General features: G+C 72.0%; 40 protein-coding genes, 2 tRNA genes and 1 pseudogene (1 of these 43 cut by a window edge). 21 read left to right on the forward strand and 22 right to left on the reverse strand.

The window, feature by feature from the left end:
• Nucleotides 1–461, forward strand: partial view of an SAM-dependent methyltransferase gene (locus tag MTP10_RS28885; RefSeq protein WP_310713018.1) — the 3' portion only. The gene continues 343 nt to the left of window position 1, outside the view; only the last 461 of its 804 coding nucleotides appear in the window; its start codon lies beyond the left edge, outside the window; the stop codon is at nucleotides 459–461.
• Between the two features lie 16 nt (nucleotides 462–477).
• Here MTP10_RS28885 and MTP10_RS28890 read toward each other — a convergent pair whose 3' ends face one another.
• Nucleotides 478–1116, reverse strand: a complete 639-nt coding sequence (locus tag MTP10_RS28890) for a Uma2 family endonuclease (protein WP_310713019.1) — start codon at nucleotides 1114–1116, stop codon at nucleotides 478–480.
• A gap of 184 nt (nucleotides 1117–1300) precedes the next feature.
• Here MTP10_RS28890 and MTP10_RS28895 point away from each other — a divergent pair, with 184 nt between their 5' ends.
• The 5 genes from MTP10_RS28895 (at nucleotide 1301) to MTP10_RS28915 (ending at nucleotide 13548) form a co-directional block, all read left to right on the forward strand.
• Nucleotides 1301–1903 (forward strand): hypothetical protein, encoded by a 603-nt coding sequence (locus MTP10_RS28895; protein WP_310713021.1) that lies wholly within the window; start codon nucleotides 1301–1303, stop codon nucleotides 1901–1903.
• A 176-nt stretch (nucleotides 1904–2079) separates the two neighbouring features.
• Nucleotides 2080–6615 carry a cation-translocating P-type ATPase gene (locus tag MTP10_RS28900; protein ID WP_310713023.1) on the forward strand — a complete coding sequence of 1512 codons (4536 nt, stop codon included), beginning with the start codon at nucleotides 2080–2082 and terminating at the stop codon, nucleotides 6613–6615.
• A 70-nt stretch (nucleotides 6616–6685) separates the two neighbouring features.
• Nucleotides 6686–6811 (forward strand): hypothetical protein, encoded by a 126-nt coding sequence (locus tag MTP10_RS28905; protein WP_310713025.1) that lies wholly within the window; start codon nucleotides 6686–6688, stop codon nucleotides 6809–6811.
• A 180-nt stretch (nucleotides 6812–6991) separates the two neighbouring features.
• Nucleotides 6992–10267 carry an ATP-dependent DNA helicase gene (locus tag MTP10_RS28910; protein WP_310713027.1) on the forward strand — a complete coding sequence of 1092 codons (3276 nt, stop codon included), beginning with the start codon at nucleotides 6992–6994 and terminating at the stop codon, nucleotides 10265–10267.
• Nucleotides 10261–13548 (forward strand): ATP-dependent DNA helicase, encoded by a 3288-nt coding sequence (locus tag MTP10_RS28915; RefSeq protein ID WP_310713029.1) that lies wholly within the window; start codon nucleotides 10261–10263, stop codon nucleotides 13546–13548. The genes MTP10_RS28910 and MTP10_RS28915 overlap by 7 nt, the downstream gene beginning before the upstream one ends.
• 302 nt (nucleotides 13549–13850) lie before the next feature.
• On the opposite strand, the pseudogene MTP10_RS28920 reads toward MTP10_RS28915, so the two are convergent.
• Nucleotides 13851–14618: pseudogene (locus tag MTP10_RS28920) on the reverse strand (helix-turn-helix domain-containing protein); the annotation flags it as partial.
• A 138-nt stretch (nucleotides 14619–14756) separates the two neighbouring features.
• On the opposite strand from MTP10_RS28920, the gene MTP10_RS28925 reads away from it, so the two are divergent.
• Nucleotides 14757–15251 (forward strand): nuclear transport factor 2 family protein, encoded by a 495-nt coding sequence (locus MTP10_RS28925; protein ID WP_310713031.1) that lies wholly within the window; start codon nucleotides 14757–14759, stop codon nucleotides 15249–15251.
• On the opposite strand, the gene MTP10_RS28930 is transcribed toward MTP10_RS28925, so the two are convergent.
• Genes MTP10_RS28930 through MTP10_RS28945 form a run of 4 tightly spaced genes read right to left on the reverse strand, consistent with a single transcriptional unit; the run spans nucleotide 15211 to nucleotide 20663 of the window.
• Nucleotides 15211–16284 carry a type III PLP-dependent enzyme gene (locus MTP10_RS28930; RefSeq protein ID WP_310713033.1) on the reverse strand — a complete coding sequence of 358 codons (1074 nt, stop codon included), beginning with the start codon at nucleotides 16282–16284 and terminating at the stop codon, nucleotides 15211–15213. The genes MTP10_RS28925 and MTP10_RS28930 overlap by 41 nt on opposite strands.
• Entirely contained in the window at nucleotides 16281–17882 is a 1602-nt protein-coding gene (locus tag MTP10_RS28935) for an IucA/IucC family protein (RefSeq protein WP_310713034.1), read from the reverse strand. Before MTP10_RS28935 ends, MTP10_RS28930 begins: the two co-directional genes overlap by 4 nt.
• A 1-nt stretch (nucleotide 17883) precedes the next feature.
• The gene (locus tag MTP10_RS28940; RefSeq protein WP_310713036.1) at nucleotides 17884–19512 is read right to left on the reverse strand and encodes an IucA/IucC family protein; all 1629 of its coding nucleotides are present in this window, start codon (nucleotides 19510–19512) and stop codon (nucleotides 17884–17886) included.
• Nucleotides 19509–20663 (reverse strand): siderophore biosynthesis protein, encoded by a 1155-nt coding sequence (locus MTP10_RS28945; RefSeq protein ID WP_397334527.1) that lies wholly within the window; start codon nucleotides 20661–20663, stop codon nucleotides 19509–19511. The genes MTP10_RS28940 and MTP10_RS28945 overlap by 4 nt, the downstream gene beginning before the upstream one ends.
• Nucleotides 20664–20799: 136 nt before the next feature.
• Between MTP10_RS28945 and nudC the strand changes: the two genes are divergently transcribed.
• Together nudC and MTP10_RS28955 are read left to right on the forward strand one after the other, a co-directional pair.
• The gene (nudC, locus tag MTP10_RS28950; RefSeq protein ID WP_310713039.1) at nucleotides 20800–21774 is read left to right on the forward strand and encodes an NAD(+) diphosphatase; all 975 of its coding nucleotides are present in this window, start codon (nucleotides 20800–20802) and stop codon (nucleotides 21772–21774) included.
• Between the two features lie 62 nt (nucleotides 21775–21836).
• Nucleotides 21837–22214: a hypothetical protein gene (locus MTP10_RS28955; protein ID WP_310713041.1), complete on the forward strand. Its 378-nt coding sequence runs from the start codon at nucleotides 21837–21839 to the stop codon at nucleotides 22212–22214.
• 95 nt (nucleotides 22215–22309) lie between these two features.
• Here the strand turns inward: MTP10_RS28955 and MTP10_RS28960 are convergent, their stop codons facing one another.
• Nucleotides 22310–22558 carry a mycoredoxin gene (locus MTP10_RS28960; RefSeq protein ID WP_310713043.1) on the reverse strand — a complete coding sequence of 83 codons (249 nt, stop codon included), beginning with the start codon at nucleotides 22556–22558 and terminating at the stop codon, nucleotides 22310–22312.
• Nucleotides 22559–22636: 78 nt separating this feature from the next.
• Nucleotides 22637–23545 carry an alpha/beta hydrolase gene (locus tag MTP10_RS28965; RefSeq protein WP_310713045.1) on the reverse strand — a complete coding sequence of 303 codons (909 nt, stop codon included), beginning with the start codon at nucleotides 23543–23545 and terminating at the stop codon, nucleotides 22637–22639.
• 154 nt (nucleotides 23546–23699) lie between these two features.
• Here MTP10_RS28965 and MTP10_RS28970 point away from each other — a divergent pair, with 154 nt between their 5' ends.
• The 5 genes from MTP10_RS28970 to MTP10_RS28990 all read left to right on the forward strand — a co-directional run bounded on the left by MTP10_RS28970 (nucleotide 23700) and on the right by MTP10_RS28990 (nucleotide 27710).
• The gene (locus MTP10_RS28970) at nucleotides 23700–25739 is read left to right on the forward strand and encodes an ATP-dependent DNA helicase UvrD2 (RefSeq protein ID WP_310713084.1); all 2040 of its coding nucleotides are present in this window, start codon (nucleotides 23700–23702) and stop codon (nucleotides 25737–25739) included.
• Nucleotides 25740–25835: 96 nt separating this feature from the next.
• Nucleotides 25836–26708 (forward strand): acyl-CoA thioesterase II, encoded by an 873-nt coding sequence (locus MTP10_RS28975; protein ID WP_310713047.1) that lies wholly within the window; start codon nucleotides 25836–25838, stop codon nucleotides 26706–26708.
• Nucleotides 26709–26816: 108 nt separating this feature from the next.
• Nucleotides 26817–27077, forward strand: a complete 261-nt coding sequence (locus MTP10_RS28980) for a hypothetical protein (RefSeq protein ID WP_310713049.1) — start codon at nucleotides 26817–26819, stop codon at nucleotides 27075–27077.
• A 128-nt stretch (nucleotides 27078–27205) separates the two neighbouring features.
• Nucleotides 27206–27475 carry a WhiB family transcriptional regulator gene (locus MTP10_RS28985; RefSeq protein WP_310713085.1) on the forward strand — a complete coding sequence of 90 codons (270 nt, stop codon included), beginning with the start codon at nucleotides 27206–27208 and terminating at the stop codon, nucleotides 27473–27475.
• A 40-nt stretch (nucleotides 27476–27515) separates the two neighbouring features.
• On the forward strand, nucleotides 27516–27710 hold the full coding sequence (locus MTP10_RS28990; RefSeq protein WP_310713052.1) for a hypothetical protein: 195 nt from the start codon (nucleotides 27516–27518) through the stop codon (nucleotides 27708–27710).
• A gap of 159 nt (nucleotides 27711–27869) precedes the next feature.
• Here the strand turns inward: MTP10_RS28990 and MTP10_RS28995 are convergent, their stop codons facing one another.
• Entirely contained in the window at nucleotides 27870–29123 is a 1254-nt protein-coding gene (locus MTP10_RS28995; protein WP_310713054.1) for a serine hydrolase domain-containing protein, read from the reverse strand.
• A 102-nt stretch (nucleotides 29124–29225) separates the two neighbouring features.
• Between MTP10_RS28995 and MTP10_RS29000 the strand changes: the two genes are divergently transcribed.
• A complete protein-coding gene (locus tag MTP10_RS29000; protein WP_310713056.1) occupies nucleotides 29226–29744 on the forward strand; it encodes a GNAT family N-acetyltransferase in 519 nt (172 codons plus the stop codon).
• Between the two features lie 235 nt (nucleotides 29745–29979).
• Here MTP10_RS29000 and MTP10_RS29005 read toward each other — a convergent pair.
• The 6 genes from MTP10_RS29005 to MTP10_RS29030 all read right to left on the reverse strand — a co-directional run bounded on the left by MTP10_RS29005 (nucleotide 29980) and on the right by MTP10_RS29030 (nucleotide 36047).
• Nucleotides 29980–30056, reverse strand: a tRNA-Met gene (locus tag MTP10_RS29005).
• A gap of 191 nt (nucleotides 30057–30247) precedes the next feature.
• Nucleotides 30248–30324, reverse strand: a tRNA-Met gene (locus MTP10_RS29010).
• Nucleotides 30325–30379: 55 nt separating this feature from the next.
• Nucleotides 30380–33331, reverse strand: coding sequence for a UPF0182 family protein (locus tag MTP10_RS29015; protein ID WP_310713058.1), 2952 nt, complete (start codon nucleotides 33329–33331; stop codon nucleotides 30380–30382).
• A 129-nt stretch (nucleotides 33332–33460) separates the two neighbouring features.
• Nucleotides 33461–34507 (reverse strand): PDZ domain-containing protein, encoded by a 1047-nt coding sequence (locus MTP10_RS29020; RefSeq protein ID WP_310713059.1) that lies wholly within the window; start codon nucleotides 34505–34507, stop codon nucleotides 33461–33463.
• Between the two features lie 10 nt (nucleotides 34508–34517).
• Nucleotides 34518–34943: a molybdenum cofactor biosynthesis protein MoaE gene (locus tag MTP10_RS29025; protein WP_310713061.1), complete on the reverse strand. Its 426-nt coding sequence runs from the start codon at nucleotides 34941–34943 to the stop codon at nucleotides 34518–34520.
• Between the two features lie 30 nt (nucleotides 34944–34973).
• The gene (locus MTP10_RS29030; RefSeq protein WP_310713086.1) at nucleotides 34974–36047 is read right to left on the reverse strand and encodes an NAD-dependent epimerase/dehydratase family protein; all 1074 of its coding nucleotides are present in this window, start codon (nucleotides 36045–36047) and stop codon (nucleotides 34974–34976) included.
• 130 nt (nucleotides 36048–36177) lie between these two features.
• On the opposite strand from MTP10_RS29030, the gene MTP10_RS29035 reads away from it, so the two are divergent.
• Genes MTP10_RS29035 through MTP10_RS29045 form a run of 3 tightly spaced genes read left to right on the forward strand, consistent with a single transcriptional unit; the run spans nucleotide 36178 to nucleotide 39006 of the window.
• On the forward strand, nucleotides 36178–37416 hold the full coding sequence (locus tag MTP10_RS29035) for a zinc-dependent metalloprotease (protein ID WP_310713088.1): 1239 nt from the start codon (nucleotides 36178–36180) through the stop codon (nucleotides 37414–37416).
• The gene (locus MTP10_RS29040; protein ID WP_310713063.1) at nucleotides 37413–37985 is read left to right on the forward strand and encodes an NUDIX hydrolase; all 573 of its coding nucleotides are present in this window, start codon (nucleotides 37413–37415) and stop codon (nucleotides 37983–37985) included. The genes MTP10_RS29035 and MTP10_RS29040 overlap by 4 nt, the downstream gene beginning before the upstream one ends.
• A gap of 28 nt (nucleotides 37986–38013) precedes the next feature.
• Nucleotides 38014–39006, forward strand: a complete 993-nt coding sequence (locus MTP10_RS29045) for an endonuclease/exonuclease/phosphatase family protein (RefSeq protein WP_310713064.1) — start codon at nucleotides 38014–38016, stop codon at nucleotides 39004–39006.
• Between the two features lie 49 nt (nucleotides 39007–39055).
• On the opposite strand, the gene MTP10_RS29050 is transcribed toward MTP10_RS29045, so the two are convergent.
• The 3 genes from MTP10_RS29050 to MTP10_RS29060 all read right to left on the reverse strand — a co-directional run bounded on the left by MTP10_RS29050 (nucleotide 39056) and on the right by MTP10_RS29060 (nucleotide 41018).
• Nucleotides 39056–39655 carry a hypothetical protein gene (locus MTP10_RS29050; protein WP_310713066.1) on the reverse strand — a complete coding sequence of 200 codons (600 nt, stop codon included), beginning with the start codon at nucleotides 39653–39655 and terminating at the stop codon, nucleotides 39056–39058.
• Complete coding sequence (locus MTP10_RS29055) at nucleotides 39652–40167, reverse strand: M48 family metallopeptidase (RefSeq protein WP_310713068.1); 516 nt, start codon at nucleotides 40165–40167, stop codon at nucleotides 39652–39654. The genes MTP10_RS29050 and MTP10_RS29055 overlap by 4 nt, the downstream gene beginning before the upstream one ends.
• Before the next feature lie 68 nt (nucleotides 40168–40235).
• Nucleotides 40236–41018, reverse strand: a complete 783-nt coding sequence (locus MTP10_RS29060; RefSeq protein WP_310713069.1) for an enoyl-CoA hydratase-related protein — start codon at nucleotides 41016–41018, stop codon at nucleotides 40236–40238.
• A gap of 244 nt (nucleotides 41019–41262) precedes the next feature.
• Here MTP10_RS29060 and MTP10_RS29065 point away from each other — a divergent pair, with 244 nt between their 5' ends.
• Nucleotides 41263–42606: a hypothetical protein gene (locus MTP10_RS29065; protein WP_310713070.1), complete on the forward strand. Its 1344-nt coding sequence runs from the start codon at nucleotides 41263–41265 to the stop codon at nucleotides 42604–42606.
• Between the two features lie 62 nt (nucleotides 42607–42668).
• On the forward strand, nucleotides 42669–44003 hold the full coding sequence (locus MTP10_RS29070) for an AarF/UbiB family protein (RefSeq protein ID WP_310713071.1): 1335 nt from the start codon (nucleotides 42669–42671) through the stop codon (nucleotides 44001–44003).
• A 169-nt stretch (nucleotides 44004–44172) separates the two neighbouring features.
• Here the strand turns inward: MTP10_RS29070 and MTP10_RS29075 are convergent, their stop codons facing one another.
• Nucleotides 44173–44748, reverse strand: a complete 576-nt coding sequence (locus MTP10_RS29075) for a class I SAM-dependent methyltransferase (RefSeq protein WP_310713073.1) — start codon at nucleotides 44746–44748, stop codon at nucleotides 44173–44175.
• 253 nt (nucleotides 44749–45001) lie between these two features.
• Here MTP10_RS29075 and MTP10_RS29080 point away from each other — a divergent pair, with 253 nt between their 5' ends.
• Nucleotides 45002–45331, forward strand: coding sequence for a hypothetical protein (locus tag MTP10_RS29080; RefSeq protein ID WP_310713074.1), 330 nt, complete (start codon nucleotides 45002–45004; stop codon nucleotides 45329–45331).
• 62 nt (nucleotides 45332–45393) lie between these two features.
• Here the strand turns inward: MTP10_RS29080 and MTP10_RS29085 are convergent, their stop codons facing one another.
• From MTP10_RS29085 to MTP10_RS29095, 3 genes are all read right to left on the reverse strand, one after another.
• On the reverse strand, nucleotides 45394–45636 hold the full coding sequence (locus tag MTP10_RS29085) for a hypothetical protein (protein WP_310713077.1): 243 nt from the start codon (nucleotides 45634–45636) through the stop codon (nucleotides 45394–45396).
• 5 nt (nucleotides 45637–45641) lie between these two features.
• On the reverse strand, nucleotides 45642–45830 hold the full coding sequence (locus MTP10_RS29090) for a hypothetical protein (protein ID WP_310713079.1): 189 nt from the start codon (nucleotides 45828–45830) through the stop codon (nucleotides 45642–45644).
• A 136-nt stretch (nucleotides 45831–45966) separates the two neighbouring features.
• The gene (locus MTP10_RS29095; RefSeq protein ID WP_310713080.1) at nucleotides 45967–46365 is read right to left on the reverse strand and encodes a hypothetical protein; all 399 of its coding nucleotides are present in this window, start codon (nucleotides 46363–46365) and stop codon (nucleotides 45967–45969) included.
• Between the last annotated feature and the right edge of the window lie 579 nt (nucleotides 46366–46944).

The raw sequence follows: 46944 nt of genomic DNA on the forward strand, positions 1-46944 counted from the left end.
GCAGGGCGCTGCTCGCCGAGAACGAGCGCACCGCCGTCGTCACCTCCGACCTGCGCGACCCCTCGGCCATCCTCGCCGACAAGGACGTCAGGCGGCTCATCGACATGGACCGGCCGGTCGGCGTGATGCTGGTCGGCATCCTGCACCACCTGCACGACGACGAGGACCCCCAGGGCATCGTCGAGAAGTACATGGCGGCGGTGCCGTCCGGCAGCTACCTGTTCATCACCCACTTCTGCGCCTCCAGCGAGGAGTCCCGCGAGGCGGAGAAGAAGTACCTCGCCCTCCTCGGCACGGGCCGCTTCCGCACGGAGAAGGAGATCACCGGCTTCTTCGACGGGTTCGAGCTGCTGGAGCCCGGGGTCGTCCCGCTGCCCCTGTGGCGCCCGGACGGTCCGGTGCCGGCGGAGCTGACGGTCGGCCAGCGCCTCATGTACGGCGGCATCGCTCGCAAGCCCTGACCCTGTCCCGAAGGGGCTAACTCGCGGCGTCGAACTCCAGCTCCGACCAGTCGATCACCAGTGGGATGGGGTTGCTCACCAGCGGCGTCTCGCCGAGCTCGTCCTTCATGAACGTCCCCGTGTGCTTGTAGAGCCTCGTGGCGGGGTCGAGCCGGTAGCGCTCGACCATGGAGACGCCCGTGCGGTCGAGCCGGACGACCCAGTAGTGCGGGATGCCCGCCTTCGCGTACTCGCCGAGCTTGTCCGTCGTGTCCCGGGTCTCCGAGCCGGGCGAGACGATCTCCACGGCGAGAAGGACGTGCTGGGGCCGCAGCCGCTCACCGCGGTCTCGGTCAAGACGGTGATAGAGGACCACGTCGAGGCGCCGGTTCAGCAGGGGGACGTCGCGCAGGCGCAGGTCCACGTCGTTGTTCACCGTCAGACAGCCGTGGCCCTCCTTCGCCGCCGCGCGAGCGTAACGTTCCAGCAGGTTCGCGAGTCGCCGTCCGGCGATCTGATGGTCGGGCGTGGGGGCTTCGCAATAGACGACGAAGCCGTCGACGATCTCGATGGCTTTCGCGATCTCCTCGGGCAGGAGTTCGTATTCCTCTGCCGTAACGCGCGATGGCTGGGGGCGAAGGGTGAGGAGCCAGCTGTCGTCAGGCAATGCGGCCATTCGCGCCTCCAGATTCGGTGTCCGCTCGGCGCCTCACCGTAAGGGCGGGCCCTGCCCCGAAGTGGAGGAAGGGGGAAGGCCGTGCGAGGCATGGTAGGGAAAGGGTCAAAAAGGCTGTGTTGGGCATGAACCGCCCGGCGGTGGGATAGGGAACCGGAGAGGGATTCAGTCCGGAGGCGACGTCATGACCGAGGCCCAGACCCGTTCGTCCGATACCGCCGGGCCGGTGGACGGCTCCGCCAGACGGTTCACGCTGGACCTGCCGATGATGAGCATCGAGGTTCGCCCTCGACGGGTGCACCTGCCGCACGTGTCGATGCCGCGTCTGCCCGTTCCCAGGATCAACCGTCAGGAGATGGGCCACGCCGCCGACGTCGCGCGGTCGATGCTGCCGCCGCCCGAGCGCGTGGCCTACTACGGGGCCCTGGGGGCGATGGCGGTCATGGGCGTGATCGAGTGGCCCGTCGCGGCGGCCATCGGCGCGGGCGCGATCATCGCGCAGCGGGCCCGTACGGGGGAGAGCTTCATGGGGGGCGTCGCCGGCGGCGCCACCGCGCGGGAGTCCCAGGCGACCCGGGCGGCGGCCGAGACGGTCGCACGCGCGGCCTCGACGGCGCGTACGTCCCCGGCGACGCGCGGCCGGAGCGGAACGTCCACGAGGGCGAGGAGCGGATCCGCGAACAGCACGCCGTCATCGGCGGCCGCGGCCGCCTCCACGACGAGTAGCGGCGCCGCCTCTCCGAGGAGCCGGGGTGTCCCCTCCGGCCAGAAGGACTCCGGCACCTAGCGCCCGCCCATGACACCAGCGGCCGTCCATGCGCACGGGGCGGCCTGTGCGAGTCATCGCGCGGTCCGGTGAGCCGGAGCCCCCGGCCGGGCGATGAGCGAGCGAGTACCTGACACGTCCATCTGTCCGGCCCTCCCCCGCCAGGACACACCTGTTCGACGGGAGAGGGAGAACACATGCGGTTGCCCGGCGTGCACGCCGTCGCCGGCGCGTTGGTGACCATGCTTCCCGAACCGGTCCGAGGGCTGCTCCCGCACCCTCGGGTGGTCCGCGCGTGCCCGGGCGGGGTGCGGGTCGAGCTGCGCGCCCTGGGCGGGCCGGGCACCGATCGGGCGGCGCGCCTCCTGGAGGAGCGCCTGCGCGCCGCCGGCGCCGAACGGGCCGAGGTGAACGGCGTGCTCGGCTCCGTGTACGTCGCCTGCGACCCTGAGGCGACGGACCTGGACAAGTTCGTGGCGATCGTCGACGAGCTGGACGAGGAGACGCCGGACTCGCCGGACGGCTCCGGCATCCAAGGCTTCGGCCTCCAAGACTCCGGCATTCAAGGCTCCGACCTCCAGGAGGACATGGACGCCGACGAAGCGGGAACGGGAGGCGGCGCCTGGGCGCTCGACGGTGTGGAGCAGCAGGCGCGCGCCGCCGTGAGCCTCGGCCTGCACCTTCTCGGCGCCGGCGCGGCGCTGGCCGGGCAGGTCGTCCGGGTGCCCGGGCTGCCCCCGCTGGTCCCGGCCCTGGTCTCCCTGGTGGAGCACACCCCGCGGGTCCGCCGCGAGCTGGAGGAGCGGGTCGGCAAGCCGATCGGCGACGCGCTGCTGGCGTCCGGGCGGATCGCCACGCACACGCTCGCGCTGCGGCCCGTCTCCCTGCTCATCGACTCGGTCGCGGCGGCCGGCCGGTTCGTGGAGGCGCGTGCGGTGCGCGCGGCGTGGGAGCGGCGCGAGGAGGACTTCGCCGCCGAGGACGGGGCCTACCGCCACATCCGTGCGGCCGTGCCGCCGCGCGGGGCGCCGTTGCCGCGCGGGCCCGTCGAGAGGTACGCGGACGCGGCGGGCATGCTGGCCGTGGCCGGGCAGGGCGTGACCACGTTCCTCAGCCGAGACCACCAGCGGGGGCTGACCCTGCTGGTCGCCGGGGTGCCGAAGGCGGCGACCCTGAGCCGGAACGCGTTCACCAGCGCGGTGGTGCGCGCGCTGGCGGGGCGGGACACGATCGTGCTGGACCGTGAGGCGCTGCACCGGATGGACCGCGTGGACACGGTCGTCGTGGACGCCGGTCTGCTCACCACGGGCGCGTGGGCGGTCCACGGCATCGTGCCACTCGCCTCCGCCGAGGAGCCGAAGGGGACGGGCGCGCGCACGGAGCAGGCGGGTGTGGAGGAGTTGCACGCCCGTCTGTACACGCTCATCGATCTCACGGACCGCTCCGCCCCGGTGGCCCGCCGGGAGCACGACGGCTGGAGCGTCGCCCCGTACGAGCCGGCCGGGGCGATCGGCGGCGGGGAGCCCGCCGAGGTGGGGCGATGGCGGGACGAGGGGATCAGGCTGGTCGCGGTGGCCAGGCACGGCGTCGTGGCCGCCGTCGTCGGCCTGGAGCCCGAGCTGCACCCGCTGGCCGAGGCTCTCGTCGCCGCCCCCGGGCGCGGGTGCGAGGTGGTGCTGGCGGGCGGCGATCCGGGGCTGGCCGGGCGGCTGGGCGTGCAGCGGGTGGTGCGCGGGGGATCGCGGCTGGCCTCCGAGGTGCGGGCCATGCAGGCCGGCGGGCACGGGGTGGCGGTGGTGTCGCAGCGGGGAGGGCGGGCGCTGGCCCTGGCGGACGTGGGCGTCGGCGTGCTCGGCAGGCCCCGCCCGGTCCCGTGGGACGCCGACGTGATCGGCGGGTTCGAGGGGGCGCACCTCCTCCTGCGCGGCCTGCCGTACGCGAGGAAGGCCGGCCGGCGCGGTGTGCGGGTGGCCGCGGCCGGCGCCGCGGTGGGTGCGGGGCTGGCGTTCCTGGGCCCGGCGCGGACGGCGCTCGCCCGGGTGCACCTGGTGGGCAACGGCACGTCCGTGGCCGCGCTCGTCGTGGGCGAGTGGACGGGCCGCCGCGCGGGCCGCGAGGCGCCGCCTCCGCCCGTCGATCACACGCCCTGGCACGCCATGGCGGCCCGCGACGTGCTGGCCAGGCTCGACACGTCTCCTGACGGGCTCACGGAGGAGGAGGCGGCGCGGCGCAGGGCGGCGCCGGTGACGCCGCGGGCAGGGCCGCGCTCGCTGGCCCGAGCCTGCCTGGAGGAGATCGCCAACCCGCTCACGCCGGTGCTCGCCGCGGGCGCGGGCGTGTCGGTCGCCGTCGGCTCAGTGCTGGACGCCGCGCTGATCAGCGGCGTGATGGGCGTCGGCGCGCTGCTCGGCGGCACGCAACGCTGGCACGCCGACCGGATCCTGCACCGCCTCACCCGGATCACGGCGACGGCTGTACGGCTGCGCCGCCCGGCCGGCGCGGTGGCCGGGGTCGCGGACGACCTGGTGGTGGGCGACGTGATCGAGCTGCGCGCGGGTGACGCGGTGCCCGCGGACGCGCGGCTGGTCCAGGCGTCCGGCCTGGAGGTGGACGAGTCGACGCTGACCGGCGAGTCGCAGCTCGTGGCCAAGGGCGAGGCGCCGACGGCGGCGCCGGCCGTCGCGGACCGGACGTCGATGGTGTACCAGGGGACGACGGTCGCGGCGGGCCACGGCCTGGCCGTGGTCGTGGCCACCGGCGAGGCGACCGTGGCGGGCAGGACCGCCAGGCTGTCCGCGGCCGCGCCGCCACCGACCGGGGTGGAGCTGCGGCTGCGCGCGCTGAGCCGCCGCATCCTGCCCGTCGCCGTCGGGTCGGGCGTGGCGCTCATGGTGATCGAGCTGCTGAGGGGCACACCGCCGGCCGCCGCGGTCGCGCCCGCCGTGAGCCTGGCGGTCGCGGCGGTGCCTGAGGGCCTGCCGTTCGTGGCGACGGTGGCGGAGCTGGCGTCGGCCAAGCGCCTGTCGGCCCGCGACACGCTCGTACGGAACCCGTCCACGATCGAGGCGCTGGGCCGCGTGGACGTCCTGTGCTTCGACAAGACCGGCACCCTGACCGAGGGGCGCATCAGCCTGGGCCGGGTGTCGGACGGGCGGACCGAGCGGCCCGTGGACGAGCTGACGCCCGAGCTGCGGGCCGTCGTGGGCGCCGCGCTGCGGGCGTGCCCCCGGCACGAGGACGGGCGCGCCATCCCCCATCCCACGGACCGCGCCGTGGTCGAGGGCGCGGAGCGGCTGGGCGTGTCACCGGCGGACGGGCTCCGGGGGTGGCGGCGGGTGGACGAGCTGCCGTTCGAGCCGGCGCGCGGCTACCACGCCGTCCTCGGGACGCACGGGGACGCGACGGGGGAGCAGGGCGGCGCGGCGCGGCAGGTGCTGAGCGTGAAGGGCGCGCCCGAGGTGCTGCTCAGCCGCTGCACGGAGCTGCGGCGCGGCGCGGGGACGGTGCCGCTGGACGAGGCGGCGAGGCGCGAGCTGGAGGAGGAGATGGACCGGCTCGCGCGCCAGGGCCACCGGGTGCTGGCGGTCGCCGAGCGGCCCGCCTCCAGCCGCGCCGACCTCGACGAGTCCAGGATCGAACGGCTGAGCTTCCTCGGCTTCCTCGGCCTGGCCGACCCGGTGCGGCCCACCGCCAGGCGCAGCGTGGAGGGCCTGATGCGCGCCGGCGTCCGTGTCGTCATGATCACCGGTGACCACCCGAGCACGGCGGAGGCCATCGCCGCAGAGATCAACGCCCTGAACGGCGGCCGGGTCATGACCGGCCCCGAGCTGGAGGAGCTGGACGACGACGCGCTGGCCGGGGCGCTGCCGGACGTCGCGGTGTTCGCCCGGGTCACGCCGGAGCACAAGGCCCGGATCGTCGCCGGGCTGCGCCGCATGGGCCGGGTGGTCGCCGTCACCGGAGACGGCGCGAACGACGTGCCCGCCATCCGGCTCGCCGACGTGGGCGTGGCCCTGGGCTCCCGCGCCACCCCGGCCGCCCGCGCCGCCGCCGACATCGTGGTGGCGGACGAGCGCATCGAGACGATCATCGACGCGATCGTGGAGGGCCGGGGGATGTGGGGGTCGGTGCGCGACTCGCTGAGCATGCTGCTCGGAGGCAACCTCGGCGAGATCGTGTTCACCGTCGGCTCCAGCCTGCTGACCGGGCGCAGCGCGCTCAACACCCGCCAGCTCCTCCTCGTGAACCTCCTCACCGACATGCTCCCCGCCATGGCCGTGGCGGTGCGGCCGCCGGGCGCCGCGGACCCGGACCGGCTTCTCGCCGAAGGGCCGGAGGCGTCGCTGGGCACCGCTCTGACCCGCGACATCTACCTGCGGGCCGTCACCACCGCCGCGGCGGCCGCGGCGGCGTGGCTGCTCGGCCGCATGACCGGCACACGTGACCGGGCCGACACGATCGGGCTCGTCGGGCTGGTGGGGGCGCAGCTCCTGCAGACACTCGTCGTGGGCGGGCGGGACCGGCTGGTGCTGCTGGCCTCGCTCGCGTCGCTGGCCGTGCTCGCGGTGATCGTCTCGGTGCCGGGGCTGAGCCGGCTGTTCGGCTGCCGTCCGATCGGGCCGCTGGGGTGGGGGATCGCGCTCGGCTGCGCCGCCGCGGCGGTGCTGCTCGAAAGGGCACTCGAACGGGTGGACGCGCGCCGGCCATCTCGCGTTCGCCTTTCGGACACGTAAGATGCCGTCAAGTGCCAGATTTATGGTGAAATATGGCGTTACGTACCGTTTCCCTCATGTGAGGTATCTCATGCCCGATCTCCTGGCCTCGATCCTGGCCAAGGCGACGCTCATGGTGGCCGAGGCCCTGCTGGCGCGCCTCATCCACGCCCTCATCACGACGTTCCTGCGGACCCCCGGAGTCCGTCTGGCCTGACCTCACCGTGGCGTGTCGCCGCGCGAACCCCTTCCCGTGTCGCTAACGTGAGCGGATCGTCTCCGCGGGACCGGTCAACTCGGCACGATCTACCCCTGTGGTCTGATGGAATCTAGTGCTGTGAGTGGTCAGACCTGGCGGTTGGTGCGGCGCGGGAGCGCGAGGCCGGCGGAGCCCCCTGTGCTGGACGAGTACCAGCGCGCCGTGGTCGCCCACGGGAGCGGGCCGCTGCTCGTCCTCGCCGGCCCGGGCACGGGCAAGACGACGACGATCGTGGAGTCGGTGGTCGACCGCATCGAGCGCCGGGGGGCCGACCCCGAGCGGGTGCTGATCCTCACCTTCAGCCGTAAGGCGGCCGGCGAGCTGCGCGAACGCGTGACCGCCCGGCTGCGGCGCACCACCCGCACGCCGCTGGCCCTGACGTTCCACAGCTACGCGTACGCGCTCCTTCGCCGCGAGGCCGTGCTGGCGGGCGAGCCGCCGCCCCGGCTGCTGACCGGGCCCGAGCAGCTTCTGGAGATCCGGCGGCTGCTCCACGGCGAGCTGGAGGACGGCGCGACGGAGTGGCCGCGCACGCTGCGGGAGGCGCTGAAGACCCGGGGGTTCGCCGAGGAGCTGCGGGACCTCCTGTCGCGCGCGGCCGAGCGCGGCCTGGACGGCGACCGCATCGAGGAGCTCGGCAGGCGCCACGGCCGTGACGACTGGGTGGCGGCCGGCGGGTTCGCCCGGCGCTACGACAGGCGCTTCGACCTCGACCCGGAGCCGGCGCTCGACTACACCGAGCTGATCCGGGCGGCGGCCGCGCTGCTGGCCGACCCGGAGGTACGGCGCAGGGAGCGGGCCGCGCACGACGTGGTGTTCGTGGACGAGTACCAGGACACCGACCCGGCGCAGGAGATGCTGCTGCGGCAGCTCGCGGGCGACGGGCGTGACCTGGTGGCCGTGGGCGACCCCGACCAGTCGATCTACGGGTTCCGGGGGGCCGACGTGCGCGGCATCCTGGGGTTCCCGCAGCGGTTCCGCACGCTCGACGGCCGGGACGCCCCGGTGCTCGCGCTGCGGGTCTGCCGCCGCAGCGGCGCGGACGTGCTGGAGGCCACCCGCCGCCTCGCCGCCCGCCTCCCGGCCGCCCCCCTGCCGGACCCCACACCGTCCCGGACGCCCGTACAGGGCCAGGCACAGGGCCAGGCGGCACCGGGCCAGGCGCAGGCCCCGGCTGGGACCCCGGCGCCCGCGCGGGCACGGACGCACGGCCACCGTGAGCTGCTGTGCCTGCCCGACGCCGACCCGGGCGACGTGCGGGTGCTGCTCGCCGACAGCACCAGCCAGGAGGCCGCCGTCGTGGCCGACACGCTGCGCAGGGCCCACCTCATCGAGGGCGTGCCCTGGCACCGGATGGCCGTGCTCGTGCGCTCGGCCGTCCGCCAGGTGCCGCTGCTGCGGCGGGCGCTGGTCAGCGCGGGCGTGCCGACGATGGTGGCCGGCGACGAGGTGCCGATCGCCCAGGAGCCGGGCGTACGGCCGCTGCTGACAATGCTGCGCGTGGCCCTTGACCCCCCGTCGCTGGACGAGACGGTGGCCGAGGAGCTGCTGACCGGCCCGCTGGGCGGCACCGACATGATCGGCGTCCGGCGCCTCCGCCGAGCCCTGAAGATCGCCGAGAACGAGGCATACGCGCTCACCGAGCCGGAGCCCGCCGTACCCGGCCAGGACGAGCGGGAAGAAGAGCAGCCGGAAGCGCCCGAAGCCCGTGACAGGCCCCGCACGTCCGGCGAGCTGCTCGTCGCGGCGCTGAAGGACGCCCGCGAGCTCACCCGCGTCGAGCCGCACATCGCCCCGCCCGCCGAGCGCGTCGCCAAGCTGCTGGTCAGCGCCCGCGAGGCCGTCCTCCAGGAGGGCACGGCCGAGGACGTCCTGTGGGCGATCTGGCAGGCGAGCGGTCTGGCCGAGCGGTGGACCGAGCTGAGTCTGGGCGGGGGCGCCCGCGGCGCGCAGGCGGACCGTGACCTGGACGCGGTGGTGGCGCTGTTCGACCACGCGGCCCGGTTCGTGGACCGGATGCCGAAGGCCGGGGCCGAGGTGTTCCTGGACGACCTCGCCGCGCAGGAGATCCCGGGCGACACGCTGGCCGACCGGGCGCCCGACGGCGACGCGGTGCGCGTGCTGACCGCCCACCGCTCCAAGGGCCTCGAATGGGACGTGGTGGTCGTCGCCGGGGTCCAGGAGGGCGTGTGGCCGGACCTGCGGCTGCGCGGGTCGATGCTGGGCGCCGACGACCTGGTGGAGCTGGCCGAGGGCGCCAGGCCGAACGCCGCGTCCCTGGCCTCGAAGCTGCTGGCCGAGGAGCGGAGGCTGTTCTACGTCGCGGCGACGCGAGCCCGGCGCAGGCTCGTGGTGACGGCAGTGGGCGGCGAGGACACCGACGAGCGGCCGTCGAGGTTCCTCAGCGAGCTCATGCCGGGTGCGGTGGAGACGGCCACGGTGGACGACCGGGCGCGCTGGCTCAACATGGCGGCGCTCGTCGCCGACCTGCGCAGCGCCGTCACCGACCCGACCCGGCCCGCCAAGGTGCGCCGCAAGGCCGCCCAGCAGCTCGCCCGCCTGGCCGCCGCCGGCGTGCGGGGCGCCCACCCCAACGAGTGGTACGCCCTGACGACCATGACCGACGACCGGCCGCTGAGCTGGCCCGACGACACCGTCAGCATCTCGCCGTCGGCGGTCGAGAGCTTCACCAAGTGCGGGCTGCGCTGGTTGCTGGAGACGGCCGTCGGCGCCGCCGGCACCAGCAGCGCCCAGGGGCTCGGCACGATCATCCACGCGCTGGCCGTGCTCGCCTCCACCGACCTGCCGAACGAGGACCTGCTCGGCAGCCGCCTGGACGAGATCTGGCACGAGCTCGACTTCGGCGGCGTCTGGTTCAACCGCAAGCAGCGCCAGGTCGCCGAGCAGATGATCGGCAAGTTCCTGCGCTGGCACAAGGAGAACCCCCGCGAGCTGGTCGCCCTGGAGGAGGCGTTCGTCGCCACGGTCGGCGACGGCGTGCAGATCAAGGGCCGCGTCGACCGGGTCGAGCGCGACTCCGAGGGCCGGGCGGTGATCATCGACCTGAAGACCGGCGGCTCCAAGCCCCGGCCGGGCGAGCTGGACCGGCACCCGCAGCTCGGCGTGTACCAGCTCGCCGCGCTGCTCGGCGCGTTCGCCCGCCACGGCATGACCGAGCCGGGCGGCGCCGCGCTGGTCCAGCTCGGCAAGGCGGGCGGCCGCAACGAGGCGCTGGAGCAGCGCCAGGGCGCCCTCGCCGACGACCCGAACCCCGGCTGGGCCGCCGGCCTGGTCGACACCGTGGCGACCGGCATGTCCGGACCGTACTTCCAGGCCAGGGCGAACGACGGCTGCCGCACCTGCGCCGCCAAGGCCAGCTGTCCCGTCAACGACAGCGGAGGCCAGGTGTGCTGAACCCCGTCGAGCTGGCCGGGAAGCTCGGCGTCCTGCCGCCGACTCCCGAGCAGGCCGGCGTCATCGAGGCGCCCCTCGAACCCATGGTCGTCATGGCCGGCGCCGGCTCCGGCAAGAGCGAGACCATGGCCGGCCGCGTCGTCTGGCTCGTCGCCAACGGCCTGGTCAAGCCGGGCAACGTGCTCGGCCTGACGTTCACCCGCAAGGCCGCCGCCGAGCTGGCCACCCGCGTCAGGGAGCGGCTGAACGGCCTGGCCGAGGCTGGCCTGGTGACGCCGGACGCGCTCGACGACGAGCCGACCGTGTCCACCTACCACGCCTACGCGGCGCGCCTGGTCACCGACCACGCGCTGCGCGAGGCGCTGGAGCCGACCATGCGGCTGGTCACGCCGGCCGTCTCCTGGCAGCTCGCCTCACGGGTGGTCGCCGCCTACGACGGGCCGATGGACCGCGTCGAGCTGGGCCCGCCGTCCGTCACGGCCGCCGTCCTGGAGCTGGCGGGGGAGCTGTCGGAGCACCTGCGCGGCGCCGGGGACGTGCGCCGGGTGGGCGACTGGCTGCGCGACCAGCACGAGAGGCTGCCCGGCCGCGTCACGCAGGCCCAGCACCGGCCGGTCAACGTCCAGGCGGCCAGGGAGCAGTTGCTGCCGCTGGTGGAGGCGTACGAGCGGCTCAAGCGGGCGCGCGAGGTCATCGACTACGGCGACCAGATGGCGTTGGCCGCCCGCATCGCCGCGAACCACAAGGAGGTCGGCGAGATCGAGCGGTCCCGCTTCGCGGTGGTGCTGCTCGACGAGTACCAGGACACCAGCCACGCCCAGCTCGTCCTGCTCCGGAGCCTGTTCGGCGGCGGCCACCCGGTGACGGCGGTCGGCGACCCCTGCCAGTCGATCTACGGCTGGCGCGGCGCCTCGGCCGGCAACCTGCGCCGCTTCCCCCGCGACTTCCGCACCGGCACCGGTGACCCGGCCCCGGTGCGGCAGCTCAGCGTCAGCTTCCGCAACGGCGACCGGGTCCTCGACGTGGCCGCCCGCGTCCAGCTCCCGCTGCGCATGGAGGCCCGCGAGGTGCCCGTCCTCGTGCCCGGCCCGAACCGGGTGGACCGAGGCCGCGTCACCTGCGCCTTCCACGAGACCGCCGAGGACGAGGCCCGGTGGGTCGCCGACGGCCTGGCCGGCATCCTCGGCCGGGAGGTCGCCCCGGACGGCCTGCCCTGGGGCGAGGGCGAGCGCAAGAAGACGCTCGCGATCCAGCCGCAGGACGTGGCGATCCTGGCGCGCAAGCGCTCGCAGTTCCCGGCGCTGCGCAAGGCGCTGGAGGAGCGCGACATCCCGGTCGAGGTGGTCGGCCTGGGCGGCCTGCTCACCGTCCCCGAGGTCAGCGACATCGTCGCGACCCTCCGCGTCCTGTACGACCCGACGGCGGGCGACGCGCTGGCCCGGCTGCTGGCCGGTCCGCGCTGGCGCATCGGCCCCGCCGACCTGCGGGTGCTCGGCCAGTACGCCCGCGAGCTGAACCGCGAGAGCCGCGCGGGCCGGCGCGGGCACGACCCGCTCGACCAGGTGGTGGCCGACCTGGCCGAGGAGCGCGGCAGCCTGGTCGACGCGCTCGACGAGCTGCCCGACCGGGAGGAGTGGCTGGAGTCGTTCTCGCCGCTGGCCGGCGCCCGGCTCGTCGCGCTCGCGCAGGAGCTGCGACAGCTCCGGGCGCACACCGGCCAGCCGCTGCCCGACCTGATCACCGAGGTGGAGCGGCGGCTCGGGCTGGACATCGAGGTCGCCGCGCGCGGCGGCACGGTCAGCGCGTTCGCGGCCCGGGCCGACCTCGACGCGTTCCTGGACGCGGCGTCGCGGTTCGCGGGCGACTCCGAGGACCCGACGCTCGGCGCGTTCCTCGCCTACCTCCAGGCGGCCGAGAGCGAGGAGTTCGGGCTGGAGGCCGGCCGGGTCGGCGACAGCAACAGCGTGAAGCTGATGACCGTCCACGCCTCCAAGGGCCTGGAGTGGCCGATCGTGGTCGTGCCCGGCCTGTCGCAGCTCGTCAGCTCCAAGGGCACGATCGCCACCGGCAGCATGTTCCCGGCCACGCCCGTCACCAACAGCCGCTGGACGGAGAACGCCCGCAAGCTGCCCTACCCGCTGCGCGGCGACGCCGCCGACCTGCCCCGTCTGCCGGGCCTGGCCAAGGAGGACCTGGCCGCGTTCGACGAGAGCTGCCGGGAGCGCGACCTGATGGAGGAGCGGCGGCTGGCGTACGTGGCCGTCACGCGCGCCCACTACCACCTGATCGCCTCCGGCTACCGGTGGGGCAGCGCCACCAGGCCGCTGGAGCCGTCGGACTTCCTGCTGGAGATCCGCGACACCGCCGACAAGGTGGCCTTCTGGGCGCCCGACCTCGAAGAGGGGGCCTCGAACCCGCTGCTGGCCGAGCCGGCCGCCGCCGTCTGGCCGGTCACGCCCGAGGGCCTGCGCTACGAGTCGGTCCTGGACGGCGCCCGGCTGGTGGAGGACGCGCTGGCCGGGTCGCTCGCCCCGGCCGAGGACGAGCCGCTGCGCCCGTTCGAGGAGGAGCGCGTGCGCGCCTGGGAGCGCGACACGGACCTGCTGCTGCGCGAGCGGGAGCTGCACCGCAGGCGTGGCGCCACGACCGTGGAGCTGCCGTCGAAGCTGACCGTGTCGTCGCTGGTGACGCTCGCCGCCGACGCCGGCGAGCTGGCCCGCAGGATCCGCCGGCCCGTCCCGGTCAAGCCGGCTCCGCTCGCCCGGCGCGGCACCTCGTTCCACAAGTGGCTGGAGACCCGCTGGGACCAGCAGCGGCTGCTCGACGACTTCGACCTCGACCTGGTCGAGGAGGTGGAGGAGGCCGACGTGCGGCTGGCGGACCTCCAGGAGCGGTTCGAGCAGAGCGAGTGGGCCGAGCGCCGGCCGCTCGACCTGGAGGTGCCGTTCGAGACCATGATCGCCGACCGGCTGGTGCGCGGCCGGATGGACGCGGTGTTCGAGCTGCCGGACGGCCGCTACGAGGTGGTCGACTGGAAGACCGGCGAGCCGCCCAGGGGCAAGAAGGCGCGGGCCGCGTCGGTGCAGCTCGCCGCCTACCGGCTGGCCTGGTCGCACCTGGCCGGTGTGCCGCTCGACCGGGTCAGCGCCGCCTTCCACTACGTGCGCGCCAACCGGACGGTGCGCCCCGTGGATCTGCTGGACGCCGACGGCCTGGTGGCGCTCGTCGAGGCGGTGCCGGTCAGGCCGTCAGGTGGCGGAACTCCGGGTGAGGGTGCATGAGGAAGGCCCGGCGCCGGTCGGTCGGCGGTCGCGAGCGCGAATGACTGTACGGCGTGAACGACGGCGCCGGGGATGGGCAGGGCGCCGAGATCGGCCGCGGCGAGGACGTCGGGTCGTGGGAACGTCCTGGTGAGCCCGGCCGGGGCGAGGCCGGGCACGGCCCCGCCGAATCGGTCGACGAGGCAGCCCAGGACGGCCCGTACCTGCGAGGCGTCCGCTGTCCCGGCCCGCACGATGTCGTGCACGCCGGCCTCGAATGGATCCCAGTGGCCGCACGTCCGGGCGGGATCGTCAAGAGCGAGAAGGCGCCGGGCGCGGCGGACGTGGTGGATGAGGCCGCCCAGCCGGGGGAGATGAGCGACGAGGAGCAGCTCCGTCGGGGACCGCTGGGTGATCTCGATCATGCCGGGATCGTGATCGACCAGGATGGTACGCCGATAGGAGCCGCCCGAGACCGCCTCGACGGCCGGTGTCGCCCGTGCCGCCAGGTGGCGCAGGGCGGCCGCGAAGTCGATCGGCTTGTCGTGGGTCAGCCGGAGGGCCAGCCCGCCGTCGGCCTGGAGGCGGTCGGTGACCCGTCGCCGGGCCCGTAACTCGCGCGGGGTGCCGTGGAAGACGTCGGCGAGGACGCGGTTGAGCTGCCGGACGCTGCCGAAGCCCGAGGCGAAGGCGATGTCGGCTATGCGCAGGTCGGTGTCGTCGAGCAGCCGACGGGCGAAGTGCGCGCGCCGGGAACGAGCGAGCTGGTCGGGTGTGACCCCGGCATGCTGCAGGAACACCCGCCGCAGATGACGCGGCGACACGCCGAGGTGGCCGGCGAGACCGCTGTCCGTCGCGTCGTCCAACACTCCGGCGGCGATGAGCTGAACCGCGCGGCACACCAGTGCGGGCATGTCCGCGAAAGCGAGGGATTCCTGCCGGTACGGGCGGCAGCGATGACAGGCGCGATACCCGGCCGCCTCCGCCGCGGCCGCGGAGGGGTAGCGGGTGGTGTTTCCCAGGAGGGGGCGGCCCGGGCAGTCATCGCGGCAGTAGATGCCGGTGGTAAGGACAGCGCCGACTGCGTTCACGGCTTCAGCATGGCATCGGTGGGCCGGTCCAGATCGGACAGATCAGGACCCACTGCCGAGTCTGGCCGAATCTGACCAGATCACTGATCCGCGACCCGCGAGAATCCTGGGCCATCCACCTGCACAAGGAGTCGGCCCATGAGTGCGGCATCGAACAAGCAGCTCGTCATCGACGCGTGGCGCGTCTTCGCCACGCGAGACGCGAGCCGGGTCCGCGACGTCTTTACGCACGACGCGGAGTGGCTCGCCCCGCCCGGCAACGCGACCTCTCTGGCCCTCGACGGAACGCACCATCTCGTCGGCCGGGAACGCATCGTACGGTTCTTGACCCAGGAGTTCTCCACGGTCTTCGTCGACGACGTGTCCATGGACTTCGGCGGTTTCCACGCCGACGGCGACACCGTGGTCGTCGAGATGCGCCTGCGGGCCACCCTCGCCCACGGCGGCCACTACGACAACGACTACTGCTTCATCTTCGAACTGGAGTCCGGCCTGATCAGACGGATCCGCGAGTACATGGACACCCGACGTGGAGCGGCATGGTTCCACGCGCCCGCCGACGGCCCGGTGGCGCCCGTCGAAGGGGCGCCGGTCAGGCCGTCAGGTGGCGGAACTCCGGGTGAGGGTGCATGAGGAAGGCGTGGTGGGAGATGTTCCAGGCGTAGGCGCCGGCCAACGCGAACACCACCACGTCGCCGACGCTCACCGAGGTGACGACGTCGCGGGCGAAGACGTCCTTGGGCGTGCAGAGCTGCCCGACGAGCGTGACCGGCTCGTCCGTCACGCCCTGGCCCCGTCCCTCCGGCAGCACCTCGAACGGCTGGTCGTGCCCCTTGGCGACGGGCGTGCGCAGGTGGTGGGTGCCGCCCAGCAGGACCGCGTACGCCCGGCCGTGCACGCGCCTGACGTCCACCACGCGGGTCGCGTAGAAGCCGCAGTACGCGGTCAGCGCCCGGCCCGGCTCGATCCGCACCCGCTGCCCCGGACGCCGCAGCCCCGTCAACCCCTCGCCGTACTCGGCCCAGCCGAACCGCGCCCGCGGAGCGGTGTAGTCCACGGCCATGCCGCCGCCCAGGTTGACCTCGTCATGATCGGTGTCGAGCAGGTGGCGGGCCAGGCGCAGCAGCTCGGGCGCGTCCAGGCCGCTGGCCAGGTGGGCGTGCACGCCGCGCAGCCGTACGCGGTCGGTGAACAGCGGCAGGCACTGCGCCACCCCCGCCTCGTCCATCCCGAACGGCCCGCTCATCGTCAGCGCGGCCCCCTCGACCGCGAGCCCGGGGTTGAGCCGCAGCAGCACGTCGGCCTCCAGCCCGGTGGCCAGCAGGCGGCGCAGCTCGCCGGGCGACTCGACGTGGAGGCGGTGGTGCGGCAGGCGGAGCTCGGCCTCGGACTTGCCCGGCCCGCCGAGCGCCAGCGGCTTGCCCGGGAACAGGGCCGACACGTGGGCGTGCTCGCCGCCGGAGGACACCTCGAACCCGTCCACGTGCGGCTCCAGCACGCGCAGCAGCTCGGGGTCGGGGTTGGCCTTGACCGCGTAGTACAGCTCGACGCCCGGCAGTGCCTGCCGTACGGACCGGGCATGGGCCTCCAGGCCGGGCAGGTCGTACAGGTAGGCGGGGAGGTCGCCGAGGCGGGCGGCGGCGTCGCGGACACCGGCGGGGATCATGCGAGGGGGTTCGCGATCGGCACGTACCCGGCGGCCCGGTCGGCGGCGCGGGCCCAGCGGACCGCGAGGTTCGCCTTGGCCGGCAGCGGGGCGCCGGCCAGCAGCTCCGGCAGGGGCAGCGGCCGGCCGAGCCGGTCGGTCTCGGCGGCGAACACGGCGCGGGCCGCCCGCCACAGCTCGCGCAGCAGCTCGTCGCCGCCCCGCGCCGCGACGGTCGCGGCCACCTCGGTGAGGTGGTTGACCAGCAGGCAGTACACGACCCGGGCCCAGCCGCGCTCGGCGTCGTACGTCAGCGCCTCCGCCACGCGGGACGGCAGGCCGCCCAGATCATGGCGGCCGGCGACCAGCTTGGCGCCCTCCAGGTCGCGGAAGACCGCCTCACGCGGCAGGCCGGTCGCGTCGAGGCCGACCAGGACGTTCTGCAGGTGTGGCTCCAGGACCACGCCGTGCGTGAAGAACAGGTCGAGGACGGGCGGCGCCACCACCGACACGTACGCCGTCCACCACCCGAGCGGGTCCCGCTCCATCGCGTCCGCCCCGTACGGGGCCGGCCCGCCCGCGGCCGGGTCCAGGGCGAGCGCCGCCGCCAGCACCGGCGCCACGCCGGGGGAGCACACCCGCCACGGGCTCTCCCGGACGATCACCCCGAGCCCTTCCAGCAGCCGCGTGCCCAGGGCTGCCGACCGGTAGCCCGGCTCCCGCAGCCACCGCGCGCCCGGGAACACCTCACGCACCCGCTCGAACACCGGCCCGAGCCGCGAGGTCAGCTCCACCGCCCCGGCCAGCTCGTACCAGGCGTTCTTCCGCACGCAGTTGGTGATCCGCACGTCCAGGCTGAACTTCAGGCACAGCCCCGCGTCCGGCGCGTACACCGTCCTGACCGACGACGTCGGCGACACCACCGGCCCCGGCCCGAGGTCGGTCAGCGCGTCGCCGAGCGCCGGGCCCAGCCGGTCGATCAGCAGGTCGAGCTGCCACGGATGCGCGGGCAGCAGCCGGTGCCCGGGCGGCGCCTCGCCCAGCAGGTCGAGGGCCGACGCGTCGCCCTCCTCGGCCAGTACGTCCTCCCGCACCGCGAGCAGCCGCAGGGGGAAGCGGGCGTGCGTCTCGGGCGCGTACCGCTCCCAGAGGTCACCGCCGCGCGCCTTCGGGCTCGGATGGAACGGATGCCCGAACACCAGCGCCTGCTCGGAGGCCAGCCACGGGTCGGCCGGCGGCTCGGCCCCGGCCCGCTCCCGCAGGATCGCCGCCACCGCCTCCCGGCTGGCCGCCACCTGCCCGGCGAACTCCTCGTTCGGCCCGCCCTGGAGCTCCGTCCCGCCCAGCTCGGCCTCCGCCAGCCGTACCAGCTCGTCCGAGGTCAGCGGCTGCCACGCGCCGCGCTCCAGCCGCTCCGGCGGCCCGTCGAAGCGCAGCGCCGCGCCCCCGCGCGTACGCGCCCGCAGCAGCGTGCCCCCCACCCGCAGCAGCACGTACGGCGGCGCGGGCCACACCAGGCCGCGCGGCCCGGCCACCTCCCGCACGCAGCAGCGCAGCAGCGCGGCCAGCGTCGCCTCCTCGGCCGGTGAGCTGGGCGCGCCGAGGACCAGACCGTGCATGTCAAGCTCTCCTCAGGTAGTTGGGCCCGCTGGTGCCGTAGAACTTGTTGACGTCGCGGGCGCCCGACCGCTCCTTGGCCACCAGCGTCCCAGCGGTGATCATCGACTTGCCGGTGAGCCGCGCCGCCTCCAGGGTCCGGGCCCGCAGCAGCCGGGCCATGGGGTCGTCGCCGTGCTCGTCGAGCGCCTCGGCCAGCGTGTCGCGCAGCAGGGCGGCGGCCCGCCGGTGCGGCAGGGCGCCGAAGACGACGGCCGCGGCGGCCAGGTGCAGGGTGATGGTGACGAACACGTCCGCCAGCGCGTGCGGGTCGTCGGTCAGCATCCGCTCGTCGACGAAGGCGGGCGTCCCGACGCCGGCCGCGGCCAGGCGGGCGGGTGAGGCGAGCAGCCCGTCGTTGTCCTTGACGAGCAGGTCCACGCGGCCGTCGCGGAGGACGAGCGCCAGGTTCTGCTGGTGGGCCTCCAGGGCGACGCCGTAGCGGACGAACAGCCGCACGTTCCAGCCGAGCAGCAGCCGCAGGTAGGTGGGCAGCACGTCGCCGCCCGTCCTTTCGTCCAGCTCGGCCAGGACGCCGGGGGCGTTGAGCGCCGCGACCGGCACGATCACGCCCTCGGGCAGCCGGCGCACCATCCAGGCGAGGTACTCGTGGCCGGCGTGCGCGTACGTCTGCTCGTCGGCGACCAGCACGCCCGGACCGGCCAGCCGCCGCAGCAGCAGCTCGGCCGCGGCCCCGTCGCGCAGCGTGCCCGGCTTGATGGAGCGCCGGTTGCGCGCGCCGAGCGTGCTCGTGGGGACGGGCAGCTTGAGGTGGGTGCGCGGGGCGACCTCCACCGTGCGCATCGACAGGGTCGGCCGTACGGTCGTCCACAGCTCGTCCAGCAGCCGTACCCCCTCGATCCGCCGCACCTCGTCCACGGCCAGGGGGTGCACGGGGAACAGCACCTCGTCCGGGCCGGGCGCGGGCAGCGGGGGCGTCAGGTCGGGCGGCAGCTCGGCGGAGCCGGGCGCGAGCAGGGCGCGCGGCACCGCGGCCCAGCGCAGCTCGAACGCGGGGGCGAACTCCGGCGCGTACGCGAGCAGGTCATCGGCCGACAGGCCGAGCCGGGCCCGGGACGTCGGGTACACCGGGTGGTCGGCGAACGCGGCCAGCGTCTCGTACGACGGCCCGCGGGCCAGCACCGCGGCGGCGTGCTCGTCGTGCAGGTCCCAGGCGGTCAGGGCCTGGGCGCACTCCTCGGCGAAGACGGCCACCCCTTCGGCGTCGGCCGGGTCGGCCACCGCCCTGAGCGTGCCGAGCACCTCGGCCAGCGTCAGCCGCTCGCCGGGCGCGACCACGAAGTCCTGGAACAGCGCGCCCGGCGCCAGCCGCACCACCCGGTCCCCGGCGAGCAGCAGCCCCACGCCGTCGCGGCTGCGGGTGACCCGCGCCGACAGGCGGCCGTAGTCCTCGCGCAGCAGCGCGTTCAGCACCCGCGCCGCGAGCTCCGACTCCCGCCCGGCCCGGTGCCCGTCCACCCGATCGCCCGCCCGGTCGCCCGGCTGCTCGCCCGTTTGATCGCCCACGCCGCCCGCCCGACCGCGCGCCTCGTTCGCCGGACCCCGCACGTCCCGGTCGCGTACGGCCTTCACGCGATCACCCACGGCCGGGCCGCCCGATAGCCGCCGATGGCCGCCTCCACCCGGTCGCGGTCGGGCCCCACGGCGCGGATCACGCCCAGGTAGTCGCGGTTGGTGTGGGTGCGCTCCACCACCTCACCGGCCGAGCGCAACGGCCGGTGCCAGAGCCGCACGCCGTCCGACACGACGGTCTCCGCACCCGGCGCGGACGTGATCGTCCCCGACCGGTCCGCCACCACGCTCACCGCGCTGCCGTACCCGGAGCCGTGGTGGGTCTCCGGCAGGGCGGACAGCGGCTCCCCGAGGTGCACCCGCAGGATCCACTCGAACAGCGGCACCCCCAGCACGTCGGCGAGCAGGAAGTCGCAGTGGTCGCCGATCAGCCGGTAGTTCACCTCGACCACCCGCGGCCCGTCCGCGGTGACGACGTACTCCGTGTGGCACGCGCCGAACCCCGCGCCCAGCGCCGCCAGCGCGGCCAGCACATGCTCGTGCGGCCCGTCCGGCGCCCAGTCCAGCCGCTCCTCGACGAAGTGCGGGAGCGGCCCCAGCGTCGTCGCGAACCCGCCCAGCACCCGGACCGCCGACCCGTCGCCCAGCGTCTCCAGCGTGCGCAGCGGGCCTTCCAGGTACTCCTCCACGACCAGCGCCTCGCCCGGCCGCCGCCGCCTGACCTCCGCCACCGCTCCGGCCAGGTCGCTCTCGACCAGCATCACGTCCTCGCTGGCCACCCCCTCGCGCGGCTTGACGACCAGCGGGTACGGCAGTCCGTCCGGCACGGCGTCGCCCGGGGCCAGCCGTACGGACCGGACCCGCTCGACCCCGGCCTCGGCGAGGGCGCGCCGCGTCAGGAACTTGTTCTTCGCCGACAGGCACGCCCGCCAGTCCTTGCCCGGCAGCCCGAAGTAGGCGGCGGCCAGCGCGGTCTCCGCCTGGAGGTGGTCGGAGTTGGAGAAGATCGCGTCGGGCCGGCCGAGAACGGCGATGGCGTCGACGAGGGCGCGCGGGTCGCGCACGTCGCAGCCGACGGCGTCCGGATGCCGTTCGGGACGGTCGGTGAGGATCGTCACCTCACAGCCCAGCGCGCGGGCGGCCGGGAGGAACCCGTCGGTCACCGAGTCGGTCGGCTTGAGAGCGGTCAGGTACAGCCGCAAGCGTGGCACCCCCGGATGTGATCAGGTAAGGCTTACCTAACCGCAGATCCTAGCCCCTCGACGATCATCCCCGAGCCCCCATACCGCAACCTCAGGCTAACGCCGGGGTCATAGGATGACATCCGGAACTTGGAAGGGTGGGCCCGTGGAGACGAGAGCGGAAGAGCAACTGATCGGACCGCTGCTCCTCGCACGCGGCACCATCGACCGGTCGTCCGCGCTGCGCGCCGACGACGCGTGGCTGGAACGTGCCTGGGCCGCGCCGACGACCCGGGTGCTGGTGATCCAGGACGGCCAGACGCTCGTCCGGCGCTCCGGCGACGAGGTGCGGGCGGTGCTGTTCAGCCCGGAGGAGGCGCCGGCCGGGGAGCGCTACCTGCTCGGCGTCGAGGGCGACGTCGCCTACTTCGCGGTGGCGGCGCCGCTGCCCGGGGGAGCCACCGGCGACGGCAACGGCCGCGTCACGGTCCCGATGAGCCCGCTCGACGCGCCCGAGGGCGAGACCGTCTCCGCGGGCCTGCGCCAGGCGGGCGGCCTGCTCGGCGACCGCGACGCCGGACTGCTCGTCCACGCGGTGGCGCTGGAGGCGTGGCACTCGGCCCACGAGTTCTGCCCCCGCTGCGGCAACCGCACCGAGGTGCGCGCCGGCGGCCACGTCCGGGTCTGCCCGCGCGACTCCAGTCAGCACTTCCCGCGCGTCGACCCGGCCGTGATCATGCTGGTGCGCGACCAGGACGACCGCTGCCTGCTGGCCCGCGGCCCGCGGTGGCCGGAGGGCCGCATGTCGATCCTGGCCGGCTTCGTGGAGCCCGGCGAGTCGCTGGAGCACGCGGTGATCAGGGAGGTCGCCGAGGAGGTCGGCATCCAGGTCGCCAGGCCGCGCTACCTGGGCAGCCAGCCCTGGCCGTTCCCGCGCAGCCTCATGCTGGGGTTCTTCGCCGAGGCCCTGACGACCACGCTCACTCCCGACGCGGAGGAGATCGTCGAGGCCCGCTGGTTCTCCCGCGAGGAGCTCACCCAGGCCATCGCCTCCGGCGAGCTCCGCCTCCCGCCGCCCGTCTCCATCGCCCGCCGCCTCATCGAGACCTGGTACGGCGACCGCCTCACCGGCGACTGGTAAGCCTCGGCTACTTAGCGTAGATTCGAAGACACCTTCGGTAGCGGGAGGCTAAAGTCATGCCCATGAACGACTCTCACATGCAGGAAATCCTCGATCTCGAGCGTCAGAAGATCGCGATCCAGCACTCCGCGGCTGAAGCGCGAATGGACGTCAAGGTCGAAGCTTCCGAGAAGCGCATCATCCATGCGGTCACCAACGCGATCACCGACGCGGTGGTGGAGCTCAAGCGAGAAATCATAGGCGTCCGCATCGAGCTCAAGCAGGACATCGCCGACGTCCGCACGGAGCTCAAGCAGGACATCGCCGACGTCCGCACCGAGCTCAAGCACGAGATCACCAATGTGCGCACTGAGCTCAGGGACGAGATCCGTAGCGTCCGCACCGAGCTCAAGGGCGACATCGCCCGCCTGGAGCAGAAGATCGACTGCCACGCCCACTAGACGAGGACCTGGGTGAATTTGGCACCCAGGTCCTCAGGACCAGTTCTACCACGTCGCTCGTCCCTCGACAGGGCAGGGACGAGCGACGGAGGGGGTCAGGCGGCCTCGAGGAGCGCCTTCACCTCGCGGGCCGACGGGTTGGTGCGGACGACGCGGCCCGACGGGGTCTCGATGACGACCGTCGGCACGGTCTGGTTGCCGTTGTTCACGCTCATCACGAACTCCGCCGCCGCGGGGTCACGCTCGATGTCGACCTCTTCGAAGGGGATGCCCTCACGGGTGAGCTGCGACTTCAGCCACTTGCAGGGCCCGCACCACGTGGTGCTGTAGACGGTGAGCGCCATGTCGGACGATTCCCTCCAAGGTCAAGGAGACTGGCCGCTCCCTTCAACACGGCTGGAGTCCCCGTCATTCCTGCGAGGTCAGAGCTGGCCGCCGAGCCGCTCCGCGATCCACTGGTGCACCTGCTCGGCGACGCCCGGCTGGCGGTACATCGCCGAGCTGTGCGCCGTTCCCGGCGTGGTGATGACCGTGACCGGCACCCCGACCTGGCCGAGCATCTGCTTGAGAAGCTGGCTCTGCGCCGGCGGGACGAACTCGTCGGCCGAGTGGGCCGTCAGCATCGGCGCGTCGTGGCGGCTGGCGTGCCAGGCCACCTCCATGCTGGCCCAGATCCGCGAGCAGCGGCCCTTGGGCTCGCACCCGCCCGCGAGCTGGATCGCCGAGGCGCGCAGCTTGCGCTTGTACGGGTCGGTGGTGACGGCGCCGTCGGTGTAGGCGCGCAGCGGCGACACGATGGGGGACAGGCCGACCACGCCCTTGAGCCCGTTCATCCCGTCGCCGTACGTGCCGACCGACGCCGCCAGGTGCCCGCCGGCGGAGAAGCCGACGACCACGAAGTTCTTCACGTCGAAGCCCCACCGGGCGGCGTGCTTGCGGGCCGTCTGGATGGCCGACAGCACGTCGGTGCGCTGCGCGGGCCAGGCCGCCTGGCCGGAGAGCCGGTAGTTGAGGTTGAAGACCGCGTAACCCTCGTCGGCGTACTCCCGGGCGATGGTGGTCATCTGCCGCTTGTCGCCGCTGGACCACCAGCCACCGTGGATGAGGAAGACGGCCGGCCGCTGCGTGCCGTCCGCGGTCCACCAGACGTCCATGTCCTGGCGGCGCTCCCGGCCGTAGGAGACGGTCTCGTACGACAGGCCGCTCAACGTGGACAGGTCGGACGTGGACACCGGGGCCGGTGTCGGATCCTTGGCCGCCTCGGCGGTGGCCGGTGTGGTGACGGTGACGGCGGCGAGCGCGAGAGCCCCCACGAGAACCGCAGTGCGCACGGTCTTCCCTTTCCCCCATGCACGTGGTCGGGCCCCATTGTGAGGGAAAAGACCAGTTCTTTGCATCTCGGTGACGATGAACGGATGACGGGCCGCATGTTGCCAGAATGGACGGGTAAGCGCCACCGGCTGGGAGGATTGACAGGTGAGCAGCGTGGATGACGTCCTGTCGGGCCTCGACCCCGAGCAGCGCGCGGTCGCCGAGGCCGTGCGCGGGCCCGTGTGCGTTCTGGCTGGTGCGGGCACCGGCAAGACACGCGCGATCACCCACCGCATCGCGCACGCGGTGCGCAGCGGGGTGGTCGACGCGCCGAGCGTGCTGGCGGTGACTTTCACCACACGGGCGGCGGGGGAGCTGCGGCAGCGGCTGCGGGCGCTGGGCGCGCCGGGGGTGCAGGCGCGCACGTTCCACGCGGCGGCGCTGCGCCAGCTCACCTACTTCTGGCCGCGGGTGATCGGCGGCGAGGCGCCGTCGGTGATCGAGTCCAAGCTGCCCGTCCTCGCGGAGGCCTGCCGGCAGCTCCGCCGCGGCGCGGACCGGTCGGAGCTGCGCGATCTCGCGGCCGAGGTGGAGTGGGCCAAGGTCACGCAGATCGGCCCCGAGGACTACGTGGCCGCGGCCGCCAAGCACAACCGCACCCCGCCGGTGCCGGCCGAGGAGGTGGCGCGGCTCTACGAGGCGTACGAGCGGATCAGGCGCGAGCGGCACCTGGTCGACTTCGAGACGATCCTGGAGCTGACCGCGGCGGTGATGACCGAGCACCAGGAGGTGGCGGCGCAGATCCGTCAGCAGTACCGCTACTTCGTCGTGGACGAGTACCAGGACGTCAACCCGCTGCAGAAGCTGCTGCTCGACACCTGGCTCGGCGGGCGCGACGACGTGTGCGTGGTCGGCGACCCCAACCAGACCATCTACTCCTTCACCGGCGCCACCCCGCGCTACCTGACCGGGTTCGCCGTCGAGCACCCCGACGCCGCCGTGATCAAGCTGGTGCGCGACTACCGCTCGACCCCGCAGGTGGTGGATCTGGCCAACCTCGTCATCGCCAAGGGCCGCTCGCCGCACCGCCTGGAGCTGGTCGCGCAGCGGCCCGACGGGCCCAGGCCGGGCTTCCACGAGTACGACGACGAGCCGGCCGAGGCCGCCGGGGTCGCCCGGGCGATCAGGAAGCTGCTCGACCAGGGCGTGCCGTCCCGCGAGATCGCCGTGCTGTTCCGCACCAACTCCCAGTCGGAGGCGTACGAGGAGGCGCTGGCCAAGGCGGACCTGCCGTACGTGGTGCGCGGCGCGGAGCGCTTCTTCGAGCGACCGGAGGTGCGCCAGGCCGTCGTCCTGCTGCGCGGCGCGGCCCGCTCGGCGTCGGGCGAGCCGCTGGCCTCGGAGGTCCACCACATCCTCGCGGGCCTCGGCCTGACGCCGTCGCCGCCCGGCGGGGGCAAGGCCCGCGAGAAGTGGGAGTCGCTGAAGGCGCTGGCCGACCTGGCCGAGGACATGGCGGCCGACGGCGCCGACCTGCCGGTGTTCGTCGCCGAGCTGGAGCGGCGCGCCTCCGAGCAGCACGCGCCGCCGGTCGAGGGCGTCACGCTGGCCTCCCTGCACGCCGCCAAGGGCCTGGAGTGGGACGCCGTCTTCCTGGTGGGCCTCACCGACGGCATGCTGCCGATCATCTACGCCGAGACGCCCGAGCAGATCGAGGAGGAGCGCCGCCTGCTCTATGTCGGCATCACCCGCGCCCGTCACCATCTGGCGCTGTCATGGGCACTGTCGCGCGCGCCGGGTGGGCGCAAGGGCCGCCGGCCCTCCCGCTTCCTCGACGGCCTGACCGGCCGCGCCCCGGCGGCCTCCCGCGCGCCGGGCGCGGCGAAGGAACGCCGTCAGGTGGCCGCGCCGGTGAGCTGCCGGGTCTGCGCGAAGACGCTCACGGCGGCGGCCGAGCAGAAGCTGGGCCGCTGCGCCTCCTGCCCGGCCGACTACGACGAGGAGCTGCTGGAGAGCCTGAAGGCGTGGCGCACGGCCGCGGCCAAGGACGCGAAGATCCCGCCGTACGTCGTCTTCACGGACGTGACGTTGCAGGCGATCGCCGAGCGGGCGCCGCGCACCGAGCAGGAGCTGCTGTCGATCGCCGGCGTCGGGCGCGTCAAGCTCGACCGGTACGGCGAGGCGGTCCTGTCGTTGTGCCGCGGGGCCTCCTAGTCCCGACCTCGGCTGACGTACCGCTGACCCAAGTTTGGTAAGAGATGGGCGACAAGTCACACTTGCCGTACTAATGGCTCATCCCAAGGGGGACCCGTGAACGAGGCGCTGAAGGAGCTGCTCGACCTGCTCGACCTTGAGCAGATCGAGCTCGACATCTTCCGCGGGCGCAGCCCCGAGGAGCGCATCCAGCGGGTCTTCGGCGGTCAGGTCGCCGCGCAGGCGCTCGTCGCGGCCGGTCGCACGGCGCCGCCGGACCGGGCGGTGCACTCGCTGCACGCCTACTTCATCAGGCCCGGCGACCCGTCCATCCCGATCGTCTACAACGTCGAGCGGGTGCGCGACGGGCGCTCCTTCACCACGCGCCGGGTCGTGGCGGTCCAGCACGGCAAGGCCATCTTCACGATGTCGGCCTCGTTCCACATCTTCGAGGAGGGGCTGGAGCATCAGGCGACAAACCTGCCGGAGGTGCCCGGCCCCGAGACGCTGCCGACGTTCCAGGACCGCATGTACGCGCTGGTGGGAGACCGGCCGGAGTACCGCGACTGGCTGTCGCGGCCCAGACCGGTGGACGCCCGCTACGCCACGCCGCTGACCTGGGAGGCCCACCGCAACCCCGAGCTGCGCAGCGCGAAGACGAACGTGTGGTTCCGCTACGACGCCGAGCTGCCCGACGACCCGCTGCTGCACGTGGTGCTGGCCGCCTACGCCTCCGATTTCACGCTCGTCGACACGGTCCTGCTCGCCCACGGCATGGCCTGGGGCGCCTCCGACATCCAGGGCGCCTCGCTGGACCACGCCATGTGGTTCCACCGGCCGTTCCGCTCCGACGACTGGCTCCTGTACGCGCAGCAGTCACCGTGGGCCGGAGGGGCGCGGGGGCTCGCGCGCGGTGAGATGTTCACCGCGTCGGGTGACCTCGTGGTGTCCGTCGTGCAGGAGGCGATGATCCGTGTCACGAAGTCGTGAAATCGCAGGTCGAAAATAGGTTGCCGGGTTCTGCGTTCCCGGTTTAGGGTCATGGTCAAGCAAGTCGGACGGTCCTGTCCGGCGATCCCAGAGTGGAGGTGAGTCCCAGTGATCAGCATCGACATGTCGGCCACGCAGTGGCTCGCCTCCGCATGCCGTGACTCGGTGAGACTGGCCGATGGTCTCGCCAAGCCGCTGCAGGAGAAGTCTGCCCGTAGCCAGGCCCCCGCCTACCCGCGCGTCCACCTCGGTGCCGACGCCAAGAGCGCTCCTGTCTTCGCAGCAGGCACCGACGTGCCGACCCAGCAGATCACCAAGGGTGGAATGCGCGGTCCGCAACCCTGGAGGGATGTTCCGGTCATAACCTGACCGGCACAAGAGCAGCCTCCAGGCCGCGGATCCGCACCAAGGATCCGCGGCCTTCTTGTTTGTCCGTGATCCCCGACCACCTCGAGGTGCCGACCAAGATCTACAAGTTCGATCAAAAGGAGAAGCAGATGGGGGCCAAGACGATCATGGACCTGATCGACGAAGCCAAGATCCCCTGTCGTACCGACCCCGACCTGTGGTTCGCCGAGTCGCCGGACGACGTGGAGTTCGCCAAGGCGCTCTGCGGCGGCTGCCCCATCCAGAAGGCCTGCCTGGCCCGCGCGCTCGAGCGCGAGGAGCCGTGGGGCGTCTGGGGCGGCGAGCTGGTCCTCCGGGGGACCATCGTCCCCCGCAAGCGTCCCCGCGGGCGTCCCCGCAAGCACCCGGTCGCTGCCTGACATCCCTTTCACGCCACATCACCAGAGAGCAGAAAAGCGCATGAGCACCAGAATGTCCCACAGCCTGGAAGTCCCGTATCTCAGCCATGACATGGTCAACGACCGAATACAAACCCTCCACCGAGAGGCGGAGGAGCAGCGCCTGATCTCCCGCCTCCAGCGCGTGGAGCGGGCGCGGCGACAGGTCCAGCGAGCCAACGATCGGCTCCGCAGGGCTCTGAGCCAGCAGGCGTGACGCGGAGATCCTGCCGCCGGCGCAGGATCTCCCGTCCACACCTGACCCCTCGCGGGAATCCGTGAACACACCAGGGGCCGGGCGCGATCATCGCGCCCGGCCCCTTGCTCGTGCAGTCACAAGTGCGGTGCAGTCACAAGTGCGGTGGAGTCGGAAGTGCTAGAAGTACCGGGGGGCGAGGTCCGTCGTCGGCCACGTCTTCACGGTGCCGATCGCCTCCCCGAGGATCGGGTCGATCGAGTCGAAGTCCGGGCTGCCCGTCTCCTCACGCCGGTTGAAGATCGCGCAGTAACTGACGCCGTTCTGCACCCGCGCCAGGAAGCTGAACGTGCCCGGCATCGACCCGTTGTGCCAGGTGTTCAGGGTCCCGACGTTGTTGTTGCGCACGCTCCAGCCGAAGCCGTACCAGGAGCCGTTCGAGTTCACGCCGATCTCGGGCTTGGCGAAGACCCGGGAGAGCGACGTGGAGTTCAGCACCGTCCCGGCCTTGTCGAAGACGAAGCCCCACTTGACCATGTCGACGGCCGAGGCCAGCCAGCCGCCGTTCGCGTCCTGGTTGGGCATGTTGAAGCCGCCGTAGGGGTACGGCACGACGGTGCCGGAGTCGTTCAGCACGGTCTTGTTGGTGAACTTCGAGGTGTAGGTCACCTCGCTGGTCCCGGTCTCCGCCAGGAGGCTGCGGCCGAGCCGCATCCGGGTGATGCCGGCCGGCGCCAGCAGCTTCTGCTTGACGTACGACTCGTAGCTCATCCCGGAGACCTTCTCGATGATCCGGCCGAGCAGCATGTAGCCGTAGTTGCTGTAGACGTACTTGGTGCCCGGGTCGAAGTCGAGCTTCCTGGCCGTGGCCCACTTGATGATGTCGGCGTGGTCGATCGGCAGCGAGACGCCGAGCGAGGCGGCGATGGTGTGATCGGCCCAGAGCTGGTCCGGCGACACGCCCCGGTCCCAGCCGGCCGTGTGCTGGAGCAGCCGCCACACGGTCACCTTGGCCAGCCGAGGGTCGGCCGTGGCCGACAGGCCCAGCAGCGACGTGACCGAGGCGCCGAGGCTCAGCTTGCCGTCCTGGGCGAGGCGGGCGATGGCGGCGCCGGTGATGTTCTTGCTCAGGCTGGCGATCCGGAACAACGACGTCGGCTGCACCCGGATGAGGCTGCTGTTCTTGGTGTAGACGCCGTAGCCGCGGGCCAGCAGGATCTTGCCGTTCTTGGCCACCGCGAGCTGGGCACAGGAGATGTCCCGCTCGGTGATGAACTTCTTCATCGCCGTGTCGAACCCGGCCATCGCGGCCGGCACGACCCCGGTGACCAGCAAGGAGCCGGACGCCGCCTGGGCGGGCCGCGATCCGAGCGCGATGGCGGGCACGGCCGCGGCGCCCGTCTGGAGCAGGCGTCGCCGGCTTAGCGTTGTCATGTTGATCCCTCATGCCTCATATGCAACATTGGCCACCTTTACTACCACAGTCAGCTTGTAAACACCTGACCGCAGACCCCTCCAGAAGGGACCAACTCCCGCGTGACCAGCGAACACCGCCTCCCGGCCCCCACGGCCCGGCTCGGCTTCCGCGAGATGACACCGGATGACCTCGACGACATGGCCGCCCTGCTCGGCGATCCGGAGGTGATGCGCTACTACCCCCGCACCAGGACGCGCGAGGAGGCCGGGCGCTGGATCGAGGCCAGCCTGCGCAGCTACGCCGAGCACGGCCACGGGCTATGGCTGCTCACGGTGCGCGAGACGGGCGAGTTCGCCGGCAACTGCGGCCTGGTCCGGCAGACGATCGAGGGCGAGGACTTCATCGAGGTCGGCTACCTGGTGCCGACCGCCCTTCAGGGCAGGGGGTACGCCACGGAGGCCGCCGCGGCCTGCCGCGACCACGCGCGGGACGTCCTCGGGGTGGACCGGCTGATCTCGATCATCCACCCGGACAACGTCCCCTCCCAGCGCGTCGCGGAGAAGAACGGCCTCACCCTGGAACGCCTGGCCGACTTTCACGGCCTGCCGCGCCGCATCTACTCCATGACTTTCGCGTAAATAACCGCCTTTATGTGAATGACGTCACAGAAAGGTCGCGCCGTTGCCGCACCCACCGGAGAACAGAGCGCCGCTCCTGTGACGCCGTTCACGAAAGCGGAGCGTCGCTGCGCTCACGAAGCGCTGCGTTCTTGAAGCGCTGTTGTTCAAGCGCTGCGTTCTTCAAGCGCTGCGTTCTTGAAGCGCTGCGTGCACAAAAGCAGAGGCCCGGAGGAAAACCTCCGGGCCTCTGACCTGGTAGCGGGGGCAGGATTTGAACCTACGACCTCTGGGTTATGAGCCCAGCGAGCTACCGAACTGCTCCACCCCGCGTCGGTGTGTACCTGAAGCCTATAGGGATACCGGCGTTGTGGCAAAAGGAACGCCGCGTCGTTGCCACACCCACCGGAAAACAGAGCGCCGCGCCTGTGACGCCGTTCACCGAGGCAGAGCGTCGCCGCATTCACAGAAGACCTGCATACACAAAAGCAGAGGCCCGGAGGAAAACCTCCGGGCCTCTGACCTGGTAGCGGGGGCAGGATTTGAACCTGCGACCTCTGGGTTATGAGCCCAGCGAGCTACCGAACTGCTCCACCCCGCGTCGGTGTGTGTCTAAAGACTATAGGGATCGCGGGGCGGTGGCAAATCAACCGGGACTACGTCCCCCCTTGTGGTGTCGCCGAGGCCGACGAGGTGGGCGTCGCGCTCGGCGTGGGCGCCGGACTCCCCGTCGGCGCCGGACTCCCCGAGGGCGCCGGCGACGGGGTCGTCGTGGTGGTGGGCGCCGGGGTGCCGATGCCCTGCAGCGCCTTCAGCGCCTCGTCCAGCCGCTTCTGCGCCTTGCCGTACTCCTCCCAGTTCGGCGGGTTGGCCTTCAGGGCGTTCTGGGCGTCCTGGTAGGCCTTCTGCGCCGTGGTGATGGCCTGGGCCAGCGCCGTCGTCTGCTGGTTGGGCTGGGCCTGCTGCTGGTCGTTGGGCTGCGCCTGCTGCTGGCTCTCGCCGAAGACCTGCGCGAGCGCGTCCTCCAGCTTGTCGCCCGAGCCCACCTTGTTGCCGAAGGCCACCAGGACCCGCCGCAGGATCGGGTACGGCTCCTGGCCGGTGCCGGCCTTGGTCTGGACGTACACGGGCTCGATGTAGATGAGCCCGCCCGCGTAGGGCAGCGTGAGCAGGTTGCCGTACCTGACGTTGGCGTTGCCGAGGCCCAGCGGGCCGAGCTCGCCGGAGAACTTGTTCTGGAAGTTGTTCTGCGCCTGGCCCGGACCCGGGATCGCGGTGTTGGACGGCATGCGCAGGATGCGCAGCTTCCCGTAGTCCTGGCCCACCGTGGACCCGGCCGCCATGAACGCCGCCAGGTTCGGGCCCTCCCTGGGGACGAACGTCGTCGTCAGCGAGAACGACGGCTTGGCGTCCTGGACCGGCATCGTGGTGGTCAGGTAGTACGGCGGCTGCTTGATCGACTGGTTGCCCTGCGACGGGTCGCTCGGGACGTTCCAGGCGTCCTGGTTGCTGTAGAAGGCCGCGGCGTTCGTGATGTGGTAGCGCGAGAGCGTGTAGCGCTGCACCTTGAACAGGTCCTCGGGGTAGCGCACGTGGCTCTGCAGGTCGGGGCTCATCTTGGCGGCCGGCTGCAGGATGCCGGGGAACGCCCGGCCCCACGTCTTGAGCACCGGGTCCTTGTCGTCCCAGGCGTAGAGCGTGACCGTGCCGTCGTAGGCGTCGACCGTGGCCTTCACCGAGTTGCGGATGTAGTTGATGTTGTCCTGCGGCTGCTGCGCGACCAGCCGCCGGTCGACGGCCGTGTCACGGGTCATGTCGCCCAGGCTCTCGCTCTGGGAGTACGGGTACTCGTTCGAGGTCGTGTACCCGTCGATGATCCAGGTGACGCGCCCGTCCACGATCGCCGGGTACGGGTTGCCGTCGAGGGTCAGGAACGGCGCCACCTTCTCGACCCGCTCCCGCGGGTTGCGCACGTACAGGATCTTCGAGCTGTCGTTGACGTCGCCCGACAGCAGGATGTTCTTCTCGCCGTACTTCGCCGCGTACACGAGCCGGTTGATGAACGAGCCGACCGGGACGCCGCCCTTGCCCGCGTAGGTGGTGTTCTTCTGGCCGGTGCCGCCGGTCTCGGGGTAGTCGAGCTCCTGCGGATTGCTGGGGTTGCCGCCGGCGATGACGTACTCGTTGGAGCTGTTCTCGCCGAAGTAGACGCGCGACTCCGTCAGCTTGGTGGAGTTGACCAGCGGGCCGGTGACCGGCATGTCCTTGGCGTCGTAGGCCGGCAGGCCGCCGTAGTCGACCTCGTTGCCGGGCGCCGCGACGATGCCGTAGCCGTGGGTGTAGACCAGCGCCTCGTTGATCCAGTTGCTCGGGCCCTCGGGGGAGGCGAGCAGCTCGCGGACGCCGACGACGTGGTCGACCAGCTTGCCGCTCGCGTCCTTGTAGCGGTCGACGTCGAGCTGCTCCGAGAAGCCGTAGAAGCCGCGGATGCGCTGCGTCTGGTCGAACGTGGACGACACCAGCGCCGGGTCGAGCAGCCGCACCCCGCTCACGGACGCGTCGCCGTCGGTCTTCACCTTGGCCGGGTCGGACTCCGCGGAGTACTGCAGGATCTCGGTGCCGTCGACGCCGTACGCCTCGCGGGTGGCCTTGATGTTGCGATCGATGTAGGCGGCTTCCTTGAGCTGCTGGTTGGGCTTGACCTGGAACTGCTCGACCAGCGCCGGGTAGACGCCGCCGATCAGCACGGCCGACAGCACCAGCAGGCCGAACGACACGCCGGGGAGCATGCCGCCGGGCCGTACGACGCCGGCGAAGAACAGCACGGCGCAGATGAGCGCGATGATCGCCAGGATGGTCTTGGCCGGGAGGACGGCGTTGACGTCGGTGTAGGACGCCCCGTCCACGAAGCCGCGGTCGGAGAAGACCAGTCCGTAGCGGTCGACCCAGTAGGCCACGGCCTTCAGCAGCACGAACACGCCGAGCAGCACCGACAGGTGCACCCGCGCGGCGCGCGAGGCGTGGACGCCGGGCGACTGGAGCCGGAACCCGCCGTACAGGTAGTGCGTGATCGCCGCCAGGATGATCGAGACGATCACGGCGGTGAACAGGAAGTTCAGCACCATCCGGATGAACGGGTAGTCGAACATGAAGAACGAGTGGTCGAACCCGAACAACGGGTCCGTCTTGCCGAAGGGCACCCCGTTGGCGAACTCCAGCCACGTCTGCCACTGCCCGGCCAAGGAGGAGCCCGCGAAGAGCGCGAGCATGCCCATGCCGACGATGAAGATCAGCTTGCGGTGGGGATCGAGCGCCATCCGGTAGCGGTCGGCGCCGCTGCCCCCGCCGAACATGGCGGGCCCGAACATGGGCCGGGTGCGGAAGGCCAGCAGCATGTTGCCGCCGACGATGCCGACCATCAGCACCGCCCCGACCAGGAACAGCACGATCTCTGTCAGCAGCACGCCGGAGAACACCGAGGTGTAGTCGACCGAGTCGAACCACAGATAGTCGGTGTAGACACCGGAGAAAAGGAAGAACAACGCCACGATCGCCACGAGCGCGATCGCGACAGGCAGAAGCAGTCTCGGCCGGCGGGGCAAGCGCATCGCCCGGCCGGCGCCTGGGGTCCGGAAGCTCAAGGCCAACCCCTCGTCGTGATGAACAAACGGTCCGTGTCTGGCAACCTACACCGCTGTGCCAGCCCTTCGATTAACGCACGGGGATCGGCGGAAGTTTCATCCGGCGGCGCAAGCCGGGACCTCTCCCTTGCCCGTGCGGATCGCGTCGAGCGCCTGCACCGCCTCGTGCAGCGAGGTGGCCCTGACCAGGCGAAGCCCGTCGGGAACGGCCTTCAGGGCCTCGGCGCAGTTGTCGGCCGGCGTGAGGAAGACGGTCGCCCCGGCCTTGCGCGCGCCGACCATCTTCTGGGCGATGCCGCCGATCGGGCCGACCGCGCCGGACGGGTCGATGGTGCCGGTGCCGGCGATGTCCTTGCCGCCCGTCAGCTCGCCCGGCGTGAGCTTGTCGAGGATGCCGAGCGAGAACATCAGCCCGGCGCTCGGCCCGCCGACGTCGCCCACGTTGATGTCGACGTCGAACGGGAACTTGTACTTCGCCTGCATCACCATGCCGACGACCGCCTTGCCGCCCGCGCCCTGCACGGTCGGCACGGAGACGTCGAGCTTGTCCTTGCCGCGGGTGATGGTGAACGCCACGCTCTCACCGGGCTTGACGGCCTTGACCGCCTCGGAGATGCCCTCCACGTTCGCGACCGTCCTGCCGCCGACCGCGGTGATCTCGTCGCCCTTGCGCAGCTTGCCGTCGGCCGGCTTGCCCTTCTCGGTGGACAGCACCGACACGGCCGTGCCGTACGGGATCTTCAGCTCGCCCAGCGCCGCGGCCGTCGCGTAGTCCTGGGAGTTGGCCATCTCGACGGTGTTCTCCTCCTCGACCTGCTGCTGCGAGCGGGTCTCGGGGAAGATCGCCGACTCGGGCACGACGGCGACGTCGGGATCGATCCAGCCGCGCAGCGCGGTCAGCAGGTCGATGCGGCTGCTCGGGCCGCCCTGGTAGGCGACGGTCACGAGGTTGAGCTCGCCGGTGGTCGGATAGGTCTGCCGCCCGGAGATGGTGATCACCGGCTTCTTGTCGACCTGGCCGATCGTGTTCTCGGTCGGTCCCGGACTCAGCACCACGTACGGAACCTTCATCACCGCGCCCACGACGCCGAGCAAGAGCACGAGGAAGCCCGCAACCAGCAGGGTCAAGGCGCGACGCGACATGGAGACGAGCTTATTCGCAGGCGCCGACCCACTCGGCCGACCCGTCGGCGAACGCCTGATGTTTCCAGATCGGCACCTCGGCCTTGAGGTCGTCGATCAGCCGGCGCGAGGCGGCGAACGCCTCCTGGCGGTGCGGAGCGGCCACGGCGACGATCACGGCGATGTCGCCCAGCTCCAGGTCGCCGACCCGGTGGACGGCCGCGAGCGCGGTCACGGGGAAGTCGGCGGCGACCTTCTCGGCCACCCGGCGCAGCTCGTCGCCCGCCGACGGGTGCGCGGAGTAGGAAAGGCGGGTCACCGGCTTGCCGTGGTCCTGCTCGCGTACGGTGCCCACGAACAGCGTCGTGCCACCGGCGGCGTGGTCGCCCACGGCGGCGAGCACCTCCTGCACGGAGAGCGAGGTGTCACGTATGCCGAGCAACCGGATGACGTCCACGGACCAGAGCCTACCGAACCGCCCCGGGCCTCACTGGCGGCGCTTCCTGCGTACCTGGCGGACGATGGCGGCCGTGCCGATGACGGCGACGGTCGCGCCCGCCGCGGTGAGCGTGGCCTCCTTGACCGGCAGGCGCCGGCCGACCACGGTCGTCGCCTTCTCGCGCAGCTCCAGGAGCTGCTGGAACGCGGCCTCGTTGGTCCACGCCGGCTTCCAGCCGGCCTCACGCAGCCTGGCGCAGTCGACCACCCACGGGTAGACGACGTAGTGCAGGTCCGTGGCGGGCGCCGGGGTGATGCCCAGGCGGTGCAGCCGCTGCGCGGTGCCGAACGTCAGCCCCGCGGGCAGCTCGAACCTGCGCAGCCCCGCCATCTCCTCCACCTGCTCCTGCTCCAGCCAGCCGTCGGAGCCGACCCCGAGCACGCCCGTGACCACGCCCCGCGCGGCCAGCTCCAGCGCCGAGAGCAGGTCGTCCACGTGGCAGAACTGCCAGCGCGGCGAGCACCCCTTGACCGTCAGCAGCCGCGGCGACTCGAAGTGGCGGGTGATGACCGTGTCCACCCCGGGCCCCACGACTGCGGCGGGCCGCAGCACCGTCACCTCCAGCCCCGGATGGCTGCGCAGCGACCGGCGCACGAGCGCCTCGATCTCCAGGTAGTCGCCGACGACGCCGGTGTCGGGCTCGGCCGCGACCGCGGCGTCCTCCGGCAGCGGCACGTCGTTCTCCGGCGCCGCGCCGTACACCATCGCGCTCGTGACGAGCACCACCCGCCGCACGCGCGCCGCGGCGGAGGCGGTGAGCACGGTCTGCGCCGCTCTCAGGTTGTACGCGCGGCGCTCACGCGGGTCGGAGTCGACCGCGTAGTCGCCGGCCAGGTGGACCAGGACGTCGATGTCGGAGATCCGGTTCGCCAAGAGCGGATCCCGGACGTCGATGACTCTCCAGGTCGCCTCCCGGACGTCGCCGCGCTCCTCGTCGATGGCCACCACCCTGCGGAAATCCGCGGAGGATACGAGCTTTGCGAGCAGCTCGCGGCCCAGCCCTGAGGCGGCGCCCGTGACGGCGACGACAGGTTGGCGCGGGCGTTTCGAGGTAGGCACCAGGTCCTCACTTTGCACTGATCCGCCGTAGGACGACTAACGTGGCGGATGTGGACTCCTCCATCCTGCACGAGGTAGAGCGGTGACTGACCTGCCAGGTCGCGAAAACGACCCCAACGAAAACCCGTTCGCCATGTTCGGCAACCCTGAGCAGATGGCTCAGGCGATGCGCCAGTTCGCCGACATGCTGTCGGCACCCCAGGGTTCAGGCCCGGTCAACTGGGACATGGCCAAGAACATCGCCCGTCACGCCGTGGTGGCGGAGGGCGATCCCAGCGTCATGGAGGGCGAGCGCCGGCAGATCGTCGAGGCCCTGCGCCTGGCCGATCTGTGGCTGAACGAGGCCACCACGCTGCCCAGCGGCGTCGGCGCGCCCGAGGCGTGGAGCCGCTCCGAGTGGATCGAGAACACGATCCCCGTCTGGCGCACGCTGTGCGAGCCGATCGCCGCGCGCATGGTCGAGACCATGGGCGGCGCGCTCGGCGGCTCCGGACTGCCGCCCGAGGCGCAGCAGATGGCCGGGCCGCTCATGGGCATGCTCAAGCAGATGGGCGGCATGATGGTCGGCCAGCAGATCGGCCAGGCCATCGGCTCGCTGGCGCGCGAGGTGCTCGGCACCACCGACATCGGCCTGCCGCTGTCCGACCGGGCCGCGCTGCTGCCCGGCGGCATCGCCTCGTTCAGCCAGGGCCTGGAGCTGCCGTCCGAGGAGATCCGGATCTACCTGGCGCTGCGCGAGGCCGCGCATCACCGGCTGTTCCAGCACGTGCCGTGGCTGCGCTCCCACCTGCTGGGCGCGGTCGAGGAGTACGCGCGGGGCATCACGGTCGACACCTCGGCCCTGGAGGAGCAGATCCGCGGGCTCGACATCAACAACCCGCAGGCCATCCAGGAGGCGCTGAGCGGCGGCGCGCTGCTCAAGCCCGAGGAGACCGAGCGGCAGAAGGCCGCGCTGGCGCGCCTGGAGACGGCGCTCGCCCTGGTCGAGGGCTGGGTCGCCACCGTGGCGGGCCACGCCGCCGAGGGCAAGCTGCCGTCCGCGGGAGCCCTCGCCGAGACCGTACGGCGGCGCCGCGCGACCGGCGGCCCGGCCGAGCTGACCTTCGGCACCCTCGTGGGCCTGGAGTTGCGTCCCCGCCGCCTGCGCGAGGCCGCGGCGCTGTGGGAGGCGGTCCGGGAGGCGCGCGGCGTCGACGGGCGCGACGCGCTGTGGTCCCACCCGGACCTGATGCCGTCGGCCGACGACCTCGACGACCCCGAGGCGTTCGTCCGGGGCGAGTCGGAGTGGGACATCTCACACCTCGAAAGCGGCATGGAAGGCCCCGGCGACGACGAGAAGGACCCGGAGAAGGGCGAGGACGACCAGAAGTGAGCCTGCACGGCGACGCGGTGGCCGTCCTGTCCGGCTGGACGGCGCCCACCGCCGAGGAGGAGCGGCATCGCAGCGGGTTCCTCGGCCACCTGCGCGACCACGACGACGCGATGCTGCGCGAGTGCGTCCCCGGTCATCTGACGGCGACCACGGCGGTGCTGTCGCACGACGGCGGGCGGGTGCTGCTCACGCTGCACCCGAAGGCCGGCATGTGGCTGCCGATGGGCGGCCACTGTGAGCCGTCCGACGCCTCGCTGACCGCCGTCGCCCTGCGTGAGGCCACCGAGGAGTCCGGGATCCCCGACCTGGAGCTGCTGCCCGGCCCGCTGGCGCTGGACCGGCACGAGGTCTGGTGCCACCCGCCGCGCAGCTGGCACCTCGACGTCGAGTACGCCGCCGTTGCGCCGCCGGGCGCGGAGGCGGTCATCAGCGAGGAGTCCCTCGACCTGCGCTGGTTCCCCGTGGACGAGATCCCCGAGCTGTCCGACGAGGCCACTCGCCGGCTCGCGGCGCGCGGCCGGGAGGTCCTCCTGTCGCGTCTTACGCCCCGTTCACAGCCGTCCGGCTAGAGTCTGTACCGTTCCAACAGGGGGCGATGTGGAGATCTCAGCCGACAGCACGGTCGGCGGCACGATCGTGGTCGCGGCCCGGTCGCGCCGCCGGCTGCCGACCACACTGACCTGGCTCGCCGTGACGCCGTTCGCGGCCTGGGCCGTGGCCAGGGTCGCGGGCCTCGAACGCGGATCACTGCCGACACAGCTCATGACCGCCACGCCGTACGTCGCGGCGGGCTCGCTCCTTCCGCTGCTCGTGGCAGCGGTCGGCGGCAGGCGCGCCGCCACGGCTGTCGCGCTGATCGCCACGACCGCGCTCGGCGTCAGCGTCCTGCCCCGCGCCCTGGGCACGGCCGACGCCACGGCCGGCCGGCCGATGCGCGTCCTCACCCTCAACATGCTGTTCGGCAAGGCCGACCCGCAGGCGGTGATGGACCTCGTCCACCGCCTTGATCCGGACGTGCTGAGCACCCAGGAGCTGACCCCCGGCGCCGTGGAGGAGCTCGACGCCCTGGGGCTGAAGACGTTGATGCCCAACCGCGTGCTCCAGGCCGAGTGGAGCGCCACCGGGAGCGGCCTGTTCTCGAAGTACCCGATGGAGGCGATGCCCGAGCTGGCGCCGTCCGTCGGTCACAACATGCCGGCCGCCCGGATCTCGCTGCCGGGTGGCAAGCCGATCGAGTTCCTCGACGTCCACCCGTTCCCGCCGCTGGGGCGGCAGGCGGCGGACTGGAGCCAGGCGCTCGGCGAGCTGCCGGCCGCCTCCACGGACGTGGTGCGCGTGCTGGCGGGCGACTTCAACGCCTCGCTCGACCACGCGTCGATGCGCGGGGTGCTGTCCCGCGGCTACAAGGACGCCGCCGACGAGGTCGGAGCCGGGCTCATCCCGACGTGGCCCGCCAACAAGAGGGTGCCGCCGATCATCACGATCGACCACGTGCTGGTGGACCGGCGGGTCGCCGTGCGTGAGGTCAGCGTGCACACGGTGCCGGGCACGGACCACCGCGCGGTCTTCGCCGAGCTCGCCGTTCCCTAGAACCCGTTCTGGAGGCGGCGGAGAGGGCCGGACCCGTTCTGCGGTGAGCTCAGCGCGCGGTCAGACCCGCCTCGGACAGCAGCGCGCGGGTGTTGTCCCACCCCTCCAGCCCCGGATCGAGTCGTGCCAGATCACCGGCGGCGCGCAGCCGGTGCCAGCCCGGGACGGTCGCCACCATCCGCCTGCCCGGCGCCTGCGCGCGCAGCGCCGTGACCGGGTCGGACTCGTCGAGACCGGAGCCCGCCCACGCGGGCATCGGCAGCCCGAACGCCATCGCGACCGCCCCTCCGCCCTCGGCGGGACAGACGCTCACCTGAGCTCGTCCCAGCTCGCGGAACAGCTTGCCGATCAGCAGCGGCGGCAGGTCGGGGGCGTCGGCCGCCATCACCACCGCCTGGTCGCCGTCCAGCCGCGCCGCGATGCCCGCCAACGGCTCGTCCTCGCCGACCTCGATCACCTCGGTGCCCGGCCAGACCAGCTCTTCCAGCCCCGGGACACTCGTCACCAGCACCGGGGTCACCAGGTCCAGACCGGCGACCACCTCGTAGGCGTCCTCGGCGACCGCCTCCAGGAACTCCCTCGGGTCCACGCCTTCGGGTACGGCGCCCGCCGTGCTCTGCCGTACGAGGACCGCGGCGACGCGCCTCAACACTCCTCCGGTGGTGCGCTGACGGCGGCCGAGAAGCCCTCGAGGAAGCCGCGTGCCCGCTCGGCCCTCGGGTACTGCTCCACCAGCGTCCAGAACGCGGGGCCGTGGCTCGGCACCAGCAGGTGCACCAGCTCGTGGATGATCACGTAGTCGATGACCCATTCGGGCAGGCCCTTGAGCCGGGTCGAGATGCGGATCGTGCCGTTCTCCGGAGTGCAGGAGCCCCATCGGTGCTGCTGGTTGTCCACCCAGCGCACGCTCGCCGGGTCGGCCCTGCCGTCGAGGAACTTCACCGACAGCTCCCGGGCCCGCGCGAGGAGGCCCTCGTCCGTCGGCCTCCTCCGGCGCTCCCGGGCAGCGAGCCGATCGAGCATCCGGCTCACCCATTCGTCCGCGTCCTGACCGGTCAGCCAGGCGGGCAGGAGCACGATCGTCTTGTCGCCGTCGCGGTATGCGGAGACCGTACGCCGGCGACGAGAACTGCGACGGACCTCGACTGTCTCGGGGGGCACATATGCACGTTAGCCGACACCGGCGAAATTCCACAGAGGGAAGGTGCTTGTTTCTCCTGGTCAGATGATTAAGACCCGGTGAATTTGGGCACGCGCCTTTCCCGCTGCGCGGCCAGCCCCTCGACCAGGTCGGCGGAGGCCATGGTCACGGGCTGTGCGAGCGCCTCCCAGCGCAGCGCGGCTTCCAGATCGGCGTGGCCGGAGGCCAGCGCGACTTTGGTGAGCCGGGTGGCGACGGGAGCGTTCCTGGCGATCTTCCGCGCGACCGCCGACACTTCCGTCATGAGGTCAGCTCGTGGAAAACAACGATTTACCAATCCTTTAATCTCTGCTTCCTTGCCCGAAATAGCCTGCCCGGTGAGCAGCATCTCCCGCGCCAGCCCCGTCCCGCCTCTCGCCGGCAGCAGGTACGTGGCCGCCATCCCCGGATGCAGGCCGAGCGACGTGAAAGGGGCCAGCAGCCGGGCGTCGTCGGCCGCGTACACGAGGTCGCACGCCAGCGCCAGGCACAGCCCCGCGCCGACCGCCGGCCCGTTGACGGCCGCGACGGTCGGCACCTCCAGCGCCGCGATGGACAGCCAGGAACGGTAGAAGCCGAGCATCCGCTCGCGCAGCCGCGGAACGGGCTCGGCGTTCCGCTCGCCCAGCCATGACAGGTCGCCGCCGGCGCAGAACGCGGACCCGGCACCGGTGACGACCACGCACCGCACGTCCCGGTCACCGGCCAGCTCGGCCATGGTGTCGCGCCACTGCTCGGTCATGCCGTCGGTCATGGCGTTGCGCCGGTCGGGCCGGTTCAGGGTCAGCCGCACGACACCGTCGGGGTCGCGCTCGACGAGGAGCTCACTCATGCGGGGAGCGTAACGACCACCGCCCACCGTCCTCCAGGCATCCACGCCACCACCAGGTGCGCGACGGCGTGGTTCCTGCCCTCCGGCAACGCTCCCGTACCCGACCTCCGCCCGTCGCTGTGGCGTTTTCATGATCCACCCCCGCCTCCTAGGTCATCCACAGCCCACCCCCCGCCTCCTCGGTTATCCACAGCCCGCGGAAAGCCGCCGCGCGAAGCCGCCACGACGTGGAAACCTTCCGGCCATGAGGCCACGTGTGAAGCCCGCCCTCCGGCGCATCCTGCGCGACGAGCGCACCCTGCAGCTCGGCGTCCATCCCGCCAAGGCCGTCGTCCTGACCGGTCTCACCGGTCCGGTCCGGAGATGGATCGCTCTGCTCGACGGCAGCCGCGACATGGGGCAGGTGCTGCGCGCCGCGTCCGCCGCCGGCCTCGACGAGCCGATGGCCCGCGCCATGCTCGATCAGCTGACCGCTCGCAGAGTGCTCCACGATGCCTCAGCCGGTCATGTGTCGCTGCGCGGGCTCTCGCTGGCCGAGCGCGACCGGCTGGAGCCCGACGTCGACGCCCTCGACCTGGCGTCGGCGGGCCCGGACGGCGGCTCCATCGTGTTCCAGGCAAGGAGACGGGCACGGGTGCGCGTCCACGGAGCGGGCAGGGTGGGGGCACAGATCGTCGCTCTGCTGGCATCGTGCGGTGTGGGCGACATCCGTGTGTTCGACCCGGGCCCGGTCCGGCCCCGCGACCTCACACCGGGCGGCCTGACGTGGAGCGAGCTGGACCTCAGCCGCCAGGACGGCGCGGTGGCCGTCGCCCGCCGCCTCACGTCCGGCGGAGCCCCGCCGCCTCCGGAAGCGGCAGGCGCCGCCCGCACCGAGCCGGACCCACGCCCAGGCCGGCGCCGACGCCCTGGACCAGGTCCCGTGAAATCCGGCGTCCGTCCCGTGAAGGACCACGCTCCCCCTGACCCGGCGCTCATGAGAACGGCCTCCCTGGGAGACGGCGCGCTTACCGTGGGGAACCAGGCTCACGCCCGCGCCGCGCCGGTCGTCACGCCGCCGGCCGCTCCCGGCACGCCTTCCGTCCTGGTACGAGCCGGCGGCCCCTACCTCGGCGACGGGACCCACCGCCCCGACCTCGTCATCCTCGCCCCCGTCGAGCCGCTCGACCTCCTGCTGGTCAACGAGCTGGCCGAGCTCGGCATCCCACACCTGCTCGTCTCCGCCTTCGAGGGGCACGGTTCCGTCGGGCCGCTCGTCCTGCCAGGCCGGACGGCATGCCTCCACTGCCTCGATCTGACCAGACGGGACCGTGACCCCGGATGGGCGATGGTGACCGCCCGGCTGGGCGGCTACCCGCCGGGAGAGGTCGCCTGCGACACCACCCTCGCGACGGTCGTGGCCGCCGCCGCGACCGGGCACGCGCTCGCCCATCTGGACGGTCATGCATCGGCTGTGACGAACTCCACAGCGGACGTCACCCCCGACTGGCGCTGGGGGAGCACGCCGTGGACGCCTCATCCGGAATGTCGTTGTATGCGAAACAATCCTTATTCGCTAAGAATGGTCGTGTCGCCCACCAGCGACTGACGTGTTCCGGCGACGACCGTCGAAAGGGGGAGCGGCTTCTTCCCGAGAGGCCGCGCATCAGTGTGAGCGATCTTCCACGCCGCGCCGTCACGCGCTCCGCCAAGCTGGCCTCTCTCCCACTGGGGTTCGCCGGGCGTGCAGCCCTCGGACTCGGCAAGCGGATCGGGGGCAAGCCGGCCGAGACGGTGGCCCTGGAGATCCAGCAGCGGACCGCCGAACAGATCTTCAAGGTGCTCGGCGAGCTCAAGGGCGGAGCTATGAAGGTCGGCCAGGCCCTGTCCATCTTCGAGGCGGCCCTGCCCCAAGAGATCGCGGGACCCTACCGCGCCACGCTGACGAGACTCCAGGAGGCGGCGCCGCCACTGCCTGCGGCCACCGTTCACAAGGTGCTGGCCGAGCAGCTCGGCGACGACTGGCGCGACAACTTCATCTCCTTCGACGACAAGCCCACCGCCGCCGCCTCCATCGGCCAGGTCCACCGGGCCGTGTGGCACGACGGCCGGGAAGCCGCGGTCAAGATCCAATACCCGGGGGCGGGCAAGGCGCTGCTCGGTGACTTCGCCCAGCTCGCGCGGCTCGGCAAGCTCTTCGGGGTCGTGCTGCCCGGTCTCGACATCAAGGCGGTGCTGGAGGAGCTGCGCGAGCGCATCGCCGAGGAGCTCGACTACCTCCGCGAGGCCGAGGCCCAGCACGCCTTCGCCCTCGAGTTCATGGACGACCCCGACTTCCACGTCCCCGACGTGATCGCCGCCAACGAGATGGTCCTCGTCTCCGAGTGGATGGACGGCACACCGCTGTCCCGCATCATCGCCGAGGGGACCAAGGAAGAGCGCGACCGGATGGGGCTGCTGTTCGTCCGCTTTCTCTTCTGCTCGCCGGCCCGCGTCGGCATGCTGCACGCCGACCCCCACCCGGGCAACTTCCGCATGCTGCCGAACGGCAAGCTGGGCGTGCTCGACTTCGGCGCGGTCAACCGGCTTCCCGAGGGCTACCCCAAGGCGTTCGGCCAGCTGACACGGATCTTCAACAAGGGCGACATGGAGACCGTGATCAACGGGTTGCGGGAGGAGGGCTTCATCCGCCCCGGGATAGAGGTGGACCCGGACGCCCTGCGCGCGTTCCTCGCCCCGTACGTCGAGCCCACGGCGGTGGAGGAGTTCACCTTCAGCCGCGAATGGCTCCAGGCCCAGGCCGCCAGCGTCACGGACCTGCGCCCCACGAACGTGGTACGCCAGCTCAACCTCCCGGTGTCGTACGTCCTCATCCACCGGGTCCACGCGGCCGGCATCGGGGTCCTGTGCCAGCTCAACGCGACGGCGAGGTTCCGCGACGAGGTCGTCCGCTGGGTCCCCGGCTTCGCGGACGACCCGAACGACGAGGCCCTGGCCATCGGCTGATTCGTCGCCCTGTACGCGTACCTGCTGGTGAAGGCGTCAGGTGCCCGCTCGCAGAACACCGGGCGGGCCGACCTGCGCGTCATCCCCATCCGCTCAAGATTCCCGGTTCAGGCAGCCGTAGGAGCGTCTCGCTGCGCGGGACCGTCCGGACGGGCACTCGCGCCCGGCGTCAGACCGCCTGATACGTCAGCAGATAGCGCCAGAACACCAGCCGCCTGATCCGCGCCCCCGGCAGCAGCGTCGCCGCCTCGCTCCGAATCTCCTCCAACGTCATGCTCGCCGCCTTCACCGGTGCATCGACCTCCGGGGCGGGACGCCGGATCAGCGCGAGCCGCATGGCCGCGTTGGCCGGAATGGCGACCAGGTCGAGCAGGTAATCCGAGGGGGCACTCATGCGGTAGCAGCCCAGCACGGTCAATACCCCGCCGGGAGCGAGAGCCGCCCGCAACTTCCGTACCGTGTCGAAGGGCACATGATGCAGGCTCGCCAGGCACGAGATGTAGTCGTAGTGGCCGGCAGGCAGCTCCATGGTCGTGATGTCGCCGTGGATGTAGGTGATCCCGGCGCCTGTCGCGGCGTGGATCACGGCCTTGTCGGGGTCGACCGCGTCGACCTCCAGCCCGCGGGCCGTCAGCGCGCGTGCGAACCGCCCGGTTCCGCACCCGACGTCGAGCGCCCTGCGCCCCCCGTCCGGGATCTGCCTGATCAGCACCGGGTGGTAGTGATCGTTGTGATTGAAGGTCATCCGAAGATTGTCCCGACCACGGCGGGGCGCGGGGCCGCTTCCCTCGAATGGAGGCTGACCCTGCATGCGACGCCGTCCTGACCGGCCAGGCCGACGCTGACGTCGAACGGGAGGACGAGGCCGGGCCGGCTGCAGGAGCCGCCCGGGGGGATCAACGGGTTGAGATCGTCCTCGAGCGCAGGATTACCTGCCTCGATCCTCTACCAGTGCGCGGGCGGGGGAGGCGCTGGAGAGCCTGACCGAGGGCTTCTACGTGCAGGTTCTGAAGGATGACCTGATCGGGCCGTTGCTCCGGCACTTGGATTCCGGCCATCCCGGATACGTCGCCATCCGGCTGGGGGAGGTGTTCGGTGGCCCGAACCGCTGCACCGAGGAACGTGGCGGATACGTGCACATGCTCTCCATGCATCTCGGCGAGGCGATCACCGAACCCCAGCGGCGCCGCTGGGTGAGCCTGTTCATGGAGGTCGCCGACGAGGTCGAGCTGCCTGGCGATCCCGAGTTCAGGCGGCGTTCGCCGGCTGTATCGAGCGGGGCACCAGATAGGCGCTGCGCAACTCGTAGCCGGACACCAAGCCGGTGACCAGCGCGCCGGCTCCGGGGTGGGTGGGGCGTCGCGCCGCCGTGTCAGCCCTGAGGGACGTACTAGCGGGCCGAACGCGGATTGTCGTCCTCGAAGTACGACCGGGACTCTTCCAGCGGGTCCACGTACGTGTCCGACTCCCGCTCGTCTTCCTCGTGGACCCATCGAGAGATGCCACGTGCCACCTCGTCGTCGATCTCGTCGATGCGATGCCGTTGCGGAAAGCTGTCGCGGTACATGGCGACGTGCGACTCCTGTACGTCGTCGCCCATGTCATGACTGATTTCGTAGAGTTGCTCGCTCATGGCACTCACACTTTGATGATCATGATGGCCGCCCTTCGCACGGCCCAGCCGGTGAGAATGAGGCCGAAGATCGTCTCTCCGATGCGCATCCAGAGGGTGGAGTCCGCGTCCGCGTAAATCACGACGCCAACCCACATCAGGCCGAATATCCCAACAAAGGCGACCGCCGCCCAATTCAACCCTCGCTGCCACATACGCGCAGTCTGACAGCCATAGCACCAAGGGCGGGTATCTGCGGAGTTGTCATCCGGTCACCCCGCCGGCGGCGCATCGCGCACCGCTGGTCCCCGCGCAGCCGCCGGCGGCGCTCTGTGCTCCGTCGGCGGCCCATCAGTGGGAGAGCCGGCGGCCGGTGCCGACACAACGCCGCAGGCGCATTCCCTTCGGGCGGCGCTGGACGTTCTCCTCCAGGCATGCGAGCAGCGCCTCCGCCGCCCGCGCGTCGGACAGGATGCGCTGGACGGCCGCGCCGTCCTCGGGCAGCTGGCCGTGCTCGGCGAGCTCATGCTTGAGGAAGGTCAGCGGGTCGGGGGCGCCGACGCTGTCCGCCGCCACGGTCGCGCGGGCGGCCGTGAGCAGACGCAGGTAGTACGTCCGGAGGATGGCCTCGCGCATGCGGGCGTGCTCCAGGTCGTCGATCAGAGTCCGGGCGACCCGCAGCAGGTCACCGGCGTGGGTCGCCTCATCGGCGAGGAAGGCGCGGATGTCGTCGAACTCCGAGCGAGTCATAGCGGACACCTCCATGGGCGCAGAGTGCTCGTACGTACTTCGTACCGTTCGGCGATTGCGGATGGGTTGACGTCGGCTTGCCGCGCGGCCAAGCCGGCTCTCCTCGTACGACCAGCTGGGGACATGCCGAGGTTTGATTGACACGAGGGGAGGGAAGGACCGTGGGATTACCTGTGTGGCGCAAAGCAGGTGCGTCGGGCTGCTAGAGTTGCCGACGCAGGGCAGCCGAAGGCTCTCAGGAGCCTCGGAGGTGCCCGGCAACTCCCCTCTTCTTCTGGCTCGATGACGGACGATTCGCATGTGTCCGGATCGACTGGTAAGTTAGAGGGGTTGCCCCGGAGACGGGGTAAGTCGGAATTCTGAAAGCGCCGAATTTGACAGTAAATCGGGTCGCTGAAAGAATAAAGACACAACGAAAGACCGAAGCGAAAAGCGCCTCTCGCAGTTCCGGAGAGTACGCGTCCGTTTCTTGAGAACTCAACAGTGTGTTAAAAGCCAGTGCATGATGCACAACCCCGTCATTTCGGTGACGGATTCCTTTTTTCAGTTAGGTTCAGACCTTTTTTGGAGAGTTTGATC

The organism is Nonomuraea sp. 3-1Str, assembly GCF_031570565.1.
In the GTDB taxonomy this organism is placed as follows: domain Bacteria; phylum Actinomycetota; class Actinomycetes; order Streptosporangiales; family Streptosporangiaceae; genus Nonomuraea.

Excerpts from the sequence above, each read along its gene's own strand:
- MTP10_RS28890 (WP_310713019.1), bottom strand. The coding sequence starts at position 1,116 with ATGGCCGCATTGCCTGACGACAGCTGGCTCCTCACCCTTCGCCCCCAG.
- MTP10_RS28895 (WP_310713021.1), top strand. The coding sequence starts at position 1,301 with ATGACCGAGGCCCAGACCCGTTCGTCCGATACCGCCGGGCCGGTGGAC.
- MTP10_RS28900 (WP_310713023.1), top strand. The coding sequence starts at position 2,080 with ATGCGGTTGCCCGGCGTGCACGCCGTCGCCGGCGCGTTGGTGACCATG.
- MTP10_RS28905 (WP_310713025.1), top strand. The coding sequence starts at position 6,686 with ATGCCCGATCTCCTGGCCTCGATCCTGGCCAAGGCGACGCTCATGGTG.
- MTP10_RS28925 (WP_310713031.1), top strand. The coding sequence starts at position 14,757 with ATGAGTGCGGCATCGAACAAGCAGCTCGTCATCGACGCGTGGCGCGTC.
- MTP10_RS28930 (WP_310713033.1), bottom strand. The coding sequence starts at position 16,284 with ATGATCCCCGCCGGTGTCCGCGACGCCGCCGCCCGCCTCGGCGACCTC.
- MTP10_RS28935 (WP_310713034.1), bottom strand. The coding sequence starts at position 17,882 with ATGCACGGTCTGGTCCTCGGCGCGCCCAGCTCACCGGCCGAGGAGGCG.
- MTP10_RS28955 (WP_310713041.1), top strand. The coding sequence starts at position 21,837 with ATGAACGACTCTCACATGCAGGAAATCCTCGATCTCGAGCGTCAGAAG.
- MTP10_RS28960 (WP_310713043.1), bottom strand. The coding sequence starts at position 22,558 with ATGGCGCTCACCGTCTACAGCACCACGTGGTGCGGGCCCTGCAAGTGG.
- MTP10_RS28985 (WP_310713085.1), top strand. The coding sequence starts at position 27,206 with ATGGGGGCCAAGACGATCATGGACCTGATCGACGAAGCCAAGATCCCC.
- MTP10_RS28990 (WP_310713052.1), top strand. The coding sequence starts at position 27,516 with ATGAGCACCAGAATGTCCCACAGCCTGGAAGTCCCGTATCTCAGCCAT.
- MTP10_RS28995 (WP_310713054.1), bottom strand. The coding sequence starts at position 29,123 with ATGACAACGCTAAGCCGGCGACGCCTGCTCCAGACGGGCGCCGCGGCC.
- MTP10_RS29015 (WP_310713058.1), bottom strand. The coding sequence starts at position 33,331 with ATGCGCTTGCCCCGCCGGCCGAGACTGCTTCTGCCTGTCGCGATCGCG.
- MTP10_RS29020 (WP_310713059.1), bottom strand. The coding sequence starts at position 34,507 with ATGTCGCGTCGCGCCTTGACCCTGCTGGTTGCGGGCTTCCTCGTGCTC.
- MTP10_RS29035 (WP_310713088.1), top strand. The coding sequence starts at position 36,178 with ATGTTCGGCAACCCTGAGCAGATGGCTCAGGCGATGCGCCAGTTCGCC.
- MTP10_RS29060 (WP_310713069.1), bottom strand. The coding sequence starts at position 41,018 with ATGAGTGAGCTCCTCGTCGAGCGCGACCCCGACGGTGTCGTGCGGCTG.
- MTP10_RS29065 (WP_310713070.1), top strand. The coding sequence starts at position 41,263 with ATGAGGCCACGTGTGAAGCCCGCCCTCCGGCGCATCCTGCGCGACGAG.
- MTP10_RS29075 (WP_310713073.1), bottom strand. The coding sequence starts at position 44,748 with ATGACCTTCAATCACAACGATCACTACCACCCGGTGCTGATCAGGCAG.
- MTP10_RS29085 (WP_310713077.1), bottom strand. The coding sequence starts at position 45,636 with ATGAGCGAGCAACTCTACGAAATCAGTCATGACATGGGCGACGACGTA.
- MTP10_RS29090 (WP_310713079.1), bottom strand. The coding sequence starts at position 45,830 with ATGTGGCAGCGAGGGTTGAATTGGGCGGCGGTCGCCTTTGTTGGGATA.
- MTP10_RS29095 (WP_310713080.1), bottom strand. The coding sequence starts at position 46,365 with ATGACTCGCTCGGAGTTCGACGACATCCGCGCCTTCCTCGCCGATGAG.